Source organism: Pseudoxanthomonas sp. UC19_8, assembly GCF_042700505.1.
Lineage (GTDB): Bacteria > Pseudomonadota > Gammaproteobacteria > Xanthomonadales > Xanthomonadaceae > Pseudoxanthomonas_A > Pseudoxanthomonas_A winnipegensis.
The window spans coordinates 1,841,103-1,897,210 of the sequence record NZ_CP170559.1 but is presented as its reverse complement, the minus strand read 5'-3'; the positions used below and the strand labels follow the sequence as shown (position 1 = coordinate 1,897,210).

Sequence of the window (56,108 nt, the reverse complement as noted above, 5' to 3'; positions counted from 1 at the left end):
CTGCCGGGCACGCCGTCGGACCTGCTGCGTCGCCGTCCGGACGTGGCGGCGGCCGAGCGTCGGGTGGCCGCGGCCACCGCGCGCGTCGGCGTGGCCACGGCGGATCTGTTCCCGCGCTTCAGCCTGGGGGCCTTGTTCGGCACGCAGGCGCTGGGCAGCGGCGCGTTGTTCGCCCGCGACAGCGAGACGCGCGTGCTGTCGCTGGGGCTGGACGTCGGTTTCCTCAACGTGGGCCGCGTGCGTGCGCGCATTGCGGCGGCGAACGCGCAGACCGCGCAGGACCTGGCCGCCTATCAGCAGACCGTCCTGCGCGCGCTGGAGGACACCGAGAACGCGCTGGTGCGGGTGGATCGCAGCCGCACCGAATCGGCCCATCTGGATCAGGCCGCGCAGGCCGGCACGCGCGCCGCGCAGGTGGCCCGCCTGCGGCTGGACAACGGCGCGATCGACACGCTGGACATGCTCGAGGCCGAGCGCACGCGCCTGGACAGCCAGGACGCGGCGATCCAGGGCCGCGTGCGCAGCGGCGTGGCGATGGTGCAGCTGTACGCCGCGCTGGCCGGCGGCTGGCCCGAGTACGTCGCGGCCGAAAGCCTGCCGCCGCCGTCGCCGGGCGCGGCGGCGGAGGCGCGGGCGGTGGCGCTGCAGGAGGTGCGGTGATCGCGCCTCGGTGGCGGTGACGAAGTTATCGCCACCGCACGGCCTTGAGGCGTTTTGCCTGTTGCGCTAGCGCGCGTGCAGGTCCAAGGCCGATGCACGCATGCAGGTCCGGAGGCCGAGGAGGGCGCCGGCATCATGTGGGAGCCGCCATTTCGGCGAGTGGCTTTACCGGTAGAGCCTCATCGCCGCCTTGGCGGCTCCCACCTGTAGAGTGGAGCTTGCTCCGCTGGGGCTTTCCCATGATCCGGCAGAAAAGCAGCGGAGCAAGCTCCGCTCTACAGGCAGGCCGCTGAGATTTGAGGAGACAGTTGCTCCCACGACATTGGAAAGCGCGAAATGGCCGAAACGCGCGGGGCTATCGCCGAGCCGAGAAACAGCGCCTCCCCTTTCGCGCAGCGAAGGGGGAGGTTGGGAGGGGGTGTTTTTGTTTTTGCTTTTGCTTTTGCCGTTGCCCTTCCCGCGAAAAGCGACCCCTTCCCCTCAGTCGCTAGACGCGACTTCCAGCTCCCCTCGGCCTGCGGCCAAAGGGTGGGGCAAATCACTCAGCCATGCAGCTTGATCGCGGTCTGCGCCACGCGCTGGCCCTGGTAGCGGGCGCCGTCCAGGTCGATCCTGGAGGGCTGGCGTGAGCCGTCGCCGCCGGCCAGGGTGGTGGCGCCGTAGGGCGCGCCGCCGGCGACCTCGTCCAGCGTCATCATCTCCTTGAAGCCGTAGTCCAGGCCCACGACCACCATGCCGAAGTGCAGCAGGTTGGTGATGATCGAGAACAGCGTGGTCTCCTGGCCGCCGTGCTGGGTGGCGGTGGAGGTGAAGGCCGCGCCGACCTTGCCGTGCAGGGCGCCCTTGGCCCACAGGCCGCCGGCCTGGTCGAGGAAGTTGGCCATCTGCGAGGCCATGCGGCCGAAGCGCGTGCCCACGCCGATCACGATGGCGTCGTAGTCGGCCAGCTCGTCGATCCTGGCGATCGGCGCGGCCTGGTCGAGCTTGTAATGCGAGGCCTTGGCGACCTCCTCGGGCACCAGCTCGGGTACGCGCTTGATGTCCACCTGCGCGCCGGCGCTGCGCGCGCCTTCGGCGACGGCCTGGGCCATCGCTTCGACATGCCCGTAGGCGGAGTAGTACAGGACGAGGACCTTGGCCATGGCATGCGACTCGCTTTTTCGAAGGGAGCGCGGACCGTAGCAGGGCCTGGCGTCAGGTCACGTCATCGCCGCGTCGCGCCGCCGGCCTCGTCGAGCAGTTCGCGTACCAGCGTCACATAACGGCGCTGCGCGATCTCCTGCGCGGTGCCGCGCAGGCGCTCCCACGCCTCGTACTTGGCGCTGCCGACGTAGTCGAAGAAGCCCGGCTTGTTGCCGTGCACATCGCCCTCGGTGCCTTGCTTGTACAGGCCGTACAGGCGCAGCAGGGTGTCGTTGTCGGGCCGTTCGGGCAGGGTCTGGACGTCCAGCGTAGCCTGTTCGAATTCGGTGGCGGCGATCTGGGCCATGGCGCCCGGTTCCAAGGTGGGGAGCGCGCGATCTGAGCACGCCGGCCCGCGCCGGTCACGTTGCGCTGCACAGCGCCGCGCGTCTCAGCGCGGCACGCGCACCATGCGCTGCAGCAGGTGCTCGACGATGTTGTCCGGTTGACGCGTGCGGCCCACGTGGGTGGGCGAGACCTGGACGATGGCGCTGCGCCGGGCGGTGAGGAAGTGGAAGCGCGCGCGCGGCGGCAGCTGCGCCACCGGGCCGGCGCCCGCATCGCCGCGACACACCGCCACCAGCGCGTCCAGCCAGGCGCGCGTGGTCTCCAGGTCCAACGCCGGGGCAAAGGCGCGCAGGCGCGGTTCGTCGATCTCCACCGCGGCCTGCAGCTGGCGCGCGCCGGGGCAGGAGACGATCACCCCGACGTTGATGAACTCCTCGCGCTCCACCCGCGGCACCACGCGGATGACCGCATAGTCATACGTGTGCAGCGTGGGCATCGATGGCCTCCTGCACGAAGGCGGCGCGCGCGTCGCGGCGCCGCTTGAGGTAGTCGACATAGGCCTGGCGATGCGCGGCCACGTCCGCGAAGAACGGCTCGCCCTCCAGCCAGGCGTCGGGCACGGCCGCGGCGATGCGCTCGATCAGCGCATCGGTCAGCCGCGGCGCCAGTTCGGCATCGGCCTGGGCGATATGGTCGGCGAAGGGCAGCAGCACGTGGTCGCGGATCAGCACGAACGGACGCTCACAGGCCTCGCCCGCGTGCTCCCAGTCGTGGTGGAAGTACAGCGCCGCACCGTGATCGATCAGCCAGGGCCGGCGATGCCAGACCATCAGGTTGGGATTGCGCGCGGTGCGGTCGACGTTGCTGATGAAGGCGTCGAACCAAACGATGCGCGAGGCCAGCTGCGCCTCGACCGCCATCGCCGCCGGATCGTAGTTGAGCGCGCCGGGCAGGTAGTCCAGGCCCAGGTTGAGGCCTTCGCTGGCGCGGATCAGGTCCTGGATCTCCGGATCGGGCTCGGTGCGGGCGAATTCGCGATCCAGCTCGACCAGGGCGATCTCCGGCACCGGCAGCTCCAGCGCACGCGCCAGCTCGCCGGCGATCAGCTCGGCGACCAGCGCCTTGGGCCCTTGCCCGGCGCCGCGGAACTTGAGCACGTACAGCCCGTCGTCATCGGCCTCCACCACGGCCGGCAGCGAGCCGCCCTCGCGCAGCGGCGTGACGTAGCGCGTGGCCTGGACGGTCTTCAGTGGCAGGGCGGCGGGCGACATGGCCGGCAAGCCTAGCCGAACGGGCCGGTGTGCAGAAGCGCCGGCAGCGGATTCGACGTGTGTCGAGTCTGTGGCGGCGCGCCGGGCAGGGAACTGGGAGCGCAGGGCGAAGACAGCATCGTGCGTCCTTCGGTATCTGCAGGGCGTGCTAGCCTGCGCCGCGCATGAATCGCACCCTCTGACGCCGTGAGAACCGACAGCCGCCTGTCCCGGATGCTGCACGTGCTGCTGCACATGGCGCGGCACGATGCGCCGTTCACGTCCGAGCAGATCGCCGCGATGGTGGGGACCAACGCAGTGGTGGTTCGGCGCACGATGGCGGGTCTGCGCAAGGCGGGCTACGTGCGCTCGACCGGCGGGCCCGGCGGGGGCTGGGCGCTGGATCGCGATCTGTCGCAGGTGACGCTGCTGGACGTGCATCGCGCCGTCGGCGGCGAGAAGCTGTTCGCGCTGGGGCACGAGCACCCCAATCCGGACTGCGGCGTGGAGAAGGTGGTCAATGCGGCCATCGACGACGCCCTGCGGCAGGCCGAGGCCTTGCTGCTGGCACGCCTGGGCGAGGTAACCCTGGCCGATCTGGCCGGGCAGTTCGACGCATTGTGCAGGGCCGGCAACTGGGACCGGCGCACCGCCAAGGCGCATCGCGCCTGAGCTTTCCGGGAATTGGGCGGGCCTGAGCCCAGCGCGCAACGGTGCGTTTCTTTGTGTAACTAAAAAAGTTACGTATAGTGCTTGGCACTCGAATCGACGTGGAGTAGCCATGCCTTTCTCGGACCAGACGCACGATGTGATCATCGTCGGCGGCAGCTTTGCCGGTCTGTCGGCCGCCTTGATGCTGGCCCGCGCCCGCCAGCGGGTGCTGATCATCGATGGGGGGCGCCCGCGCAACCGGTTCGCCTCGCATGCGCACGGACTGCTGGGCCACGACGGCAAGCCGCCAGCGCAGTTGCTGGATGAGTCGATCGCGCAGGTCATGGCGTATCCGACCGTGTCGTTCCAGGCGGGGCTCGCCACCGACGCGGCGCGCGATGGCGAGGCCTTCCAGATCACGCTCGACGAGGGCGGCACGGTCCACGGGCGCCGGTTGATCCTGGCCAGCGGGGTGCGCGATGTCCTGCCGGACATCGCCGGTCTCGCCTCGCGCTGGGGCCAAAGCGTGCTGCATTGTCCGTACTGCCACGGTTATGAATTCGCCGGCCAGGCGCTTGGCGTGCTGGCCAACAGCCCGATGAGTCCGCACCAGGCGCAGGTCGTGGCGCAGTGGGGGCCGACGACTTACTTCAGCCAGGGGCGCCATGCGCCGGACGATGCGCAGCGCGGCGCGCTGCAGGCGTTCGAGGTGCGGTTCGAGGACACGCCGGTGGTGGCGCTGGAAGGCGAGGGCGATGCGCTGTCCGCAGTGCGCCTGGCGGACGGTCGGCGCATCGAACTGCAGGCGCTGTTCACCGCGCCGCGCGTGGCGCTGGCCAATCCCCTGCTCGAACCGCTGGGCTGCGCGCTCGCCGAAGGCCCGATGGGCCCGTACGTGCAGGTGGACGAGACGCGCCAGACCAATGTGCCGGGCGTGTTCGCCGCCGGCGATCTGGCCGGGCCGACGCCCAGCCTGCCGCTGGCGGTGTCCTCTGGTGCGATGGCCGGCCTTGGCGCGCACCGCTCGCTGATCGAGGCCCGGCTGCAGGCGGCTGGCCTGAAGGCCGTGGCTTAGTCGGGCCGCGCCAGCGTGCCTGGCGCGAGCGCCGCCGCCGCACGCCGGGAGCGGACGCAATCGCCTTGCGGCAGGCCTGACTTCTGGCCCAGGGGCGGCGCGCAAGGCCGGTGCTAGAGTCGGGCGGCTGCGTGGCATCGCTGCGCGGCAGCGTCCTTTTCGCCCTCGGGGAATGACATGCAGCTTCAAGGAAAGTGCTGGTCGACGGCGCTGGCCGTCGGCCTGATCGCCCTCTGCGCCACCGGCCCGGCCCTGGCCGGCTACGACGCGCCGCCCGAACACCTGCTCAAGGTGCTCAAGGCGCCGCCGCCGCCCACGCCCAGCGTCGATCCCACCGGCCAGCGCCTGCTGCTGACCACCGCGCAGACCTATCCGTCCATCGAGCGCGTCGCGCGGCCGTACTACAAGCTGGCCGGCGTGCGCCTGGAGCCGGCCAACCGCAGCCGCCACGACACCCAGGCCGGCTACGGCATTCCCGCCTGCGTGGCCGACTTCACCCTGGTGGACATCGCCAGCGGCCAGATGCGCAAGGTCGCGCTGCCCGCCGGCGCCTGCCCGGGCGCGGCGATGTGGTCGCCGGACGGCACCCAGTTCGCCTTCCAGAACGTCACCCCGACCTCGGTCGAGCTGTGGCTGGGCGACGCGCGCAGCGGCCAGGCGCACCCGGTGCCGGGCGTGGCGCTCAACCCGATCTTCAACAGCGCCGTGCAGTGGCTGGACGGCAGCAAGACCCTGCTGGTCAAGCGCGTGCCCGCCGGCCAGGGCGCCGCGCCGGTCGACGACGGCGCCTCCGGCCCGGACATCCAGCAGTCGCTGGGCGGGCAGGGCGAGAGCAGCACCTACGAGGCGCGCGACACGCTCAAGAGCCCGCTGGACGAAGCGCGCTTCGTCTACTACGGCACCTCGCAGCTGGCGGTGGTCGATGCGGCCAGCGGCCAGGTGCGCGATGTCGGCGCCCCGGCGATCTACGACGACGTCGACGGCGCGCCCGATGGCGTGCACGTGCGCACCGAGGCGATCCAGGCGCCGTACTCGCATGCGGTGACCTACCAGCGCTTCGCCCGCGATGTGGCGGTGCTGGACGTGTCCAGCGGCAAGTCCACGCTGATCGCGCGGCTGCCGCTGGCCGACCGCGTGCCGGTGCACGGCGTGCCCGAAGGCCCGCGCGAGTTCGGCTGGCGCGCCACCGAGCCGGCCACGCTGCTCTACGCCGAGGCCCTGGACAAGGGCGACTGGAACGTCACCGTGCCGCATCGCGACCGCGTGCTGATGCGCAAGGCGCCGTTCACCGCCGCGCCGGTGGAAGTCACGCGCACGGCGCAGCGCTTCGCCGGCTACGCCTTCACCGCCCAGCCGGGCGTGTCGTTCCAGTTCGAGTCCGACGAGAACCGCCACTGGCAGACCACCCGCATCGTGGACATCGACAAGCCGGGCGATCCGGGCCGCGTGCTGTGGGACATGTCCAGCGACGAGCTGTACAAGGACCCGGGCATGTTCGTGTACCGGCGCCTGCCCAACGGCGCGGTCGTGGTGCGCCAGGACGGCAACCGCGTGTTCCTGCGCGGGCAGGGCGCCTCGCCCCAGGGCGACCGGCCGTTCCTGGACCGGCTGGACCTGGATTCGCTGAAGAGCGAGCGCCTGTTCCGCAGCGGCACCGACGACTACGACCAGTTCCTCGGCTTCACCGCCGCCGCGGGCCAGTTCCTGACCTGGCACCAGTCGCTGATGGATCCGCCCAACGCCTACCTGCGCACGCTGGGCCAGCCGCTGGCCGACGCGGCCGAAGGCGAGGCGCAGTTCGCCTCGCAGGGCAGCGCGCTGACCCATCTGCCCGACCCGACGCCGGAAGTGCGCCAGATCAAGAAGCGCCTGGTCACCTACAAGCGCGCCGACGGGCTGGACCTGTCCTTCACCCTCTACACCCCGCCCGGCTACAAGGAAGGCACGCGCCTGCCGGCGGTGCTGTACGCGTATCCCGCCGACTTCGCCTCCAGCGCGCAAGCCGGGCAGGTGAGCGGGTCGCAGAACACCTTCACCCGCCTGCCGTACTACCGCCTGCTGCTGCTGGCCGGCTACGCGATCATCGACAACGCCAGTTTCCCCATCGTCGGCGATCCCAAGACCGCCTACGACACCTACCTGGAGCAGCTCACCGCCGACGCCAAGGCGGCGGTGGACAAGGCGGTGGAGCTGGGCGTGGTCGACCGCGATCGTATCGGCGTCACCGGCCACAGCCACGGCGCGCTGATGACGGCCAACCTGATCGCGCACACCGACCTGTTCCGCGCCGGCATGGCCACCAGCGGTTCGTACAACAAGACCTTCACCCCGTTCGGCTTCCAGAACGAGCGCCGCTCGCTGTGGCAGGCGCGTGATGTGTATCTGAAGGCCTCGCCGTACTTCTATGCCGACAAGATCAAGCTTCCGCTGCTGCTGATGCACGGCGAGGACGACGCCAACCCCGGCACCGAGCCGTTCCAGTCGATCAAGCTCTACCAGGCCATCCGCGGCAACGGCGGCACCACCCGCCTGGTCATGCTGCCGCACGAGCCGCACTGGTACACCGCCCTGGAGTCCAACGCCCAGGAGGTCTACGAGATGCTCAACTGGTTCGACACCTACGTGAAGCCAGCCAAGCCGGTAAAGCCGGCGAAGTAGTCGGCGACTGCGGCAGCGTTGAGACGAAGGCGGCATCGGACGATGCCGCCTTCGTTGTTTTTGTTTCTTGTTGGCGCGCAGGGTGGGTGCACGGACTTCGCCAACCAGCCTCGACCCAGCCGGGCACGGCTCCTCGGCTCGGTCCGCCATCCCGGGCCGCCTCTGAGATGGGGTGGATTGACCGCGCTTCATGCTGCGATGGGAGCAACTGTCTCCTCAACTCCAGCAGCCGCCCGTCTGTAGAGCGGAGCTCGCTCCGCTGGGGCCTTCCCCACGAACCGAACGAAGAGCAGCGGAGCGAGCTCCGCTCTACAGGTGGGGGCGCCGTGGCGGCGATGAGGCTTTCCCGTTAAAGCCCCATCGCCGCCATGGCGGCTCCCACAGGGGCGGGGGATTCGCAAAGACTGATCGCACCTGCCGCTGCTACGAACCGTCCAGGCTCTCGCTCTCTGCCTAACCGGCCAGATCGAGGCCCCGGTTGATGGATCGGAACGCCTTTCGACTTTCGATCCGAAGTCCTCGGCGTGATGCGCGCAGCAGCGGTCCGGCGGGCGGGGGCCGCGCCTAGCGAGGCAGGAAGCCGAGCGCCCGAATCAGGGCAGGATGCCCTGATTGAGGGAAAAGCGGCCCCCGCCCGCCGGACCGCTGCCCTTCCGAAGCCAAGACGCTCAACTGCAACGCGACCTCAGGATCGCGAGGAGAGCCTGCTTTCGGTGCACCGACCGAAAGTCCCTGGGTTCCCGCGTTCGCGGGAACGACGAGAGGGGTGTGTAGGCGGGGCAGATGATCTGACAAGGAAAAAGCAGCCCCCACTCGGGGGACCACTGCGCCTTTGGAGCCTATGCGCGCAGATGCCGCGATCCCTCGATCAGAAGAAGGAGCCTGTGCTCAGCCATGCTCGTGATGCCGCTTGTTGTCGCGCGGCGGAGCGGGGCGGTTGCTGGCGTGGTCGTTGCCGTGCTGCGGCGGGCGCGGCATCTGGGCCGGGAACGGCCGTTCGCTCTGGCGGCTGACCCAGGCCGGGGGCGGCATGCGCATCGCCTGTTCGGGACGCGGCTCGGCGCGCGGCGGCGCAGAACGCGCATTCTCCCAGTGCGGAATCGGCGCCGGCGCACGCGCGCTGGCGGCCATGGGCGCGAACGCCGCCGGCGCCTCGTGCCGCGCATGCCGGTCGTCGCCCGGCCCCGGACCGTTCATTGACGCCGCGCGCGCCATGTCCATCCGCGCTGGTTGAGGCGCAGGGGTATTCATCGCGAACGCACGTGGCGCCGACATGGGCCCATGCGGCGGCGGGTTGCCATGGAACCCCGCCAGATGCTCGCCTGCGGGAACAGGCGGCATCAGCGCCGCCGGACGCGGCGCGCTGAGCCTGGCCGGCAGCGCCTGCGCCATCCCGGACATGGGCGGCGGCGCATGCACCGGCTGCCCGGCCTGCCACATGGCGCGGTTGAAGTGCGGCATCGCCATGGCCGTCCCGGGCGCAGGCGCGCCGAAATGCTGCGGCGCGCTGACCAGCGTGCCGTTGTTGTTGATCACCGTGGCATGGCCATGCAGGTCGTAGCTGATGTTCTGCACCGTCGTGCGCTGGTTGATGCGCTGGACCACCACCGGCGGCGGCGCGAAGCGCTGCTGCTGGTAGGCGACATAAGGCGGAATGCCTGGCGGCGCATGCCAGGCCACGCCCCAGGCCTGCCAGCCCCAGGGCGGCGGCGGGGGCGGCGGCGGACCGCCCCAGCCGCCGTGGAAACTGCTGCCGACCAGCACGCCCAGCCCGAAGGACACCACCCCGGTGGCCAGCAGATCGCCCGTGCTCCAGGCCGGCGGCGGCCGGTAGCCGTAGACGCGGTGGACGTAGAGCGGCTCGCCGTAGACCACATCCGGGTCGTAGCGCGGCACATAGACCCGCTCGGGCTGGGCCGGCTCGATGATGATGGTGGTCGACGGCGCGGGCACCACGGTCGCGACCGCGCTGGCCGGGGCGGCCTCGCTGCGCACCACGCTGACCCGCTGCTGGGCCGTGTCGCGCAGATGGCCCGAGGCCTGCGCGCGCTGGCGCATGACCTGCACCGCGTTGAGCACATCGCCCGGTTCGGCCGCGTAGGCCTGGCCCAGCGCCGTGGTCCAGGGCAGGTTGCCGGCCAGCTGGTCCATCACATCGGGGAACTGGGTCAGCGCCTTGACGCCCGGGTCCCACGGCTGCGCGTTGGCCGCCTGCATCTTGGCCTCCGGCGACAGGCCTGACTGGTCGTGCAGCCACTGGTCGGCCTGGGTGACCTGGACCGGGTAGATCGACGCGGCCAGGGTCTGAGCGACCAGGCGATCGGGAAACAGCGCGATCGGCGCGACCAGGCGATACAGATCCTGCGCATCGGGCAGCGGCGCGGCCGGAGCCGGCGCCGCGGCGGGAGGCAGCGCGGCCTGCGCCGGCGGTGTCGGGGCGGCGGTCTGGGTCTGCGGGCAACCGCTCAGCGTGGCGGCCACCGCAAGCGCCAGCAGGGCGGGGACGCGCGGGACGCGCGCGAGGGAGGTGGGACGGACGGCACGCATGATGCAGCTCCGGGCAGGTTGGATCGCGGCGGCGAGCATGGGCCCGCCTAGCTGTCGGCAACCTTTCTGTTTCCGCGTCGGCGGCCGTGGCAGGCGAGGGCGTGAAGCGGCGGTTCAGCGCGCTCGGGAGGCCGGGTCAGACCGGATCCGCCGCGCCGGGAAGGCGGGCGATCACCTTGATCTCGAAGTCGAAACCCGACAGCCAGGTCACGCCCACCGCCGTCCAGGTGGGATAGGGCGGCTGCGGGAAGACCTCGTCCTTGATCGCCAGGACCGTCTCGAGCTGGCGCTCGGGATCGGTGTGGAAGGTGGTGACATCGAGCACGTCGTCCAGCCCGCAGCCAGCGGCTTTCAGCGTCGCCTGCAGCTGCGCGAACGCCTGCCGGACCTGGCCGGCGAAGTCCGGCTCGGGGGAGCCGTCCTCGCGGCTGCCGACCTGTCCGGACACGAACAGCAGCCCACCGCTGCGCACGGCCGGTGCGTAGCGGTGCTGCGTGTAGAGCGCCTGCCGGCCTTCGGGGAAGACCACGTCGCGCGTATGCATGTTGTTCGTCTCGGGAGCGGCCATCTGGGCCGGGAGGAGGCACTGTAGGAGCCAGCCATCGCGCGAAAAACCGGGCGATTGCGGTATCACTATTCGCGCAGCGCAAACAATGCGCGAACGGAGGACGCAGGATGGACCGACTCGAGGCGATGCGCGTGTTCGCCAGCGTGGTCGAAGCGAGCAGCTTCACCAAGGCGGCGGCCGCGTTGCGCATCAGCAAGACCAGCGCGACCCAGCTCGTGCAGCAGCTGGAGGCGCACCTGCAGGTCAAGCTGCTCAACCGCACCACGCGCCGGGTCAATCCGACCGCGGACGGGCTGACCTATTACGCGCAGGTGGTGCGCGTGCTGGCGGACATCGAAGACGCGGAAGACAGCCTGGCGGCCGCGGCGACGGCGCCGCGTGGCCGCCTGCGCGTGGATGTCCCCAGCCCCTGGGCGCGCTTCGTGCTGCTGCCGGCGCTGCCGGATTTCCTGGCGCGCTATCCGGACATCCGCTTCGACATCGGCGTCAGCGATCGCGCGGTCGATCTGATCGGCGAACAGGTGGACTGCGTGGTGCGCGCGGGCGTGATCACCGATCCCTCGCTCGTCGCGCGGCATGTGGGCGAGCTGGAGATTGGCCTCTACGCCGCACCGTCCTATCTGGCGCGCCATGGCACGCCCACCCATCCCGACGCGCTGACCCAGGCGGCGCACCGGGTCGTGGGGTTTCGTTCCCCGCGCACCGGCAAGTTGCTGGAACTGGCCCTGCACAAGGGCAACGAACACCTGGTGCCGCGTATCCGCCCTGTCGTCACCCTGGACGATGGCAATGCCTGCCTGGCCGCGGGAACCGCCGGGCTCGGCCTGCTCTGTCTGCCGCACTACATGACCCGCGAGGCGCTGGCCTCGGGTGCGCTGGTGCGTCTGCTCGACGACTGGCGGCTGGAGCCGATGCCGCTCTCGATCGCCTACCGGGCCAACCGCCATCCCAACCTCAAGCTGCGGGCGTTCATCGATTGGGTGGTGGAACTGGTCGACGCGCGCGACGCGAGCGCCGTCCTTCCACGTTGAAGCACGGCGAACACGCCGGATCGGCCCATGTGTCCGTAAGGCCTCTGTCGAACGCGCGAGCGCGTGCAGGCCCGCCATTGTCCGGGCCATACACTGGGCGCGATGCTACGTCCCTCAAGTTGTTCGCATGACCGCGCTTCCCATCACCACACCCATCACCGCCGCGCTGCTGCAGGGCGCGGTCGAGATCTCATCCACCGCGCTGGGCGTGGTGCCGCACCGGCTGCCGGTGTGGGCCCGCGCGCAGTGCGGCGATCCGCAGCTGGCGATGGCCGAGGCCCAGCCCTCGGGCGTGCGACTGGTGTTCCGCACCCGCGCCACGGCCTTCGCACTGCAGGCCTTGCGCACGCGGCGCGTCTATGCCGGCCTGCCGGCGCGGCCGGACGGGGTCTACGTCCTGATGCTGGGCGAGCAGGTGCTGGCACAGGCGTCGCTGCCCGGCGGTCACACGCTGACGATCGACATGGCCGCCGGCAGCGCCGTGCGTGAGCACGGCGCGCCGGGTGTGTTGCGTTTCGACGATCTTCCCGAGGGCGACAAGACGCTGACGCTGTGGCTGCCGCACGACGAAGCGGCCGAGCTGATCTCCCTGCACAGCGATTCGCCGCTGCAGCCCGCCGCCGCGGACATGCGGCGGCGCTGGGTGCATCACGGCAGTTCGATCAGCCACGGCAGCAACGCCGCGGCGCCGCATGCGATCTGGCCGGCGATCGCGGCGGCACGCGGCGGCGTGGCGCTGACCAACCTGGGCTTCGGCGGCAGCGCGCTGCTGGATCCGTTCGTGGCGCGCACGATCCGCGACCTGCCGGCCGACCTGATCAGCCTCAAGCTCGGCATCAACCTGGTGAACACCGACCTGATGCGCCTGCGTGCGCTGGGGCCGGCGGTCCATGGCTTTCTCGACACCATCCGCGAGGGCCACCCCGACACGCCGCTGCTGCTGATCTCGCCGATCCTGTGCCCGATGCACGAGACCACGCCCGGCCCCACGCTGCCCGACACCGCCGCGCTCGCCCGCGGCGAATGGCGCTTGCTGGCCTCCGGCGATCCGGCCGAGGTCGCGCGCGGCAAGCTGACCCTGCAGGTGATCCGCCGCACACTGTCCGACCTGGTGGCCCAGCGCCGCGCGCAGGATCCGAACCTGCATTACCTCGACGGCCTGACCCTGTACGGGCAGGCCGACGCCGAGGCGCTGCCACTGCCCGACGGCCTGCATCCGGACACGGCCACGCACCAACTGATCGGCGAGCGCTTCGCCGCGCAGGCCTTCGTCGAAGGCGTGTTCGGCCGCTGAGCGGCCTGCGCTTCAGTCGAAGCGCAGCCGCAGCCCCGCATAGACGCCGAAGCCTTCGCCCGGCGTCGAGCGCGCCGCATCGCTGCCGGCATCGTCGTAGCCCGGCGTGACCGTGGCCGCGTAGTGTCGGTCGCCGAGATTGCGGGCCTCGACCCAGGTCTGCCAGCGCCCGCCCGGCGCGTCCAGGCCGATGCGCGCGCCGAAGATCACGTGGGAATCGGCCCAGAAGCTGTTGGCGTAATCCACCGCCATCTTCGAGGCGTATTCGGCGTTGAGCGCGGCATAGGCGCCGGAAGGATGGTCGTAGCGCAGCTCGCCCTGGTAGAAGTGCCGCGGCAGGCCGGGCAGGCGGTTGTCGCCGAAGCGCGCGTCGTGGCGATAGCGGAAATCGCTGAAGGTATAGGCCTGGCGCAGCGACAGGCGGCCGGCGTCGGCCTGCCACAGCGTGCTGTCCAGCCCGGCCTCCAGGCCACGATGGCGGGTCGGGCTGGCGTTGGATTCGGCCACCACCAGGTTGGGCACCGGCTGGATCTCCACGCTCAGCAGTTCGTGCCGCACCTGCGCGTCATAGGCGGTCAGCTCCCAGCGACCCAGCGCGCTCTCGCCGCGAGCGCCCAGCTCCAGCGTGGTCGCGGTCTGGTTGCGCAGCGGCACCGGCGTGCTCTGCCGGCCGGTGGCCGGGCCGCTGCCGGCGGGGAAAGAGAACGGCGAGCCCCAGATCATCGACCACGGGTGCGGCGGCTCCACCGAGCGGCTCAGGTTGCCGAACAGCTGCAGCTGCGGGCTGGCCTGCCAGGTGAAGCCCAGGCGCGGCGCGCCGTCCCAGTCGTGCGCGTTCAGGCGCCCGCCGCTGGCCGGCCAGGTCACCGCGACCTCGCGGTTGGTATGCACCGCCGCCAGGCCGGTGATCAGGTGCAGCGCCGGCGTCAGCGCCAGGTCGTTGCCGACGTGCAGCACCGCATCGGTGCCCAGGTGTTCGAAGCGCCGGGTCAGCGTGCCGGCCGGATAGCCGTTGCGGGCGAAGCGCAGGGTCTCGCGCACGTTGGCGTCCAGGTCGTGGGTGACGCGCAGGCCGACGGTGGTCACGCTGTCGCGGCCGAACAGGCGGTGGCGGTGGGTGTAGTCCAGCGTGGCGCCCAGGTCGCTGTAGTCCAGCTGCTGGCGGTACAGGCTCTCGTTGAGGTCCATCGGGAAGTGGTGATAGACCAGCCCGGCCTGCAGCGTCGAGGCCTCGTCGATGCGCAGGGTGGTGACGTTGCCGATCCAGGTGCTGCCCGGCTGCGGGCGGCGCGCGTCGATGGCCAGGTTGGCCGGATTGGCCTGGCGCGGATCGTCGCGCAGTTGCGCGCGGGTCAGGCGGCCGGGCGTGTCGTGCTCGGTCTCGCGGTAGCGCAGGATCAGGCGCGTGCTGAGGTCGGGGCCGAGCTGCCAGCCGAAGTTGGCCATCGCGCCCTTGCCGCTGCCGCTGGCGTGCGCCTGGTAGCCGTCGGTGCGGCTGTCGACCAGGTTGAGGTAGTAGTCGAAGTCGCCCGCGACGCCGCCCACGCCCAGGCTTGCATTGCGGTAGCCGAAGCTGCCGCCTTCCAGCCGCAGCTCGGTGCCGGGCGAATCCAGGCCGCTGCGGCTGACGTAGTCGATCGCCCCGCCCAGGGTCAGCGCACCGCGGTCGAAGCCGTTGGCCCCGCGCAGCACCTCGACCCGGCTCATCCACAGCGGCTCGATCAGCTCATACGGCGTGCCGCCGGAGAAGGTCAGCGGCAGCCCGTCCAGCGAGACCGACACGCCCGAGGCGTGCGCGCCCGGCGCGCGGTTGATGCCCGAGCCGCGGATCGACACCTTGACCCCTTCGTTGCCCGGCGACTGCGCGTAGATCCCGGGCTGGTAAGCCAGCACGTCGGCGGTGCCGGCCACGCGGCCATCGCCCACCCGGGTCAGGTCGATCACATTGCCCGCGCCGGGGACGCGGGCCAGCGCCTGGCGCGCCTGTTCGAGGGCTTCATTGCGCTTCGCCGCGACCCGCACCGTGTCCAGCGTGGTGGCCTGGTCGGGCGGGACGTCCTCGGCGTGGGCGGGGAGCGCGCCCAGGCCGGAGGTGGCGGCGGCGAGCGCGAGGAGACGGGGAAGGCGGGGGGAGCGCAGCGTGATCTGGGTCATCGAATGGATCGCAAGGAGCAGGGCGCGCGCCTGCGCCCGGGCGGCGATGAGGCCGCCGTCGCGCGGGACGGGCAGGGGAAGGCGACGGGTCAGCGGCGCCGGACGGGGCGCATCTTTGCTGTGAACTTAAATTAAGTCAATCAGGTTGACAGGCACATTGGCCTGCGGAGTCTACTCACCATCCGGAGTGCCTGGAGCCGCAGCGCAGCTGCCTGCGCGATGCGCTTCTAGGATTTGAACGCCTCGCCGAAAATGTTATAAAGTAACAAAACGACTTCCGGCCCCCGTCCGGTCTCAGCCCCTTCTCATTCGCCCAAGGGCGCACGCCGCTGCGGCGCGCCGGGCTTCCCACCAAGCCACCGCCATGTCGCTCTCCCCCCATTCCCACGCTCCCAAGCTGCCCGTCACCGTGCTGTCCGGCTTCCTCGGCGCCGGCAAGACGACCCTGCTCAACCACATCCTCAACAACCGCGAAGGCCGGCGCGTGGCGGTGATCGTCAACGACATGTCCGAGGTCAACGTCGATGCCGACCTGGTGCGCCAGGGTGGGGCCGAGCTCTCGCGCACCGACGAGAAGGTGGTGGAGATGAGCAACGGCTGCATCTGCTGCACGCTGCGCGAGGACCTGCTGGTCGAGGTCGATCGCCTGGCGCGTGCCGGCCGCTTCGACCAGCTGGTGATCGAATCCACCGGCATCTCCGAGCCGTTGCCGGTGGCCGAGACCTTCACCTTCGAAGGCGCCGACGGCCGCAGCCTGGGCGAGGTCGCGCGACTGGACACGATGGTCACCGTGGTGGACGCGTTCAATTTCCTGCACGACTACGGCTCGCGCGACAGCCTGCAGCGGCGCGGCGAATCGCTGGGCGAACAGGACGCGCGCACGGTGGTGGACCTGCTGGTGGAGCAGATCGAGTTCTGCGATGTGATCGTGCTCAACAAGCTCGACCTGGTCGATGCCGAGCAGCGCCAGCGGCTGATGGCGATCCTGCGCGGGCTCAACCCGCGCGCGCGGATCGAGCCGGCGCAGTTCGGCGTGGTCCCGCTGGAGCGCGTGCTGGACACCGGCCTGTTCGATTTCGACCAGGCCGCCACCGCGCCGGGCTGGCTCAAGGAGCTGCGCGGCGAGCACGTGCCGGAGAGCGAGGAATACGGAATCGACAGCTTCGTCTACCGCGCGCGCCGGCCGTTCCACCCGCAGCGCTTCCACGATTGGGTCAACAGCGAATGGCCCGGCGTGCTGCGTTCGAAGGGCCACTTCTGGCTGGCCAGCCATCCGACCCTGGCCGGCGAGTGGTCGCAGGCCGGCGCGGTGGCCCGGCACAAGGCCGCCGGCTACTGGTGGGCGGCCGTGCCGCCGGAGCGCTGGCCGGACGATCCGGACCATGTGCGCACGATCCGCGCGCACTGGGTCGAGGGCGTCGGCGATGCGCGCCAGGAGCTGGTGCTGATCGGCATGGACATGGACCGCGACGCCCTGTGCGCGCGCTTCGACGCTTGCCTGCTGACCGATGCGGAGATGGCGCGCGGCGTCCACGCCTGGCTGCAGTGGCCCAATCCCTTCCCGGGCTGGCCTGCCGCGGACTGAGGTCCTTCCGACACGTCGCTTCGCGCGGCGTACCCCTTCCTTCTTCTTCGTTCTTAAGGTCCATGTCGCTGCCGTTGCCCGATGTCTGTCTCGATGAATCGCCGTCCCAGCCGGCGCCGCTGTCCTGGGTCGGCATGGGCGGCATCGACCTGCCGCTGCGGCTGGACGAACCGGGCTGCCAGCGCCTGCTCGATGCGCGCGTGGACGCGCAGGTCGACCTGCCGGACGCGCGCGCCAAGGGGATCCACATGTCGCGGCTGCACCGTCAGCTGGACCACCTCGGCGTGGAGGCACCGCTGAGCCCGGCGCGGGTGCAGGCCCTGCTCAGCGCCATGATCCACAGCCACGCCGACTGCGGCAGCCGCCGCGCGCGGGTGCAGCTGGGCCTGGCGCTGCCCGTGCGCCGGCCCGCGCTGCGCACGCCTGGGCTGGCCGGCTGGAAGACCTATCCGGTGCGGATCGCGTCCAGGCTGGATGCCGGTGGCCTGGCGCTGCGCGTGCAGGTCGCGGTGACGTATTCGTCCACCTGTCCGTGCTCGGCGGCGCTGGCGCGGGCGGTGGTGGCCGATGCCTTCCTGCGCGATTTCCAGGCGCGGGCCTCGGTGGACACGCAGGAGGTGACCCGATGGCTGAGCGCCAACGCCAGCCTGGCCACGCCGCACAGCCAGCGCAGCGTGGCGCAGGTGGCCATCGACGTGCCGGCCGAGGCGGCGGGCTTCGGCCTGCTGGCCTTGATCGACCGGGTCGAGGCGGCGCTGGGCACGCCGGTGCAGACGGCGGTCAAGCGCGAAGACGAGCAGGCCTTCGCCATCGCCAACGGCGCCAACCTGATGTTCGTCGAGGATGCGGCGCGGCGCATCCTCGCGGCGCTGGAGGGCCGCTACGCGCGGCCCGGTGTGCAGGTCACCCATGCCGAGAGCCTGCATGCGCACGACGCGGTGGCCTGGGCCGGCGCGCCGCTGGAGCAGGCGGCATGAGCGCGGTGCGCGAGCCGGAGCAGATCCCGGTCACGCTGCTGACCGGTTTCCTGGGCAGCGGCAAGACCACGCTGCTCAATCAGCTCGTGCGCCAGCCGGAGCTGGCCGACGCGCTGGTGATCGTCAACGAGTTCGGCGAGATGGCGCTGGACCATCTGCTGATGGTCCACAGCCGCGAGCAGACCGTGCTGGAGCTGGGCGGCGGCTGCCTGTGCTGCAACGTGCGCACCGATCTGGTGGAGGTGCTGCGCGATGCGCCGTGGCGCTTCGCGCGCCAGGGCCGGCGCCAGTTCAGGCGCGTGGTCATCGAGACCACCGGCCTGGCCGATCCGGTGCCGATCGTGCACACGCTGCTGGGCCATCCTGACGTGGCCGGCCGCTATGTGCTGGACGGCGTGGTGACCACCGTCGATCTGGCCACCGCCCAGGCCAGCCTGGACCGGCACGAGGAAGCGGTGCGCCAGGTGGCCATCGCCGATGTGCTGCTGCTGACCAAGGACGACCTGGTGGAGGACGCGGCGCGCGCGGCGTTGGAGCAGCGCCTGCGCCGGCTCAATCCGGCCGCGCCGCGCCATCGCGTGCGTCACGGACAGGTGCCGGCGGCGGCGCTGCTGGGACTGGGCCTGTTCTCGGTCGAGGGCAAGCAGCCGGACGTGGTGGCCTGGTTGAACGAGGAGGCCTATCTGCCGCTGCCGGCCGCGCCGGCCTTCGCCTTCCAGCTGGGCATGCGCCAGCTCGAAGCGCAGGCCGCGGCGCCGGACCCGAATCGCCACGACGACCATGTGCAGGCCTTCTGCTTCCGCATCGAGGAGCCCATCGCCGAGCAGGTGCTGGGCCTGTGGCTGGACACGCTGGTCGGCATGCTCGGCCCGGCCCTGCTGCGGATCAAGGGCATCGTCCACGTGCAGGGGCAGGCGGGGCCGCTGGTCGTGCATGCGGTCCAGCAGCTGTTCCATCCGGCGCAGGCCCTGCCGGCCTGGCCAGATGAAGATCGCGGCTCGCGCCTGGTCTTCATCACCCGCGACGTGGAGCCCGCGCTGATCACCCAGACCTTCGAGGCGTTCCGCACCTCGGCGGCGCTGCGTCCGGTGTCCTCGGGCGCCTGGCCGCCACAGGCGCTGGGGCCTGCCTGACAGGAATGTCGGGCGCCGCAGTGACCAACGGCACATGGGTTCGCGCGCGGCGCAGGCTAGTGTTACTAGATAACAATTCGGAAAGGTTTCTCATGCGTCGTCTCCTGCTGTCGGCCGCCATCGCCGCCACCTGCATTCCCTCCGCCCTGGCCGTCGAAGGCATGTGGCAGCCGGCCCAGCTGCCCAAGATCGCCGGCGATCTCAAGGCGCACGGGCTCAAGCTCGATCCGGCCGCGCTGACCGACCTGACCGGCTACCCGATGGGCGCCATCGTCAGCCTGGGCGGCTGCACGGCCTCCTTCGTCAGCCCGCAGGGCCTGGTGGTCACCAACCACCACTGCGCCTATGGCGCGCTGCAGTACAACTCCACGCCGCAGAAGAACCTGATCGAGGATGGCTTCCTGGCCAGGAGCGTCGGCGAGGAACTGCCAGGTTCGCCCGACATGCGCGTGTTCGTCACCGAGGAGATCCGCGACGTCACCAAGGAGATCACCGGCGGGCTGCGCGACGACATGGCGCCGCTGGATCGCTACAAGGCGATCGAGCAGGCGATCAAGGCGCAGGTCAAGGGCTGCGAGCGCGACGGCTACCGCTGCGATGTCTACACCTTCCACGGCGGCTACAGCTATCAGCTGATCCGCCAGCTGGAGATCAAGGACGTGCGCCTGGTCTACGCGCCGCCCGAGTCGATCGGCAAGTTCGGCGGCGACATCGACAACTGGATGTGGCCGCGCCACACCGGCGATTTCAGCTATCTGCGCGCCTACGTGTCCAAGGACGGCAAGTCCGCCGAATACTCCAAGGACAACGTGCCCTACCAGCCCAAGCACGTGCTCAAGGTCAATCCGCAGGGCCTGGAGGAGGGCGACTACGTGATGGTGGTCGGCTACCCGGGCCGCACCAACCGCTATCGCCTGGCGCAGGAAGTGCAGGCGGCCATCGACTGGCAGTACCCGACCCAGATCAGGATCTACCAGGACAGCCTGGCCATCATCGATGCCGCGTCCAAGGCCAACCCGGAAGTCGGGGTGAAGTACGCCAACACCGTGGCCGGTCTCAACAACTACCTGAAGAACTTCGGCGGCCAGCTCGAAGGCCTGCGTCGCGCCGACGCGGTGGCGGTCAAGCAGCAGCAGGAGGCGCAGCTGGACGCCTGGCTGGCCGCGCGCAAGGACGGCGATGCCAAGGCCTTGGCCGGCGACATCGCCCAGCTCAAGCAGGTGCTGGCCGGCACCGCCGCCACGCGCGAGCGCGACCTGGACCTGAGCCTGCTGCAGCGCTCGGCGCTGTTCTCCACCGGCCTGCGCCTGACCCGCCTGGCCGGTGAGCGCGCCAAGCCGGACATGGAGCGCGAACCGGGCTACCAGCAGCGCGACGAGGCGCGCATCGAGGGCGCGCTCAAGCAGATGGACCGCCGCTACGACGCCGGCGTGGACCAGCAGTTCCTGACCTATGCGCTGCTGCGCTACGTCAAGCTGCCGCAGGCCCAGCGCCTGCCGGCGCTGGACGCCTGGCTGGGCTCGGCGCGCGACGAGGCGGCGATCAAGGCCAAGGTGGCCTCGCTGTACGCCGGCAGCAAGCTGGGCGACGGCCAGGCCCGCCTGGCCTACTTCAAGGACGACGCCAAGACGCTGGCCGCGCAGGACGACGGCATGCTCAAGCTGGCCGCGGCCCTGCTGCCGCAGCTGAAGACCCTGGAAGACGAGGCCGACACGCGCGATGGCGTGCTGTCCAAGCTGCGCCCGCGCTACATGCAGGCGATGATCGCCTGGAAGGATTCGCAGAAGCTGCCGGTCTACCCGGATGCCAACAGCTCGCTGCGCGTGACCTACGGCAACGTGCAGGGCGTGGCGCCGCGCGATGCGGTGAGCTACGCGCCGTTCACCCACGCCGAGGGCATCGTCGAGAAGGCCACCGGCGAGGTGCCGTTCAACGCGCCCAAGGCGGAGCTGGATGCGATCAAGGCCAAGGACTTCGGTCCGTATGCCTCGAAGAAGCAGGGCACGCTGCCGGTGGACTTCCTGGCCGACCTGGACATCACCGGCGGCAACTCCGGTTCGCCGGCGCTGGACGGCAACGGCCAGCTGGTCGGCCTGGCCTTCGACGGCAACTGGGAATCGGTGAGCGGCGACTGGCTGTTCAATCCCAAGCTCAACCGCTCCATCCAGGTCGACGTGCGCTACATGCTGTGGGTCATGGACCACCTGGACCACGCCGACAACCTGCTGCAGGAAATGGGCGTGGGCAAGCGCTGATCCGGCGCATCGCGGTGTAAATGCAACGGCCCGGTCGCAAGACCGGGCCGTTGTCGTTTCAGGCGGCGCTGGCGGTTCGCGGCGGCGTCAGGGCTGCAGTTCGCTGCGCAGGCCCTCGGCCAGCAGCGCATCGTCCACGTCGCGATACCAGTCCTCCGGGCCGGCGGCCACGGCTTCGACGTACAGCCCCTGCGCGTCCTGCAGCGGCGGGCGGCGCAGATGGACGATCGACACCCCGCGCGCGTCCAGCGAGAGCAGCACGCGCTGTGCGGTGCGCATCAGCTCGGCCGAGCTGGTGTGTTCGTCGGTCGGCCGCAGGGCCAGGCGGTAGGTGTGGGAGGTGGACGGGGACATACGGCGGGGCGGAAGGCGGCGGGGCAGGGTAGCCCAGTGCGCGTGCGGCAGGTGTCGCCGCACGGACCGCAGTCCATAGCGGCTGACAGGCTGCCGACAGTGTTGCCGCGATAACGGTCGGCCCAATGGGGCCTGAGCTCGTCGTTCCCGCGAAAGCGGGAACCTATGGACGTCCGCGCGCAGCGACGACATTGCGCTGCGCTCAACCCGCCTTAGCGCTCACCCCAGAATGCCCGGCAGATCCAGGCCCTTCTCCCGCGCGCAGTCGATCGCGATGTCGTAGCCGGCGTCGGCATGGCGCATCACGCCGCTGGCCGGGTCGTTCCACAGCACGCGGGCGATGCGTTTGGCGGCGGCGTCGGTGCCGTCGCAGACGATGACCATGCCGGCGTGCTGGGAAAAGCCCATGCCGACACCGCCGCCGTGGTGCAGCGACACCCAGGTCGCGCCCGAGGCGGTGTTGAGCAGGGCGTTGAGCAGCGGCCAGTCCGAGACCGCGTCCGAGCCGTCGGCCATCGCCTCGGTCTCACGGTTGGGCGAGGCCACGCTGCCGCTGTCCAGATGGTCGCGGCCGATCACCACCGGCGCCTTGAGCTCGCCCTTGGCGACCATCTCGTTGAAGGCCAGGCCCAGGCGATCGCGATCGCCCAGGCCGACCCAGCAGATCCGCGCCGGCAGGCCCTGGAACTTGATCTTCTCGGCGGCCATGTCCAGCCAGCGGTGCAGGTGCGGATTGTCGGGAATCAGCTCCTTGACCTTGGCATCGGTTCTGGCGATGTCCTCCGGGTCGCCGCTCAGCGCGGCCCAGCGGAATGGGCCGACGCCGCGGCAGAACAGCGGGCGGATATAGGCGGGGACGAAGCCGGGGAAGTCGAAGGCGTTGGCCACGCCTTCCTCCAGCGCCATCTGCCGCAGGTTGTTGCCGTAGTCCACGGTCGGCACGCCCAGGGCATGGAAGCCGAGCATGGCGCGGATGTGGTGGGCCATGGAGGCGCGCGCGGCCTGTTCGACTTCCTTGGGTGCGGACAAGCGCTTCTCGTCCCACTGCGCGACGCTCCAGCCCTGTGGCAGGTAGCCGTTGACCGGGTCGTGGGCGGAGGTCTGGTCGGTGAGCAGGTCCGGCTTGATGCCGCGTGCCAGCAGCTCGGCCAGCACATCGGCGACGTTGCCGAGCAGGCCGACCGACAGCGGCTTCCGGGCCTGACAAGAATCCTCGATCAGGCGCAGCGCCTCGTCCAGCGAGTCGGTCCAGGTGTCCAGATAGCCGGTGCGCAGGCGCATGTCGATGCTGCTCTTGCGACATTCCACCGCCAGGCACGAGGCGCCGGCCATCACTGCGGCCAGCGGCTGCGCGCCGCCCATGCCGCCCAGGCCGCCGGTGAACAGCCAGCGCCCGGACAGGTCGCCGCCGTAGTGCTGCCGGCCCATCTCCACGAAGGTCTCGTAGGTGCCCTGCACAATGCCCTGGGCGCCGATGTAGATCCAGCTGCCGGCGGTCATCTGGCCGAACATGGCCAGGCCCTTCTTGTCCAACTCGTTGAAGTGGTCCCAGTTGGCCCAGCGCGGCACCAGGTTGGAGTTGGCGATCAGCACGCGCGGCGCATCGGCATGGGTGCGGAACACGCCGACCGGCTTGCCCGACTGCACCAGCAGGGTCTGGTCGTCGTCCAGGCGCTTGAGCGTCTCGACGATGGTGTCGAAGCTCTCCCAGTCGCGCGCGGCGCGGCCGATGCCGCCGTAGACCACCAGTTCCTCCGGGCGCTCGGCCACGTCGGGATGCAGGTTGTTCTGCAGCATGCGCAGCGGTGCCTCGGTCAGCCAGCTCTTGGCGGTGAGCGCGGGGCCGGTCGGGGCCTGGATGCGGCGGGACGGATCGCGACGAGTCATGGTGAGTCCTGATGATGGGACGGTGCGCCCACGGCGGGCGCGCGGTGGGCGAGGGGATGGGTGCCGGCGAAGTCCAGGCAGGCGGCGAGCACCTCGCGCAGCGTGTCCTGTACGGCCTGCGCGCGGGCCTGCGAGAACGGCGTGGGCCAGTTCCCGGGGGTGACCGGATCGGGTTCGTCCATGTAGCCGCGGCAGGCCAGCTCCATCTGGATCGCATGCACGCCGTGCTGCGGCTGGGCGTGGTGGCGCGTGATCCAGCCGCCCTTGAAGCGGCCGTTGCGCACATGGCTCAGGCCGCTGGCGGCGCAGACGCGCTCGACCGCGTCGGTCAGCGCCGCGTCGCAGGCGGCATCGTCGTTGCTGCCGATGTTGAACTGCGGCAGCTCGCCGTCGAACAGGTGCGGGATGCGCGAGCGGATCGAGTGCGCGTCGTAGACCACGATGCAGCCGTGTTGCGCACGCAGGCGTTCGATCTCGGCGGCCAGCGCATCGTGGTACGGCGTGAACCAGGTCTTCCGCCGGCGCGCGATCTCGGCCTCGTCCGGCGCCAGACCCTGCCGGTAGAGCGGCTGGTCGTCGAAGGTGATGGTCGGGCACAGGCCGGTGGTGTTCTGGCCCGGATACCGCGAGGCGCCGGACGGGTCGCGGTTGACGTCGATCACCGAACGGCTGATCGCGGTGCGCAGTGTGGTGGCGCCGAGCGCGCGGGCGAAGGCGTAGAGCTGGTGCACATGCCAGTCGGCATCGCGCCGCGCCAGCCAGGGCGAGACGAAGTTGCCTTCGAGCCCGGCCGGGAGCTCGGTCCCGGTATGCGGAAAGCTGACGATCAGCGGCGCGGCGCCGCGATGGAGTTCCAGCCACTCGGGAAGGTCGCTCATCCGCGCATGTCTCCCACAGTCCGACGAATACTCAGCCCGTCATCCCCGCGAACGCGGGGATCCAGCGACTTGCGCGCCATGCCGAAACCTCGCTGCAGCGTGCTCACGTCGCCCCATCCACGCCCGGCAGCCCGGATACGTCCATCCCGACGGCCTCGACCAGCGCGCCACCGCGCACCAGCGCCGTCGCGGCCACCATGTCCGGATGGAAATAGCGGTCTTCCTGCAGCGTCGGCACCTGCGCGCGCAGCAGCGCCCGCACCGACTCCAGTGCGGCGCTGGATGCCAGCGGCGCATGGAAATCGCAGCCCTGCGCGGCGGCCAGCAGCTCGATGCCGACCACGTTGGCGGCATTGCGCGCCATGTCCAGCAGCCGGCGCGCGCCGTGCGCGGCCATCGAGACGTGGTCTTCCTGGTTGGCCGAGGTCGGGATGGAATCCACGCTGGCCGGCATCGCGCGCTGCTTGTTCTCCGATACCAGCGCCGCGGCGGTGACCTGCGGGATCATGAAGCCGGAGTTGAGGCCCGGCCGCGGCGTCAGGAACGCCGGCAGCCCCGACAGCGCCGGGTCGACCAGCATGGCGATGCGGCGCTCGCTGATCGAGCCGATCTCGCACACGGCCATGGCCAGCATGTCGGCGGCGAAGGCCACCGGCTCGGCGTGGAAGTTGCCGCCGCTGAGCGCCTCGCCGGTGTCGGTGAACACCAGCGGGTTGTCGGACACGCCGTTGGCCTCGATCTCCAGCGTGCGCGCCGCCGCGCCCATCACGTCCAGCGCCGCGCCCATCACCTGCGGCTGGCAGCGCAGGCAATACGGGTCCTGCACGCGCACGTCGTTCTCGCGGTGCGATTCGCGGATGGCGCTGCCGGTCATCAGCGCGCGCAGCGCGTCGGCCACGGCGATCTGCCCGGGCTGGCCGCGCAGGGCGTGGATGCGCGGGTCGAACGGCGTGTCCGAGCCCTTGGCCGCCTCGGTGGACAGCGCGCCGGTGACCAGCGCCGCCTGGAACACGGTCTGGATCTCGAACAGCCCCGCCAGCGCGTAAGCGGTCGAATACTGGGTGCCGTTGAGCAGGGCCAGGCCCTCCTTGGCGCCGAGCACGCACGGCGACAGGCCGGCCCGCGCCAGCGCATCGCTCGCCGGCAGGCGCTGGCCTTCGAAGAACGCCTCGCCCGTGCCGATCATCACCGCGGCCATGTGCGACAGCGGCGCCAGGTCGCCCGAGGCGCCGACCGAGCCCTGGCAGGGCACCAGCGGCAGCACGTCGCGCTGGAGCATGGCTTCCAGCAGCGCCAGCGTGGCCGGCTGCACGCCGGAGGCGCCCTGCGCCAGGCTCGCCAGCTTCAGCGCCAGCATCAGCCGCACCACCGGCGCAGGCATCGGCTCGCCGACGCCGGCGGCGTGCGAGAGCACGATGTTGCGCTGGAGCGTGGCCAGGTCCGCATCGGCGATGCGCACCGTGGCCAGCTTGCCGAAGCCGGTGTTGATGCCGTACACCGGCGCGCCGGTGTCGACGATGGCCTGCACGGTCTGGGCGCTGCGCGCGACCGCGTCGTGGCAGGCGGGATCGAGCTGCACGGCCGCGCCGCGATAGACGGCGCGCCATTGCGCCAGGCTGACGGCGCCGGGGCGCAGCACAAGAGAGTCGGTCACGCGGAATGCTCCGGTCGTTCGGGTTGTACGAAAAACGGCCTCATGCCGGCTGCCCGCGCCACACGCGCGCATGCAGCGGGTTGAAGCCCATGCGGTAGACCAGGTCGGCCGGCGCGTCGATGTCCCAGATCGCCAGGTCGCAGTCCAAGCCCGCGCGCAGCCGGCCCAGCCGGTCCTGTCGCCCCAGCGCCCGCGCGGCATGCCGGGTGAAGCCGGCGATGCACTCGTCCACGGTCATGCGGAACAGCGTGGCGGCCAGGTTCATCGCCAGCAGCGGGCTGGTCAGCGGGCTGGTGCCGGGATTGCAGTCGGTGGCCAGCGCCAGCGGCACGCCGGCCGCGCGCAGCGCCTCGATCGGCGGCACCAGCGTGTCGCGGGTGAAGTAGAACGCGCCCGGCAGCACCACGGCCACGGTGCCGGCCGCGGCCATCGCCGCGACGCCGTCGGCGTCCAGATGCTCGATATGGTCGGCCGAGAGTGCGCCGTACTGCGCGGCCAGCGCGGCGCCGTGCTGGTTGCTGAGCTGCTCGGCATGGATCTTGAGCTTCAGGCCATGCGCGCGCGCGGCCTCGAACACCTGCCGCGCCTGCGCGGGCGAGAAGGCGATGTCCTCGCAGAACACGTCCACCGCCTCGGCCAGGCCCTGCGCCGCGACCGCCGGGATCATCGTCCCGCAGACCTCATCGATATAGGCCTGCGCCTCGACGCCGGGCGGCACCGCGTGAGCGCCCAGGAAGGTCGGCACGATCTCCACCCGGCGCAGCTCGCCCAGGCGCCGGGCCACGCGCAGCTGCTTGCGTTCATGCTCCAGGTCCAGGCCGTAGCCGGACTTGATCTCCAGCGTGGTCACGCCTTCGCCCAGCATCTCGTCCAGGCGCGGCAGGCTGGCGGCGATCAGCGCGTCGTCATCGGCCGCGCGCGTGGCGCGCACGGTGGAGACGATGCCGCCGCCGGCGCGGGCGATGTCGGCATAGCTGGCGCCGGCCAGGCGCTGCTCGAACTCGCCGGCACGGTTGCCGGCATAGACCAGATGGGTGTGACAGTCGATCAGGCCCGGCGTGATCCAGCGGCCCTGGCAATCGATGCGCGTGGCCGCGTCGAAGTCCGGCGCCCGATCGGCCGGGCCGACATGCACGATGCGGCCGTCGCGCGCGGCGATCACGCCGTCCCGCAGCACGCCCAGGGTGCCGTCGTCGGCATCGAGCGTGGCCAGGTGGGCGTGGTGCCAGAGCGTGTCGCAGCGCAGGGGCATGGCATCTCGTCAGGAGCGCATTTGTCTATACAATAAGACCGGCCTTTGCAGCCTGTCCAGTCGAGGAACCCCAATGGCGCCAGCCGCTTGCTTCTGGATCGATCACGCCCTGCTGGACGAGGGCTGGGCGCATGCGGTGCGCGTGTGCACGCAGGGCGGGCGCATCGCCTCGGTGCAGGCGGGCAGCGCCGCGCAACCTGGCGATGTGCGCCTGGGCGTGGCCGTGCCCGGCCTGGGCAACCTGCACAGCCACGCCTTCCAGCGCGGCATGGCGGGCCTGACGGAAGTCGGTGGCGCGGCCGGCGACAGCTTCTGGAGCTGGCGCGAGCTGATGTATCGCTTCGTGCAGCGGCTGGACCCGGACAGCCTGCAGGCCATCGCCGAGCAGGCCTATGTGGAGATGCTGGAGGCCGGCTTCACCCGCGTGGGCGAGTTCCACTACCTGCACCACGGCCCCGAGGGCCGGCCCTATGCCGATCCCGGCGAGATGGCCACGCGCATCGCCGCGGCCGCGCAGGCCAGCGGCATCGGCCTGACCCTGCTGCCGGTGTTCTATGCCCATGCCGACTTCGGCGGCGCGCCGCCCAGTCCCGCGCAGGCGCGGCTGATCCATGACGTGGACGGGTTCGCCCGCCTGCTGGAGGCCAGCGCCGCGGCGATCGCGCCGCTGGGCGATGCCGTGCTCGGCCTGGCCCCGCACAGCCTGCGCGCGGTCACGCCCGAGGAGCTGACCGCACTGCTGCCGCTGAACCGCGGCCCGGTGCATCTGCATATCGCCGAACAGACGCGCGAGGTGGAGGCCTGCCTGGCCTGGTCGGGCCAGCGCCCCGTGCGGTGGCTGCTGGACCATGCGCCGGTGGACGCGCGCTGGTGCCTGGTGCACGCCACCCACGTCGAAGCGGACGAAGTGCAGGGTATGGTCGAGGCCGGCGCCGTGGTCGGCCTGTGCCCGATCACCGAGGCCAACCTGGGCGACGGCCTGTTCCCGATGCGCGACTTCGCCAAAGCCGGCGGTCGCTTCGGCGTGGGCTCGGATTCCAACGTGCTGATCGATGCGGCCGAGGAGCTGCGCCTGCTCGAATACGGCCAGCGCCTGGTCGCGCGCGGGCGCAACGTGCTGGCGCAGGGGCAGGGCGTGTCCAGCGGACGCTGGCTGTTCGAGCAGGCCCTGCACGGTGCGGCGCAGGCGCTGGGCGTGGAGGCGGGCCTGCGGGTCGGCGCCGCCGCGGACCTGGTGGAGTTGGATTCCGACCATCCGGCGCTGCGCGCGCGCGAGGGCGATGCCTGGCTGGACAGCTGGCTGTTCGCCGCCCGCCGCGGCGCGGTGCGTCAGGTGTGGCGTCAGGGCCGGCTGGTCGTGCGCGATGGCCGCCACGTCGACGCCGCGGCGGTGGCCGAGCGCTACGCCGCCGCGCTGGATCGGGTCCTGCGCGCATGAGCGCTCCACAGGCCTCGCCCGCGCCGCCGCGTTCGCTGCACCAGCGCATCCGCGACGACATCGAGGGCCGCATCCACAGCGGGCAATGGCCGCCCGGCCACCGCATTCCTTCCGAGCACGCGCTGATGGCGCAGTACGGCTGCGCGCGTATGACCGTGAGCAAGGTGCTGAGCCTGCTGGCCGACGCCGGCATGATCGAGCGCCGCCGCCGCGCCGGCTCGTTCGTCGCGCGCCCGCATCCGCATATCGAACAGGTGGCGCTGGACATCCCGGACATCCCGTTCGAGGTCGCCGCACGCGGCCACCGCTACCAGTTCCAGCTGCTGGCCCGGCAGCTGCGCAGGCCGCGCCGCGGCGACGCGCGCGAGGCCGAGCTGGCCGGCGAGGCACGCGTGCTCGCGCTGCAGTGCCTGCACCTGGCCGACGACCGGCCGCTGGCGCTGGAGGACCGCCTGATCAACCCGGCCGCCGCGCCGCAGGCGGTGGACGTGGACTTCTCGCAGACCGCCCCGGGCAGCTGGCTGCTGCAGCACGTCAGCTGGACCCGCGCCGAGCACCGCATCAGCGCCATCGGCGTGGACGTCGCCCGCGCGCGCCTGCTGCAGGTGCCCATCGGCACCGCCTGCCTGGTGATCGAGCGCCGCACCTGGCGCGGCGAGCAGCCGGTGACCTGCGTGACCCAGGTCTTCCTGGGCGACTCCTACGACCTGGTGGCGCGGTTCTCGCCTGGCGGGCGCTGAGGCGGCGTGCGGGACGAACGAAGGCAAGGCGTCCTGCATCTGGCACGCCGCGTGTGCAAGTCCTTGGAGAGTCAGACATGCGTCTGCCGAAAGGCACTTTCCGCGTATGCGGGAATGACGAGCGTGGGGGCGCGGAAGAGGATCACACTGCAGCTCAGGCGATCGTAAGACCCAATTCAGCCCCCTCCCTTTCGCCGAAGGCGAAGGGGAGGGTTGGGGAGGGGTGAGCTTTTGCCGTTGCTGCTGCTGTTGCTCATGCACCGCGCCAAAGCAACCGAAATGCCCATTCGCGCTTCAAGAACGTCGAAGAACCTCACTGGTCCTGCTTAATTGCGAACCGAGGGTCTTCGATGGTTCCTGCGAAAGCCGCTGGATAGTCGGACATGCGTCTGCCGAAAAGCACTTCCCGCCTACGCGGGAATGACGTTCTTCAGCTATGGCTATCAGGCGATTTCGGCGCGCTGCCTGAAAGGCCCCGGATAGTCACGCATGCGTCCGCCGAACAGCACTTTCCCGCGTTCGCGGGAATGACGATCGTTGGGAATGACGACCGGTGGTGTTGTCCGGGAGCGCGGCGCGGGCGCCGCTTAACGTGCCGGTGCCGGTGCCTGGGCCGGAGTAGGCGCGCTCATCGTGGCTTCGCACTGCCGCCAGCGCACGCGTTCGTCGCTGTCGGGGCGCGGGTTGAGCTGGATGCGCGAGAGCGCCAGGTCAGGGTACTTGGCCAGTTCGGCGCAGACCGTCGGCATCACCATGGCTTCGTCGGCCAGCATGTCCACCGACAGCGTCGAGCCGGAGATCCAGGCCGGCTGGCGCAGGCCGCCGGCCTTGGCCAGGGCCTTGGCGACCTCGCCGCGCTGGCGGGCCAGCTCGGCGTCGGTCGGCGGCTCCGGTGTCTGGGAAGGCGTGCTGACGGCGGGCGCCGGGGTTGGCGAATGCGCCGGAGCGGAAACGGGCGCAGGTGCGACGGTCTCGGGCGTCGAGTCGGAATCGAGCAGGGCAGGCAGCCCGCTGACCAGCACGCCGAGCAGCAGCGCGGCGATCCAGCTCAGGCCGATGCGGCGGCGCGCGCGCAGGTTGGCCTGGCCGCTGATGCCCTGGACAGTCGCGCTGTCCACCATCGGCTTGACCTCGGCCCACAGCCTGGCGCCGTCCAGGATCTCGACATTGGAGCGCTGCGCCTTCTCATGACCGCCGGCGTCGACCAGGCCTTGGGTGGCCAGGATGCTGTGCTGGGCGCCGCGCAGGCGCGCCTCGGAGGCCAGTTCGTCGATCGCCACCGAGCCGATGCGATAGGCGGTGCCGTGCTTGCAGCTCAGCAGCCAGTGCTTGCCCTCGGCATCGCCCAGCAGCAGGCTCGGGTGCTGGTTGCGGACATCCTCGGGCTCGAAGGACAGGCGCTCCAGGCCGCGCAGCTGCAGCGCCGAGAGCACCAGGCGCGAGAAGTCGCGCCAGCGCATCGCCGCCAGCGCCTGCAGGCCGGCCTGGGTTTCGTCGAGGCGGCGGCGGACCAGCCACAGGTAGGCGGTGGCGACCACGCCCACCAGCAGGGCCACGAGGGTCCCGATCAACCAGAACGGCATGAGGCGTACATCCGCTGAAACAGGTGGGGCATTCTACGGGCAACCGTGCTGGCGGCCAGTCCATGCTTGGCATACGTCGGCCAAGAGGATGGCGGGCTTGCGGGCAAGCAGCACATCGGAGGGTACGGGCGATTTAGTCGGTCACGTCGCCAGGAGCGGCAGGGTCTGCGGGCGCCGCTCGAGGCGCGGCGCGCGGCTTGCGCACCGGCCGGTCCTCGGTAGCCTGGGGCGGGACGGGCGCGGGGCCGGGCGGGGTGGAACGGGCTGCCGCCCTGCGCGCCCGCGCACCGGCGGTGGGCCGCTCGTTGTGCGCGCGCAGCTTCTGGTTGAGCGCGTCGATGCGGTCGGCCAGCGCGCCCAGCTCGCGCCGGGTCGGCACCTCGAGCGCCTTCAGCGCCTCGCCGACGCGGGCGCGGAAGACTTGGTCCACGCGTCCCAGCGTCTCGCCGGCGCGGCTGCGCACTTCCTCGACGCCGTCGGCCAGGCCGGCGCGCGCGTCGCGGGTGCGGGCCTCGACCTTGCTGCCTTCGCGCACCAGCGTGTCGAACAGCTTGCTGCCCTCGGCCTGGGCGCGGCTGAAGGCGCCCAGCCCGGCCAGCCAGATCTGCTGGGCCGATTCGCCCAGCGACGCCTGCAGGCGCTCGGCCTGCTCATGCAGCGAGGGTTCGAAGTCGGACGGGCGCTGGCGCTCGGTTTTCCTGGTGGCCATGGATCACTCCGATGCGGTCGGGACGATGCCTGGCAGTGTCCGCAGCGGCCGGTGAGCGCCGTGTCGAAGATGGGCCGGCCAGGGCGTTTAGGCGAAGCGCTCGCCCAGCACCCGGCGGATCTCCGACTCGATCGGCCCCTTCATCGCCGACAGCAGGAAGCCCAGCTCGGCGGTGACGTGCAGCGCGCCGGGCTGCATGGCGATGCGCCCGTCCACCCCGGATCCGTTGAACGCCAGCGTGTCGCCGTCCCAGTGATGGCTTACCCCGAAGCGCGCGTGCAGCTTGCCGGCCACCTCTTCCAGGGCCTGGCGGGTCTGCTCGGGCGACTTGTGGTGGGGATGCTGCAGTTCGATGCGGGACATGGCGCTGGGCTGGCGAAGGACAAGCGCGCATTGTCGCCCAACCGCGCATCGCCTGTGGAAGGCGCGTGCCGCCTCCTACCTTGCGAAGCCCGAACCCGCGGGCCTGCGTGCTAGTCTCCCGGCCGCGTGCAGAACCTCAGTCTCCATTTTCCCCAAGGCCGGACGGCCGACCGTGCCCTGGGCACCGGTATCCACCGCATCGTGCGCGAAGCCAGCGGCACCATCGGCGTGGGCGATGCGGTGCCCGGCGCGCTGCTGGTGCAGTTCAGCCTGGACCGGCGCGGCCTGTGGCTGCAGGTGCCGCCGGGCATGCGCGGCATCCATGTCAACGGCCGCCCGGTGCGGCGCATGGCCATGCTGCGTCCGGGCGATGCGGTCTACGCCGATGGCGTGGAAGTGCTGGTACGCGGCCAGGCGCCGCGTTCCGGCCTCCTCGGCGCCGATGGCCCAGGCCGAGCCGGATCCGCGCGTGGTCCTGCGCGGCATCGGCGGGCGCCACCACGGCCGCGCATTCACCATCGGCAGCGGCTGCAGCGTCGGCGCCGGCCGCGAGGCCGATATCGTGCTGGATGCGCCGCACCTGTCCGGCCTGCACGCCGTGCTGGGCCGCGTCTCCGGCGGCGTGCTGCTGCGTCATCTGCAGGGCGGGGTGACCAGCGTGGTCAACGGCGTGCCCGTGCACGAGGCCGTGCTGAATGCCGGCGACCAGGTCGCCTTCGACCCGCAGTCGCGCTTCGTGGTGGAGATCCCCTGGAGCCAGCCCGATCCGTCCGACCCGGCGGCCTCCGAGACGACCGTCAGCGCTCCGACGCCGGCGGCGGTGGCGCCACGGGCTTCGCTGAAGCGCTGGCCGTGGCTGCTGCTGGCCGCGGCGGTGCTGGCCGGCGTGCTGGCGCTGCTGCTGCTGTTCGCGCCCGCCTGATCGCCTTCCAGGCGCGCCAGCCCAGCAGCAGGGCGAGCAGACCTGCGTAGAGCGCCGGCTCGCGGATGTCGGACTTCACCAGCCACCAGAAGTGCAGCACCGCCAGCACGCCGATGACGTAGATGGCCTTGTGCAGCTGGCCCCAGCGCCGCTTGAGCCGGCGCATCCAGCCCTGGGTGGAGGTGATCGCCAGCGGCACCAGCAGCAGCCACGCGGCGAAGCCCACGGTGATGTAGGGCCGCTTGACGATCTCGGCGAAGATCTGGGTCCAGTAGCCGCCCAGGTCCAGGCCCAGATAGGCGGCCAGGTGCACCGTGGCATAGGCGAAAGCGTACAGGCCCAGCATGCGGCGGAAGCGCAGCAGCACCGCCTGGCCGGTGAGCTGGCGCAGCGGGGTGATGGCCAGGGTGAAGATCAGAAAGCGCAGCGCCCACAGCCCGGTGAAGTGCTCGATCTGCGCGATCGGGTCGGCGCCCAGCGCATCGCTGCCGTTGCGCCAAACGTCCCAGAAGCGCCAGCCCAGCAGCGCCAGCGGCGCCAGGCAGAGCAGGTGGACGACGAGCTTGGCGAGGGTGAGGGGTTTCATTTTTTGGGGATTGGGGATTGGGGATTGGGGATTGGGGATTGGGGATTGGGGATTGGGGATTGGGGATTGGGGATTGGGGATTGGGGAGGAAAGCGTCTGCGTCAGTGCTCTGCTTCTGCCCCCTCCCTTGCGCGCAGCGCAGGGGAGGGCTGGGGAGGGGTTAGCCGTTGCTGTTGCCGTTGTTGCTTCGCTCCCCTCGGGCTACGCGCGAAAAGCACTCTTCCCCCTCAGTCGCTAGCGCGACTTCGAGCTCCCCTGCGCTGCGCGCAAGGGAGGGGGCGGGTCATGCGGCTCACGCTGACGTCGCTTGGTTCGTGGTTCTCTGCCGTGATCACTGGTTTTTCTTGCAACTTCTGCTCATGCCCCTAGCTTCTCCCGATTCCCGATTCCCGATTCCCGATTCCCGATTCCCGATTCCCGATTCCCGATTCCCGATTTCCGATTCCCGAATCCCGAATCCCGAATCCCGAATCCCGAATCCGCCTCAAAACCACTTCCGCAAATCCATCCCCGCATACATCGAAGCGACCTGATCGGCATAGCCGTTGAAGGGGCGGGTGGGGATGCGCTCGGCGAACAGCTTGCTGGCATTGCCGGCGATGCGGCGTTCGGTCTTCTGGCTCCAGCGCGGGTGGTCCACGTCGGGATTGACGTTGGAGAAGAAGCCGTACTCGTTGGGCTGCAGGTCGTTCCAGGCGGTCGGCGGCATCTTCTCGACGAAGCGGATCTCCACGATCGACTTGATGCTCTTGAAGCCGTATTTCCACGGCACCACCAGCCGCAGCGGCGCGCCGTTCTGCTGCGGCAGCGGCTTGCCGTAGACGCCGGTGGCCAGGAAGGTCAGCGGATGCATCGCCTCGTCCATGCGCAGGCCCTCGCGGTAGGGCCAGTCGATCGAGCGGTAGGCGATGCCCGGCATCTGGCGCGGGTCGGCCAGGGTGGTGAAGGCCACGTACTTGGCCTTGGCCGTGGGCGCGAAGCGCTTGAGCACCGCCGCCAGCGGGATGCCGTCCCACGGGATCACCATTGACCAGCCCTCCACGCAGCGCAGGCGGTAGATGCGCTCCTCGCTCGGCGCGGACTTGAGCAGGTCCTCCAGCGCCAGCGTGCCGGGCTTCTCGCACTCGCCGGAGACCTTGACCGACCACGGCGAGGTGCGCAGCGTCTTGGGCGCGCTCGACGGGTCGGTCTTGCCGGTGCCGAACTCGTAGAAGTTGTTGTAGCTGGTCACGTCCTCGTAGCGGGTCAGCGTCTCGCTGGTGCGGAAGCCGGCCTTGGCCTGCTCGGGCGTGACGACGGTCTTGGGCGCGTCAGGCGGATCGGCGTCGGCGCAGCCGGCCAGGGCGAGCGCCGGCAGCGCGGCGGCCAGCTTGAACAGGTCGCGACGGCCGCGGTAGACGGCCTCGTCGGTGACCTGGTGATCCTTGAGGGTGAGGGCGTCGCGTAGGGACACGGTGCATCTCCTGCGAAAAGTCACATGGGCAACCAATGGGACGCGCCGGCAGGCGAAAAATTCCCGCCATTGCACGCGTTTGCGCCGGCGATGGATTCGCCTGCAACCACCTTACGCGGATCACGGCATGACGGATGCAAAGGCGGCCGTGGGGCGATTCAGCCTGCGGCATACTATGTGCCCCCTGATCGAGGCCGCCATGTCCCGCGTCCACAACTTCAGCGCCGGCCCCGCGGCGCTGCCCGAAGCCGTCCTGCGCCACGCGCAGTCCGAAATGCTGGAATGGAACGGCGTGGGCGCCTCGATCGTGGAGATCAGCCACCGCAGCGCCGAGTTCATGGAGGTCGCCGCACGCGCCGAGGCCGATCTGCGCACGCTGCTGAGCATTCCCGACGACTATGGCGTGCTGTTCCTGCCCGGCGGCGCCACCACCCAGCAGGCGCTGCTGGCGCTGAACTTCGCCAGCCCCGGCCAGACGGTGGACTACGTGGTGACCGGGCACTGGAGCAAGACCGCGATCAAGCAGGTCAAGGACTACGTCAAGGTGCACGTGGCCGCCAGCAGCGAGGCCGAGGGCTTCACTGACATCCCGCCGCGCGCGGACTGGCGGCTCTCGCCCGATGCGGCCTATGTGCACATCACCGCCAACGAGACCATCCATGGCGTGGAGTTCCGGCACACGCCCGAGGTGGGGCAGGTGCCCTTGTTCGCCGACTTCTCCTCCTCGATCGCCTCCGAGCCGATCGAGGTGTCGCGCTACGGCGTGATCTATGCCGGCGCGCAGAAGAACCTCGGGCCGGTGGGCGTGGCGGTGGTGATCGTGCGCCGCGACCTGCTCGAGCGCGCCGGCCAGCGGCGCGCGGACATCTTCAACTACGCCTCGCATCTGGCGCGCGATTCGATGCTCAACACGCCGCCGACCTGGAACTGGTACCTGGCCGGGCTGATGTTCCGCTGGATGCTGGACCAGGGCGGCGTGGAAGAGTTCGCGCGGCGCAGCGCGGCCAAGTCGCAGCTGGTGTACGGCGCCATCGACGCCTCCGGCGGCTTCTACCGCAACACCGTGCATCCGGCGGCGCGCTCGCGCATGAACATCCCCTTCTTCCTGGCCGACGAGGCGCTGACCGCGCGCTTCGTGGCCGAATCCAAGGCCGCCGGGCTGATCGGCCTGAAGGGCCACAAGGCGGTCGGCGGCCTGCGCGCCTCGCTGTACAACGCCTTGCCGGTGGCCAGCGCCCAGGTGCTGGTGGACTTCATGCACGACTTCCAGCGGCGCAATGGCTGAGCCACCGCGCTTGGCTGTCGTGGGCGCCGGCCTGGTGGGAGCCGCCATGGCGGCGATGGAGCTTTACCGGTGAAGCCCCATCGCCGCCGTGGCGGCTCCCACAGAGAAGCCGCGAAATTCCGCTTTACGGATGACCTCGAATGACCAAGAAAACCCCCAAACCCGCAAGCGCGCCGCGCAAGTCGCCGGCCAAGGCGGCCAAGCCCGGCAAGCCGGCCAAGGTGGCCAAGGCATCCGCCAAGGACGCCAGCGCCTCGCCGGCTGAGCCCGAGTTCGACCTGGCGCAGGTGCGGTCGCGCATCGACCATATCGACCGCGAGATCCAGGCGCTGATCGCCGAGCGCGCCGGCTATTCGCTGCAGGTCGGCAAGGCCAAGGGCAAGCTCGCCGCCGCGGTGGACTATTACCGCCCCGAGCGCGAGGCGCAGGTGCTGCGCATGGTGGTGGACCGCAACCAGGGCCCGCTGTCCGACGAAGTGCTGGTGCACGTGTTCCGCGAGATCATGTCCTCCAGCCTGGCGCTGCAGGAGCCGCTGAAGATCGGCTACCTGGGCCCGGAAGGCACCTTCAGCCAGCAGGCCGTGCTCAAGCACTTCGGCCGCTCGGCCCTGGGGCTGCCCATGGCCAGCATCGAGGAAGTCTTCCAGGAAGTGGAAAGCGGCAGCGCCGACTTCGGCGTGGTGCCGGTGGAGAACTCCGGGCAGGGCACGATCCAGATCACGCTGGACATGTTCCTGACCTCCGACCTGAAGATCTGCGGCGAGGTCGAGCTGCGCGTGCAGCAGTTCCTGATGTCGCGCAGCGGGCGCATCGCCGACATCGAGCGCATCTACGCGCATCCGCAGTCGTTCATGCAGACCGCCGGCTGGCTGCGCTCCAACCTGCCCAAGGCCGAGAAGGTGCCGGTGTCGAGCAATGCCGAGGGCGCGCGGCGCGCGCGCAACGCGGACGATGCGGCGGCGATCGGCGGCGAGAGCGCGGTGCACGCCTATGGCCTGAAGAAGGTCGTGATGAGCCCGATCCAGGACGACAAGGACAACACCACGCGCTTCCTGGTGGTGGGCCGCAGGATCTTCCCGCCGTCCGGTCACGACCGCACCTCGGTGCTGGTGTTCATCCACGACAAGCCGGGCGCGCTGTTCGACGTGCTCAGCCCGTTCGCGCGTCATGGCATCAGCATGAACCGCATCGAGTCGCGGCCCAGCCACCACGCCAAGTGGGAGTACGGCTTCTTCATCGACCTGGCCGGGCATGTGGAGGACGAGGCGATGAAGCAGGCGCTGGCCGAGCTGGAAGCGCATTCGGCGCAGATCAAGGTGCTGGGTTCGTATCCGGTGGCGGTGCCTTGATGCCGGGTGCGTCGGTGGCGGTTGCGGTTTGAAGCAAGAGCTTTCGTACCTCTTCGAGGCACGAGTCACTTTTCTTTGCTCGTGCAAAGAAAAGTAACCAAAAGAAAGCACGCTCGTCCTCGCGCCCTGCGCTGCGCGCAGGGTCCGCGCCATCAGCGGAATTCCCGGACGCGGCATCCTGCCGCGACCGGGAACGACGCACATCCATGTGCGTCGCCCCTGCGGGGTTTGCCCGCTGGTGGCGCCGCTGCGGATGAGAGGACAAAGCGGAAGCAACAGCAGCAACAGCAGCAGCAACAGCAGCAGCAACAGCAGCAGCAACAGCAACAGCAGCAGCAACAGCAACAGCAGCAGCAACAGCAACAGCAACAGCAACAGCAACAGCAACAGCAACGGTTTTAGCGGTAGCTGCGGTGAAACGGCAGCAAGACCTTGAAGCACAACGCGGCGTGGGCCGCTGGACTGGACAAGACGATGACCTCGCAATCCTGGATCGCTCAACCTGGCTCGGCGCTGCATGGCGCGCTGGCCATCCCTGGTGACAAGTCGGTCTCGCACCGGGCGGTGATGTTCGCGGCGCTGGCCGATGGCACCTCGCGCATGGAAGGCTTCCTGGAAGGCGAGGACACGCGCGCCACGGCGGCGATCTTCGAACGCCTCGGCGTGCGCATCGAGACGCCGTCGCCGTCCACGCGCATCGTGCACGGCGTGGGCGTGGATGGACTACAGGCGCCGACCGGCGAGCTGGACTGCGGCAATGCCGGCACTGGCATGCGCCTGCTTGCCGGCCTGCTGGCCGCGCAGCCCTTCGACAGCGTGCTCATCGGCGATGAATCGCTGTCCAGGCGGCCGATGCGTCGCGTCACCGCGCCGCTGGCGCAGATGGGCGCCAGGATCGAAACGCGCGAGGACGGCACGCCGCCGCTGCGCATCCACGGCGGCCAGGCGCTGCACGGGATCGACTACGCCTCGCCAGTGGCCAGCGCGCAGATCAAGTCCTGCCTGCTGCTGGCCGGCCTGTATGCCGACGGCGACACCACCGTGCGCGAGCCGCATCCCACGCGCGACTACACCGAGCGCATGCTCTCGGCCTTCGGCGTGGACATCGACTTCTCGCCGGGCTACGCCCGCCTGCGCGGTGGCCAGCGCCTGCGTGCGACCGACATCGCGGTGCCGGCCGACTTCTCCTCGGCGGCGTTCTTCCTGGTCGCCGCCAGCATCATTCCCGGTTCGGATGTGACGCTGAAGGCGGTGGGCCTCAATCCGCGCCGCACCGGCCTGCTCGAGGCGCTGCGCCTGATGGGCGCCGACATCGAGGTGCACGATGCGCGCGAACACGGCGGCGAGCCGGTCGCCGACCTGCGCGTGCGCTACGCCGCGCTGAAGGGCGCGCGCATTCCCGAAAGCGTGGTGCCGGACATGATCGACGAGTTTCCGGCGCTGTTCGTGGCCGCGGCCGCCGCGCAGGGCCAGACCATCGTCAGCGGCGCGGCCGAACTGCGCGTCAAGGAATCCGATCGTCTGGCGGCCATGGCCACCGGCCTGCGAACGCTGGGCGTGCAGGTGGACGAGACGCCCGATGGCGCGACCATCCACGGCGGCCCCATCGGCGGCGGCACCATCGAGAGCCACGGCGACCACCGCATCGCCATGGCCTTCTGCATTGCCGGCCAGCTGTCGTCCGGCGAGGTGCTGGTGCGCGACATCGCCAACGTGGCGACCTCGTTCCCCGGCTTCGACACCCTGGCGGTGGGCGCGGGATTCGGGCTGACGCCGGCGCGCTGAATCCAGCGGCCGGACGAGGCGTCGAAACTGTGACGCCGTCGTCCTTCGGGAGCCCTTGGGCACATTGTCCGTGACCGGCCAGGCCTGCATGCTGGCCCCCTTGAAACAGGGGGAATGCCATGGATGCGTGCATGGGGCTGGGCTGCCAGACCTGGCCGCCGCAGGTCTGGGCGGCGTGGGTGCAGGCGCTGCTGTCGATCGCCGCGATCGTCGGCGTGCTGCTGGTGGTACGGCGCGAACAGCGCGCGCGGCAGCGCCCCGAGCGCGAGGCCGAACGCCTCAAGGCGCGCAGCCTGGCCCTGCTGGCCGGCGCGGCCTGCGATGAGATCACCGCCGGCCTGACCGCCGCGCTCAGCCTGCGCGCGGTCGGCGCCGATGCCGCCCTGCTGGGCGCCTCGGGTCGCCAGGCCGCGGCGGTGCCCGAAGCGCTGCGCCAGCTGATTCCCGAGTTGTATCGCCTGGGCGAGAGCGGGGCGCTGCTGCAGGATCTGGTGCTGACCCTGCAGGGCATCGCCTCGCTGCAACGGCGGTTCGACCAGCAGGTCGAACGCGATCCCTCGGGCGCGGCCGTGCTGTTGCCGTTCGTGGCCGAGCAGTTCGAACTGGCGCTGCTGCTCAGCGAGGAGGCCGGCCTGCGCCTGGCCAACCTGTTCGAGGTCAACCCGCTGCACGCGCGCGATTTCGATGCGCCGGGCGCGCTGTCCCCGTCGCGCCCGCGCATCGGCAACGACCACCGGGCGGATTTTCACCACCCGCGCTGAGGCCACGCCGCCGGCTCAGGCCTGCTGCAGGCCGGGCTTGCCGTGTTCGATCGCCAGGCGTGCGAAGCGTTCCAGCTTCGCGCCCGGCACCATCACGCGGTCCACCGTCTTCAGATCGCCCACACAAGCGTCGCGCTCGACGGTGCACAGCACATAGCCGCGCTTGTCGGTGGTGACCTTCAGATGCGGGTTGTGGGCCAGCGTGTCGCGCGCCTCCTGGTCCACGCCCAGGCCATCGGAGCCGGAGGTGATGGAGGTGGCCAGGAACTCGCTGGAGATCACGCCGGATTCGGCGTTGTCCTGCACCAGATCGCTGGCGTAGTGGCGGTGCGCATCGCCGCAGACGGTGACCACGTTGCGGTGCCCGGCCTGGTCGATATGGCCCAGCAGCCGGCGGCGGCTGGCCAGATAGCCGGACCACTGATCGTCCGAGGTCACCACCTGACCGTTCTTCTCCAACGCGTAGTCGCCCAGCGCCACCTGATGGGCGATCACCTGCCAGCGCGGTGCCGGATCGGCCAGCCCGTCGAACAGCCAGCGCTCCTGCGCCTGGCCCGTGATCGTGCGCTGCGGGGACTCGACCACGGCGCGGTCGGCCATGTCGGCCGGCTGCTTGCTGCGGTACTGGCGGGTGTCGAGGAAGTGCACGTCCAGCAGCCGGCCCCAGCGCGCGCGCCGGTACAGCTGCAGGTGTCCGTCGCGCGGGAAGGCGCTGCGGCGCAGCGGCATGTTCTCGTAATAGGCCTGGAAGCCCTGTGCGCGCCGCAGCAGGAACAGCTCGCTCGGCGTGCCGTCCTGATCGTCGACGCTGGCCCAGTTGTTGTCGATCTCGTGATCGTCGAAGGTCACGAACCACGGCGCCGCCGCATGCGCGGCCTGCAGATCCTGATCGGTCTTGTACTGCGCATAGCGGCGGCGGTAATCGTCCAGCGTGTAGAGCTCCGGGCCGACGTGATTGCGCAGGTTGGTGAAGGGGCGGCCGTTGACCTTGCGGCTGGCGCTGGTGTTGGTCGCGCCTTCGTAGATGTAGTCGCCGTAGTGGAAGACGAAGTCCAGCGGCTCATCGGCGATGTGGCGCCAGGCGGTGTAGTGGCCTTCCTCGTACTGCTGGCAGCCGGCCACGGCGAAGCGCACGCGCGCAAGATCCGCATCGGCCGCCGGCAGCGTGGCGGTGCGCCCGATCGCGCTGGTGTAGCCGGCGATGTTGAAGCGGTACCAGTAGGGCCGCGCCGGTGCGAGGCCTTCCAGCTCCACGTGCACGGCGTGCCCCAGCTCGGGATGGGCCAGGGTCGTTCCGCGGCGCAGGATCCTGCGGAAGGTTTCGTCGTCGGCCAGCTCCCAGCCGACCACCATCGGCCGGGTCGGCATGCCGCCGCCGTATTCCAGCGGCGCGGTTGCCAGGCGCGTCCACAGCACCATGCCATCGGGGGCAGGGTCGCCCGAGGCCACACCCACGGTGAAGGGCGTGGTGTCGAACTTTGGCGACCTGAGCAGGTTGCGCAGGGTCAGGCCGGCGGCATCCTGCTCGGCGGCCAGCGCCGAGGCGGTGCCCATCCAGGCGCCGAGCGCCGACAGGCCGGAGAGCAGGAGGAAGCGGCGACGATCGATACCCGGCATGTTGGCCTCACTGATAGATGATGTGGAAGTAGAAGAAGCGCCCATAGTCGTCGATCTCGCTGCGGTACCTGCCGCCCGGGCCCATGCTGTAGGTAGGCTGGGTACTGAAGAGGTTCTTGGCCTCGTACTTGAACGACACGTGTTTGGAGACCCGGTGGCTGAAGCCCAGGTTGAAGGTCATGTACGGGTCGTAGTACGAATCCAGCCAGGCCGTATCGCCGAAATCCACCAGCATCTTGGAGCGGTAATTGCCCGACACGCGCAGCTGCGCGTTGTGCCAGGGCATGCGCCAGATCGCCGAGCTGTTGAGCGACCAGTCCGGCTGGTAGAGCAGGCGGTCCAGCGCGCGCGGCTGGCCGTCGCTGGTGACGTAGTCGGTCTTGCCGAACAGCCGGGTCGCGTTGAAGTACAGGTCGAAGCGCTGATCGCCCCAGCGCAGTGAGCGGTTGGCCAGCGCCAGTTCGGCGCCGTGCAGCGTCGATTCGTCGGTGTTCATCGGCTGGGTCACCTTGTAGGTGACGTCGTCGAGGACCTGGTAGGTGGTCAGGGTGTAGATGTCGTCCCGGATCTTCTTGTCGAACAGCGCCAGCGAGACGATGCCGTTGTTGCCGTTGAAGTACAGGTCCCAGGCCAGGTCCAGATTGGTCGACTTGCGCGGATGGAGCCCGGGATTGCCGCGCCTGATCGTGCAGTAGCCGCCGCCGTCCTCGTCCTCGGCGCAGCTGGTGCTGCTGGCCTGGGCGACATTGCCCGGCGTGGGCCGGCCCAGGGTCTGGCTGACCGAGAAGCGCAGACGCTGGCGCTCGCCGAGCTTGAACAGCGCGTTCAACGAGGGCAGCAGATTGCTGTAGCCGCCCTGGGACTTCCTGAAGTCGGCCGTGTACGTGGTGCCGCCGTCGTCGCTGTACGGACTGAAGGCATCGAAGCGCGTGTGGTCGTAGCGCAGCCCGCCCAGCAGCAGCGCCCGGTCCCAGGCGTACTGCGCCGAGACATACGCACCGGCGATGTCCTCGACGTACTTGTAGTCGCTGCTGAAGTCCGCGTTGGGGTAGGCCTTGTCGTTGTTGGCCAGCCTGGGCACCAGCGCGTCGGTGAGCTTGGCGTTGTCGATCAACGGAAAGCCCGGCACCGTGCCCACCAGCGTCGCGCCGGGATAGAGATAGGCGTTGAGCGTGTCCTTGGTGGTGTAGTAGGTGAAGTCCACGTCCTGCCAGATGTTCAGGTGCCGATACTCGGCGCCGCTGGCCAGGCCGAAGCCGCGCGCCTCATCGCCGGTGTTGTGGGTGAAGTCCAGCCGCACGTGTTCGATCCGCTCCTGCGCGTCGCGCGGCGAGACGTAGGCCTGGGCCGGGTTGAGCTTGTAGGCCGAGCCGAGCAGCAGCCGCGGGTCGGACACGGCGATCGCGTTGGGAAATCCGTGGTCGTCGTTGGCATAGTCCACGAACAGCCCGGTCGGATAGGCGCGCACGCCCCAGTACACTTGGGTGTTGTCGAAGGTCTCCTGCGTGTGGCCGGCGCGCAGGCTCAGGCGCGAGGCCTCGTCGATGTCCCAGTCGAAGCTGGCGATCGCGCCGAAGTTCGCGCGGTCCCAGCGGTCGTGCCGGTTCTTGATGTAAATGCTGTTGATCTGCGTGGTGCCGCCTTCGGCGGTCTGGTCCTGGATGTCGAACTTGGCGTTCGAATACAGGTCGGTCTTGTTCATCGTGGAGTTTTCGTAGAACCGATAGCCATACATCAGCAGCGAGGCGAGGTAGGGCGCATCGACCGGTCGCCACTCCAGCTTGAGCGAGCCGCCGAAGTTGGTGATGTAGTTGGTGTAGGTGCCGGTACTGAAGTTGCCGGGCGCGCGCAGGCCGTTCCAGCCCGGCAGCGTGTCCGGCCCGGTGCTGCCGTCGGTCAGGTAATTGCCGGCCGCATCGAAGAAGTAGTTGCTCTCCACCCAGCGCTTGACGCTGTTGCGCGAGCGCTGCTGGTAGCGGCCGACCGCCACGATGCCGAACTGATCGTCCGCGCCGAAGGTGTCGGAGAACACCAGCTTGGCGCTCTTGCCGTAATGCCCGAGCGTCTTGTGGTTGCCGCCGGCGCTGCGCTGGACATCGGTCGAGGCGGTGGAATAGATGCCGGCCGCATCGGCGAAGACATAGCGCCCGGCGCGGTCGAATGCGCTGCGGCTGACGATGTCGATGATGCCGCCGATCGCATCGGGCGCCTGCTGCGCGCCGAAGGTCTTGTAGATGTCCGTGCGCGTGCCGATGTCGCTGGGGATCAGCTGCAGATTGTTCATGCGCTCGCCCGAGCCGCTGTTGCCGACGCTGGCGATGGCGATGCCGTCCAGGCTGGTGAAGTTGAGATTGGGCTGGATGCCGCGGATGGCGACGAAGCGCGGCTCGCCGGCGTCCTCCACCGCGCTGATGCCGGGCGCGGCCATCAGGCTCTCGGCAAGGGTTTCGTCGCCATAGCTGTCCATCTCGTCGTAGATCACCGAATCCTTGACCACCGCCGCGCGCTTCTTCTGCTCGATCACCTCGTGCGCGGCGATGGCCTTGACCGTCTCCAGTGTGTTGGGACCCTTTTCGGCTCCGGCGGCGACAGCGTCGGCATCGTTGGGGCTGCCGCCGACCGCTGTCGTGGCGGTGTCGTCGGGCCTGCGAGTGGTGTCGGTGGGAGGTGCGGGCGATCGATCCACCGCCAGCGCGGCCGACGATGCGCCCAGTGCGGTGGAGACCAGACAGGCGCCCAGGGCGCGACGGCGTCGCGCCTTCGGGCAGGCAGGAGCGGCATCAGGCATCGAAAGCGGTCCAGGTGTGCAAAGCCCGACAGCGTGCGTAACGCCTATTGCGCCTTCGTGACCACGACCACGCGCAGTCCGTCAGCGGCGACATGCGTCACAGTCGGGCTGCCGCGCTCGATCCGTCGATCCGCAACCCGGCGCGTCGCATCGCCGCATGCGGACCATCAGATCGGAGGTGCTGCGCGGCAGTGGGCGGAGCATCACCGTGCAGCCGACAGCGCGTTAGCGAAACCACACAAGCTGGATATCCAAGCGTCGAGATGAAATGCGCGGGCGGCGCATCGCACGGACCTATGCGCGCAAAGCGTTAGCCTCCGATGATCCGTGTCGCTGGCGAATCACGCGCGATATACAAGTGCCCACCTAGTTTCAGATTTATGTCAGGTGCCAACACTTCCCACGCGACGGCGTTGCATGTCGCGTCCTTTGACACTTCCGGATCGGACTGGCTCGCCTCGCGCGTGCGGCGCCAGATCCGCGAGACGCCCGACCTGCCCAGGCCGGGTGGCGGCGAAACGCTGGAGCGTTGGCGCGCGCTCGCCCGGTTCGGCGCCGAGAGCCTGCCGCTGGTCAAGGTGCTGGAGGCGCACTACGACGCCCTGGCGATCCTCGCCGAGGCCGGCGAACCGCGCCCGCCTGCGGACACCCTCTGGGCGGTCTGGGCGGCCGGCGGCCCGACCGAAACCGTCCGCTATGACGCGCACGCCGGCCGCGTCAGCGGGATCAAGCCCTGGTGCAGCGGCCCGCAGGGCTTGATCAGCCACGCGCTGGTGACCGTCGCCCACGACGATCGCCGCCCATTGGCTGCCATTACCTTGGCGCCGGGCACGTTCCGCCTCGATGCCAGTCAGTGGTCGGGCCCGGGCATGGTCGGCGTTCCCACCGGTGAGGGACACTTCTCCGCGGCCGCCGCCCGCCTGGTAAGCACGCCGGAGTTCTATCTGGAACGACCCGGCTTCTGGCACGGCGGTGCGGGCATCGCGGCGTGCTGGTTCGGCGCGGCGACCGCGATCGCCGAGCGCGTGCGGCGCTCGCCTGGCGTGTCGAAGAACCCGTTTTGCGCCGCTCACCTCGGCGCGATCGATGCGCAGCTGACCGCCGCGCAGCTGATGCTCCGCCAGCTCGCGCGCGACATCGATCGCCAGCCAAAGGACAGCCACCGATATGCGGTCACCCGCGTGCGCTGCTTCGTGGACCGGGTCTGCCGCGATGTCATGGAGCGCGCGGCGCTGGCGCTTGGACCGGCCTCGCTGTGCACCGATGCCGAGCATGCCCAGCGCTGCACGGATCTGCAGGCCTTCATCCGCCAATGTCACGGACAGCGCGACGAGCAGTGGCTCGGGGAGGCGTTGCACCAGGCGGAGGGCGCATGGACGCTCTGAGCACGGTGCAGATCGCGGGGCAGGGGCTCAGCGAACGCCAATGGGCGAGCTCACCCGCGCTGGCAGCGCTCGCATCCATCACGCCTGAAGAACTCTTCCAGGGCGCCGAGCGTCTTGTCGTGGTCGCACCGCATCCGGACGACGAAGTCCTGGGTTGCGGCGGCGCCATGGCCCTGGCACGCAGTAGCGGCATGCCGGTCATGGTGGTCTCGGTGACCGATGGCGAGGCGGCCTATCCAAGCGAGCCGGCGTGGCGCCCGGAGCACCTGTCGCAGGTGCGTCAGCGCGAGCTGGTCGAGGCCTTGGGCAGGCTGAGTGTCGCGCCGGCCAGCATCGTCCGGATGAACGTCGGCGACGGCAGGATCGGCGCCCGCGTGTCGCAGGTCGCCGACCGGCTCGCCGATCTGCTTTCACCGAGCGACCTGGTGCTGGTCACCTACGCGCACGACGGCCACCCGGACCACGAGGCCTGCGCGCAGGCCGCGGTCCAGGCGTGCGCTGCGCGCGGCGCGCGACTCGTGCAGTACCCGGTCTGGGCCTGGCACTGGGACGGCCCGGCGCCCAGCGTCTTCCTGCGTCGTGCCGTGCGGATGCCGCTTCCTGCCAACGTCCTGCAGGCCAAGTGCCACGCCATCGAAGCCTTCGCATCGCAGATCGGCGCGGTCAGCCCGCCGGTCGCGGATCCCATCCTGCCGGACTGGGCCTTGGCCCGGTTCCAGCGCCCCTTCGAGGTCTTCATCCCATGAGTGCCCAGGCACGCGCGCACTATTTCGACACCCTCTATCAGCATCTGGATCCGTTCGGCTACCGGACCCGCTGGTACGAGGCCCGCAAGCGCGAGATCCTGATGGCGACGCTGCCGCGGGCCCGCTTCGCGCGTGGCTGGGAGCTGGGCTGCTCCAACGGCGAGACGACCCACTGCCTGGCGCAGCGCTGCGAACAGCTGCTGGCCACCGACATGGCGGCCGAGGCGGTCGAGCAGGCCAGGCAGCGCGTCGCCGACTGCGCCAACGTGGAGGTCATCCAGGCCTGCCATCCGCGCGATTGCCCGCGCGGCAGCTTCGATCTCATCGTCGTGAGCGAGGTCGGCTACTACCTGCAGCCGGAAGAGCTGAAGGATCTGGTCGAACAGACCCAGGACGCGCTCACACCCGACGGCCTGCTGGTGGCCTGTCACTGGCGGCACCCGTTCGAGGAAGCCTGCCAGGACGGGACCGAGGTGCATCGCTGCATCGGCCAGCTGCTGTCCCTGCCGCTGGCCTATCGCTACGAGGACAGCGACTTCCTGCTCGAAGCCTGGGCGGGCCGGCCGCTGTCCGTGGCCCATCAGGAAGGATTGCGGTGATCGCGGTCCTGATCCCGGCGCATGACGAGGCCGAGGTGATCGGCCGTTGCCTGGCGTCGGTCTGCCATGCGGCGAACCACCCGGAACTCGACGAAGCGGTCATCGTGGTCGTGGCATCGGATCGATGCACGGACGCGACGGCCGACATCGCGGCGTCCTTCGGCGCCTGCGTGATTCAGGTGCCCATGCCCGGCGGCGTCGGGCTGGCGCGCGCCACGGCCGCCGAGCGCGCCATCGCACTGGGCGCGGACTGGCTGGCCATCACCGATGCGGACTCCGAGGTGCCGAGCGACTGGCTGTTCCAGCAGCGCGCCCTGCAGACCGACGCTTTCTGCGGCGTGGTCGAAGTCAGCGACTGGCTGGACTACGCGCCCGGAACCGCCTGCGCCTTCGAGGCCTCCGAGCCGGTGGGCGTGGATCATGGCCGCATCCACGGCGCCAACATGGGCGTGAGCGTCGCCAGCTATCTGCGCTGCGGTGGATTCTCCGACGCGACCAGCAGCGAGGACGTCGCCCTGGTCAAGGCCCTGCAGGCCTGCGGCGCCCGCATCGCCTGGTCGCCGTACCCGGTCGTGCGCACCAGCGCCAGGCGCCAGGCAAAGGCGAGCGGCGGCTTCTCGCAGTTCCTGCAGCGGCTCGAGTTGTCCCTGATGCAGGCCCAGGCCAAGCCTTTGGCTCCCATGCACGGACAGCCTGTGCCCAATGCGACCGAGGCCGGAGGGTAGCGCCGCGCTGTCACCGATTCGATTTGGCTTCTTGCAGGCGGGTAACCGAGCTGGCAGCGTCATGGCGCCGAGAGAACTGACGACCAACGCGGCAACCCGAGGCCTTACGTGGTGTAAGGCGAGCACTTCAGCCCGTGCCGCGCCAGCAGCGCATCGGCATGGGTCTGCCAGCCCGGCGGGCCGGAGACGTCGGCGATGACTAGGCTGCCTTGGCCATCCGACGCAGCGCGGATGCCACGGGCCAGCAGCTCGATGCCCGCGCCGTCGATCTCCAGCTCGGTCAGGGCCCTGATGACGCGCATGACCAGTGAATCGTGGGTGGGTCGCCCCTGGCTGCGAAATACGAAGGCCGCCATGCGTTGCTCCTGCAGGGATCCCCGAGGCCTGACGCCGCATCGTCCATCGCGCCAGTCGCCGACAAGGCGGCCTGGCAAGATGCGAGCAGGGCAGCGGGAAAGGTCGACCAGCGTGCGCGCCTTGCGTCGCACATCCTGAGACGGAGGGTCAATCAGCAGGTTCAGTTGCGCCCTCGGACGCTGGCAAGCGCCTCAAGGCAGCTCCGCATGCTCATGTGCCGCGCGCGCACCGAGCGGGTGCGCTCGACTGGCGTGGACGAGCGCGCCCATCTCGTCGAGCTGGGCGCGTTTGATCGGGGCACGCACGCGCTTGGCGCCCGCGGCGTAGCGGGGCAGGAGGGTCGGTGAGGTGCGCGCCAGCGCGAGGCCGCCCGGCGCTGTGAGCGCGGCGCCAGCGAGGAGTCGCACGGCAAAGCGCGTGAGCGACTCCTCGATGGGGTGCGGCGATGCCTCAGTTGCGACGTGCCGCGTAGCCGGGCGGCAGTTCGGACGGCGGGCAGGCGATGACGCTTTCGTCGTGGGCGCCGCGGTTCTCGATGAAGGTCAGCGTGGCGAACTCGTCCACCACCAGCTTCGGATAGGTCGGGCCGGCATCGCGGTAGGCGCGCATCTCACCGAGATGTTCGTTCTGGAAGCACACGGTCTTTTCCGGCGCCTGCGCCACCCATTGCGGGAAGAAGATCACCCCGTGCAGCTTGCGCGCCTTGAGGTTGACCGAAACGCTGACGCAGGTGCCGGTGGGTTCGTCCCAGGAAATCTTGTAGACCTCGGGCGAGAGCCTGACGATGTGCGCGGCCTGGTCGCGCACCCAGCGCCCGCCGACCATGCCGCTATGGATGCGATAGTCCACGGTGCGCTCGTCCTTGACGTACAACTCGTACTGCCAGCCGTTGTCGTAGGTGTAGATCATGTGGGTGCCGACGAAGTCGACGAGTTCTTCGGGCTTGGTGGATTCGAAGGGATCGGACATGGCGAATTCCTGAGGAGTTGAGAACACGCCATAGTCTGTGTTCGGATTATTCGACGTTCAAACGCTGATTTCGGCGCAAAAAGATCGATTAATCCGATAGGATCAGTGCCATGACCGCCATGCCCCGTTCGACGCTCGAGCAATGGGCCGTGCTGCGCGCGATCGTGCGCGAGGGCGGCTTCGCCGCGGCCGCCGTGGCGCTCAACCGCAGCCAGTCCTCGGTGAGCTACGCCGTGGCGCGCTTGCGCGAGGCCCTCGGCGTGGACCTGCTGACGCTGGAGGGGCGCCGTGCCGTGCTCACGCCCGCGGGCGAGGCGCTGCTGGCCGAAGCCACCCCGCTGATCGACGCGCTGGAGCAAGTCGAGCGTCGGGGCCGCGGCATCGCCGGTGGCGAGCCCGTGCGCGTGCGCCTGCTGGTGGATGTGCTGTTCCCGCGCGCGCGTTTGTTCGATGCCCTGGCGGCCTTCACCGCGCGCCATCCCGGCATCGACATCCATCTGGTGCAGACCGTCCGCCAGTGGCCGGATGAGGACCTGCTGGCCCGCCACGAAGTGGCCGTGCTGCCGACGCCGGGCGACCAGATCGGGGACGCGACCATCGTCAGCGTCGAACTGCTCGCCGTCGCCGCGCCGGGCCATCCGCTCGCCAAGGCGCGCGCGCCGGGCAGGCAGCGGCTCAGGCATGTGCTGGCCGAGATCCGCGGCGCGCAGTTCGAGTCGGTGCGGCCGCCGAATCAGCGCGTCTGGCTGATGAACACCGTAGAAGGCGCAGCCGACGCCGTTCGACGCGGCCTGTGCTTCGGCTGGCTGCCAACCGACCTGATTCACGAGGATCTGGCCACCGGCGCGCTGGTGCCGCTGACCCTGGGCGCCGGCAGCCGGCGCGCCATTCCGCTCAAGCTGTGGAAAGGAAGCAGCGAGGCCGCCGCCTCGCAGGCGGTTGCCGCACTGGCCGACCTGATCCGGAACGGACCTGCGGTCTGACGGCCGCGCGCGTCGCTTGTCGATCGATGCGCATGCGGCGCGCACACCTTGGCTGAGGCCAGACATGAAAAAACCGCCTCATGGGCGGCTTGATCAAGACCACTTGCAAATGGTCGGGGAGACAGGATTCGAACCTGCGACCTCTACGTCCCGAACGTAGCGCTCTACCAGACTGAGCTACACCCCGAAGGAGCCGCGCATTCTAGGCAAAGGCGGGCGGGTCGGCAAGAGGGGATGTGCATCGATCTGCATCGATGGGGGTTTCGCGCGTGGCGGGCGCTGCCGCGAGCCGCGCCGGCGCATAGAATATGCGGCCCCACGTTCCGCCGGAGTCACCCGCTTGATCAAGCCGCGCACGCCGCCTGGCGTCATGGAGCTGCTGCCCCGTGACCAGATCGCCTTCCAGCGCATGCTGGACACGATCCGCCGCAACTACGAGCGCTTCGGCTTCCTGCCGGTGGAGACGCCGGTGTTCGAGCTGTCCGAGGTGCTGCTGACCAAATCCGGCGGCGAGACCGAGCGGCAGGTGTATTTCGCCCAGTCCACCGGCGCGCTGGCCCAGGCCAACGAGGGTCTGCCCGAGCTGGCGCTGCGCTTTGACCTGACGGTGCCGCTGGCGCGCTACGTGGCCGAGCACGAGCACGAGCTGGCCTTCCCGTTCCGGCGCTACCAGATGCAGCGCGTGTATCGCGGCGAGCGCGCCCAGCGCGGCCGGTTCCGCGAGTTCTACCAGTGCGACATCGACGTGATCGGCAAGGACGAGCTGAGCATCCGCTTCGATGCCGAGGTGCTGGCGGTGATCCACGCGGTCTTCTCCGAGCTGCAGATCGGCGCGTTCACCGTGCAGCTCAACAACCGCAAGCTGATGCGCGGCTTCTTCGAGAACCTGGGCGTGGCCGATGGCCAGGCGCAGATGCTGGTCCTGCGCGAGGTCGACAAGCTGGACAAGCGCGGCGCCGACTACGTGCGCGAGACGCTGACCGGCGAAGGCTTCGGCCTGCCGGGTGAGGTGGTCGAACAGATCCTGGCCTTCGTCGCCGTGCGCTCCACCGGCCACGACGATGCGCTGGCGCAGCTGGAGCGCCTGGGGCAGGGCAGCGCGGTGTTCAACGAGGGCATCGCCGAGCTGCGCGAGGTGCTGAGCCTGGTCAAGGCGCTGGGCGTGCCGGAAAGCGCGTACTGCCTGAATTTCTCCATCGCCCGCGGCCTGGACTACTACACCGGCACGGTCTACGAGACCCAACTGGACGCCTATCCGCAGATCGGCTCGATCTGCTCGGGCGGACGCTACGAGAACCTGGCCAGCCACTACAGCAAATCCAAGCTGCCCGGCGTGGGCATCTCGATCGGGCTGACGCGCCTGTTCTGGCAGCTGCGCGAAGCCGGGCTCATCCAGGAAGCCGACGTCAGCAGCGTGCAGGCCCTGGTGGCGCTGATGGACGAGGCACAGCTGCCCGATTCGCTGGACATCGCCCAGCGCCTGCGCGCCGGCGGCATCAACACCGAAGTGCAGATGGAGCCGAAGAAGCTCGGCAAGCAGTTCCAGTACGCCTCGCGCGCCGGCATCCGCTTCGTCGCCCTGGCCGGCGAGGACGAACTGGCCCGCGGCGTGGTCACTGTGAAGGACCTGGTGCGCGAGCTGCAGTTCGAAGTCCCGCGCGAGGAACTGGCCACTACGCTGCGCGTGGAACTGGCGCAGGTGAGCGCGCTGACGGGACGCTGATCGCGCACTGCGTTAGGCCAGGCCGGCGCTGGTTGCCGGCATCGGCTGAAGCTGGAACAAGAAGAGGGCGCCATCGGCGCCCTTCTTCTTTAGCGAAGTGGAGCGCTCGGTGGGAGCAACCGTCTCTCAGGTCAAGCCGCAGCCTCCTTGTAGAGCGGAGCTTGCTCCGCTGGGGCTTGCCGATGATCCGGTCGAAACGCAGCGGAGCAAGCTCCGCTCTACAGGTGGGAGCCGCCCTTGTGGCCTTCTCGGCCAATGGCGGCGACAGGGCTCTACCGAAGAAGTGTCAGCATCAGGATGAGGCCTTGTCGGGAAAGCCTCATCGCCGCCATTGGCCGAAAAGGCCACAAGGGCGGCTCCCACAGAGGCATCGGGCATCAAGTGCGATCAGTCCTTGCTGCCCGCCGGCGGCATCAGCCCATGGCGGCGCAGCATCTCGATCAGGGCGAGGCGTCTGTCGGGGACATTCCGGAACGCGCCGCTGGCCTGGTCCACGACCTTGCCGTCCCGGACGATGGCATAGGTCGGCATGCGCCAGGCGGGCAAGAGCGTCCAGTCGCTGCGCTGGGTGATGAGGTACATCGGTGTGCCTGGGAACCTCGCATTCCAGGCCTTCCAGGCGTCGAGGTCTTCCACGCCCGGTGGCTGGCCGAGCCAATGCGCATGCCTGGCGAAGACCGGGCCCAGTTCGGGATCGGCCGCGATGTCCTGCGCCGCATCCACGGAGAAGTGGCAGCCGGCGAGGACAGGATCTGCGTCTGGGCCAGGTCGGCGGATTCGGCGTCCATGCGGGTCGCATCGGCGGACAGGCGCCACCAACGCGGGCCGGTGGGCAGGGCATCGGCGGGCGTGCCGACGGCGGGGATCGAGGCCAAGGCGATGGCGGGATGCTGCGCGGTCAGCGCGCGTGCATCGTCGAGCTTCCCTGAGGCCAGCAGGGCGCGCTGCGTATCCTGAATCAACGCGCCGCGTTCCATCCCGCGCTGCTCGAGCAGGACCAGCAGCGCGAGCAGATCCTGGGTCGCCGACTGATCGCTGCCGCTCCCGGCGGCGTTGGCCGCGGCGCGGGCGAGCAGCAGGAGGTCTGGATCGGTCAGCTTATCGGCCTGCTCGACCAGCGTCTTGGGAAACAGTTGGCGATAAAGGGCGTCCATGTGCCGCGCGCGCGTCGACGCATCGCCTTCCGCCACGGCGCCGGTCAGCGCGATGTACTGCGTGTAGCGCCGATCGATGTCGCTCGGGGCCTTCCGGTCGCCGCGCCATGCGGGCGGGACGGGATCGGTCCTGAGCGTCGTGGCGATCGGGTCGTCGCCCAGGCCGAGGAGGGCGAGCACGGCCTGGGCCTGCGCCTGATCCAGCTCCCAGGTCAGGTCCTCGAAGGGCAGGGACACGACACCGCGTTCCCCGTACCCCAGCCCCGCCAGGAAGCGTTGCCGGCCACCGGCGCTGAACGCGTCCAGCGGGCTGGGTTTGCCCCGGTTGGCCCTGAGCCAGGCATCGAGCTTGGCGCGGCTGTCCAGAGGCGGCCGCACGTCCGCCGGTGCCTCGGGCGCAGCCGCTACGCTGGGCTCGGGCATGTGGGCGGATGCCCCGAGACTGCACAGGACGCCGGCCACCAGCGCGGCGGCAAGGGCGGCGGAGCGAAGGACGGGCATGGCGGACTCCTTGTCGCGAATCGGCCGGGTGGGCCGGGTTCCCGGGCCAGATCCTAGCGCGGCCGGGGAGGGGGTTCATCGCCCGGCCGGGCGGCGGGTTGTCCTGATCCGTGTGAATGTGCTAATGTGATAGCGCGTTAATACATTGAGACATCCATGAAGCGCCGCACCGAGACCGACGAGAAGACCACCAGCCTGGCCCAGCAGTCGCTGGCGCGCGCGCTGGCGGGTCTGACCAAGCCGGAGGAAGTGCGCGCGTTCCTGGTCGATCTGTGCACGCCCGCCGAGCTGGAGGCCATGGCCGATCGCTGGCGCGTGGTGCCGCTGCTGCTCAAGGGCGTGCCCTACCGCGAGATCCACGAGCTGACCGAGGTCAGCGTCACCACCATCGGGCGCGTGGCGCGCACGCTGGAAACCGGCACCGGCGGCTATGCCGCCGCCCTGCGCCGCCAGCAGTCGCGCACCACCGCCTCTCACTGAAGTTCTCTGCCATGCCTCCCATCGTTGCCAACGCGACGCGCGACCGTCTGCGCATCGCCATCCAGAAATCCGGCCGCCTGGCCGACCCGGCGCGCAGTCTGCTGGCCGCCTGCGGCCTGAGCTGGCGCGAGAGCCGCGACAAGCTGTTCTGCTACGGCGAATCCCTGCCCGTGGACCTGCTGCTGGTGCGCGACGACGACATCCCCGGCCTGATCGCCGATGGGGTATGCGACTACGGCATCGTCGGCCGCAACGAGCTGGACGAGCAGGCCAATGCGCGCCTGGAGATCGGCCTGTCGCCCGCGTATCGCGAGGTGCGTCCGCTGGGCTTCGGCGGCTGCCGGCTGATGCTGGCCATCCCCGAGAGCTGGGAATGGCAGGGCGCGCAGCAGCTGCAGGGCCTGCGTATCGCCACCAGCTATCCGGCGATCCTGCGCCAGTGGCTGTCCGCGCGCGGCGTGGAGGCCGCGGTAGTCGAGCTGTCCGGTTCGGTCGAGATCGCGCCCAAGCTCGATACCGCCGACCTGATCTGCGACCTGGTCTCCAGCGGCGCGACGCTGAAGGCCAACCAGCTCAAGCCGGTGGAGACCCTGCTGGAAAGCGAGGCCGTGCTGGCCGGGCCGGTGCGCGGCTTCAACGATGCGCGCGCCGACCTGTCGGCGATGCTGCTGCGGCGCATGGACGGCGTGCTCAAGCTCAAGGACAGCAAGCTGCTGATGTTCCGCGCCGCGCCCGACACCGTGCCCGCGCTAAGCCGCCTGCTGGCCGATGCCGAGCCGCTGGTGCAGCTGCCGGGCGAACACGCCGAAGGTATCTCGCTGCAGACCATGTGCCACACGGCCATCAGCTGGCAGCAGCTGGAGGAACTCGAACGCGCCGGCGCGCGCGGCCTGATGGTGCTGTCGGTGGAGCGCTCGCTGGCATGAACGCGAATCTCCGCCCCGAATCCCCCAACGCACAGCGCATCGTTTGGAACGCGCTGGATGCCCGGGCCCAGGCGCAGACCCTGGAGCGCCCGGCGCAGACCGTGGCCGAGCAGACCCGCCGCACCGTCGCCGCGCTGATCGAAGAAGTGCGCAGCGGCGGGCTCGACGCGCTGCGCGCGATCACCCAGCGCTTCGACGGCGCCGCGCCGGCCTCCTTCGAGGTCGGCGAGGACCAATTCGCCGCTGCCGAAGCCGCCATCGACCCGGCGCTGAAGCAGGCCATGGTCGAGGCCGCCGCGCGCATCACCGCCTTCCACAAGGCCGGCATGGCCCAGCCGTATGCGGTGGAGACCGCGCCGGGCGTGGTCTGCGAACGCGTGATCCGCCCGATCGGCCGGGTCGGCCTGTATGTGCCGGCCGGCAGCGCGCCGCTGCCCTCGACCGCGCTGATGCTCGGCGTGCCTGCCCAGCTGGCCGGCTGCCGCGAGGTGGTGCTGTGCACGCCGCCGCGCAAGGACGGCACCGCCGATCCGGCCGTGCTGGTCGCCGCGCGCCTGACCGGTGTGAACCGGGTCTTCGTGCTCGGCGGCGCCCAGGCCATCGCCGCGATGGCCTACGGCGCCGGGCCGGTGCCGGCCTGCGACAAGCTGTTCGGCCCGGGCAACAGCTACGTCACCGAGGCCAAGCAGCAGGTCGCGCAGAGCGGTGCGGCCGCCATCGACATGCCGGCCGGCCCGTCGGAGGTGCTGGTGATCGCCGATGCCGGCGCCAATGCCGACTTCGTCGCCGCCGATCTGCTGTCGCAGGCCGAGCACGGCCCGGATTCGCAGGTGCTGCTGCTGTCCGAC

47 protein-coding genes, 1 tRNA gene and 1 pseudogene (2 of these 49 cut by a window edge) are annotated in these 56,108 nt (G+C 70.0%); 26 read left to right on the top strand and 23 right to left on the bottom strand.

Annotation, left to right across the window (positions count from 1 at the left end; all coding sequences use genetic code 11):
* A protein-coding gene (locus ACFJIT_RS08225) for an efflux transporter outer membrane subunit (protein ID WP_379655565.1) crosses the window boundary here: on the top strand, positions 1–660 show its final stretch. 834 nt of this gene lie to the left of the window's left edge; 660 of the gene's 1,494 nt are visible here — the last part of the coding sequence; its start codon lies off the left edge, out of view; its stop codon occupies positions 658–660.
* Between the two features lie 542 nt (positions 661–1,202).
* On the opposite strand, the gene wrbA is transcribed toward ACFJIT_RS08225, so the two are convergent.
* From wrbA to ACFJIT_RS08205, 4 genes are all read right to left on the bottom strand, one after another.
* Complete coding sequence (gene wrbA / locus ACFJIT_RS08220; protein ID WP_379655564.1) at positions 1,203–1,802, bottom strand: NAD(P)H:quinone oxidoreductase; 600 nt, start codon at positions 1,800–1,802, stop codon at positions 1,203–1,205.
* 62 nt (positions 1,803–1,864) lie between these two features.
* The gene (locus tag ACFJIT_RS08215; protein ID WP_130519598.1) at positions 1,865–2,149 is read right to left on the bottom strand and encodes an acyl-CoA-binding protein; all 285 of its coding nucleotides are present in this window, start codon (positions 2,147–2,149) and stop codon (positions 1,865–1,867) included.
* Positions 2,150–2,233: 84 nt separating this feature from the next.
* Positions 2,234–2,626, bottom strand: a complete 393-nt coding sequence (locus tag ACFJIT_RS08210) for a DUF3037 domain-containing protein (RefSeq protein ID WP_130519600.1) — start codon at positions 2,624–2,626, stop codon at positions 2,234–2,236.
* Positions 2,604–3,401: a HipA family kinase gene (locus ACFJIT_RS08205; protein ID WP_379655563.1), complete on the bottom strand. Its 798-nt coding sequence runs from the start codon at positions 3,399–3,401 to the stop codon at positions 2,604–2,606. The genes ACFJIT_RS08210 and ACFJIT_RS08205 overlap by 23 nt, the downstream gene beginning before the upstream one ends.
* A 186-nt stretch (positions 3,402–3,587) precedes the next feature.
* Here ACFJIT_RS08205 and ACFJIT_RS08200 point away from each other — a divergent pair, with 186 nt between their 5' ends.
* The 3 genes from ACFJIT_RS08200 to ACFJIT_RS08190 all read left to right on the top strand — a co-directional run bounded on the left by ACFJIT_RS08200 (position 3,588) and on the right by ACFJIT_RS08190 (position 7,764).
* Positions 3,588–4,052 carry an Rrf2 family transcriptional regulator gene (locus tag ACFJIT_RS08200; RefSeq protein WP_379655562.1) on the top strand — a complete coding sequence of 155 codons (465 nt, stop codon included), beginning with the start codon at positions 3,588–3,590 and terminating at the stop codon, positions 4,050–4,052.
* 109 nt (positions 4,053–4,161) lie between these two features.
* Entirely contained in the window at positions 4,162–5,106 is a 945-nt protein-coding gene (locus ACFJIT_RS08195) for an NAD(P)/FAD-dependent oxidoreductase (RefSeq protein ID WP_379655561.1), read from the top strand.
* A gap of 177 nt (positions 5,107–5,283) precedes the next feature.
* Positions 5,284–7,764 (top strand): prolyl oligopeptidase family serine peptidase, encoded by a 2,481-nt coding sequence (locus tag ACFJIT_RS08190; RefSeq protein ID WP_379655560.1) that lies wholly within the window; start codon positions 5,284–5,286, stop codon positions 7,762–7,764.
* An 888-nt stretch (positions 7,765–8,652) separates the two neighbouring features.
* Here the strand turns inward: ACFJIT_RS08190 and ACFJIT_RS08185 are convergent.
* Together ACFJIT_RS08185 and ACFJIT_RS08180 are read right to left on the bottom strand one after the other, a co-directional pair.
* Entirely contained in the window at positions 8,653–10,311 is a 1,659-nt protein-coding gene (locus ACFJIT_RS08185; RefSeq protein ID WP_379655559.1) for a DUF3300 domain-containing protein, read from the bottom strand.
* Positions 10,312–10,447: 136 nt separating this feature from the next.
* Positions 10,448–10,855, bottom strand: coding sequence for a RidA family protein (locus tag ACFJIT_RS08180; RefSeq protein ID WP_130519608.1), 408 nt, complete (start codon positions 10,853–10,855; stop codon positions 10,448–10,450).
* A gap of 131 nt (positions 10,856–10,986) precedes the next feature.
* On the opposite strand from ACFJIT_RS08180, the gene ACFJIT_RS08175 reads away from it, so the two are divergent.
* Positions 10,987–11,910, top strand: a complete 924-nt coding sequence (locus ACFJIT_RS08175; protein ID WP_379655558.1) for a LysR family transcriptional regulator — start codon at positions 10,987–10,989, stop codon at positions 11,908–11,910.
* Between the two features lie 127 nt (positions 11,911–12,037).
* Positions 12,038–13,204, top strand: coding sequence for a GDSL-type esterase/lipase family protein (locus tag ACFJIT_RS08170; protein WP_379655557.1), 1,167 nt, complete (start codon positions 12,038–12,040; stop codon positions 13,202–13,204).
* Positions 13,205–13,216: 12 nt separating this feature from the next.
* Here ACFJIT_RS08170 and ACFJIT_RS08165 read toward each other — a convergent pair whose 3' ends face one another.
* On the bottom strand, positions 13,217–15,358 hold the full coding sequence (locus ACFJIT_RS08165; protein ID WP_379655556.1) for a TonB-dependent receptor family protein: 2,142 nt from the start codon (positions 15,356–15,358) through the stop codon (positions 13,217–13,219).
* Positions 15,359–15,722: 364 nt separating this feature from the next.
* Here ACFJIT_RS08165 and zigA point away from each other — a divergent pair, with 364 nt between their 5' ends.
* The 4 genes from zigA to ACFJIT_RS08145 all read left to right on the top strand — a co-directional run bounded on the left by zigA (position 15,723) and on the right by ACFJIT_RS08145 (position 21,308).
* Entirely contained in the window at positions 15,723–16,943 is a 1,221-nt protein-coding gene (zigA, locus tag ACFJIT_RS08160) for a zinc metallochaperone GTPase ZigA (RefSeq protein WP_379655555.1), read from the top strand.
* A 62-nt stretch (positions 16,944–17,005) separates the two neighbouring features.
* Entirely contained in the window at positions 17,006–17,920 is a 915-nt protein-coding gene (gene folE2, locus ACFJIT_RS08155) for a GTP cyclohydrolase FolE2 (protein ID WP_379655554.1), read from the top strand.
* Entirely contained in the window at positions 17,917–19,053 is a 1,137-nt protein-coding gene (locus tag ACFJIT_RS08150) for a CobW family GTP-binding protein (protein ID WP_379655553.1), read from the top strand. Before folE2 ends, ACFJIT_RS08150 begins: the two co-directional genes overlap by 4 nt.
* Positions 19,054–19,145: 92 nt before the next feature.
* Positions 19,146–21,308 carry a S46 family peptidase gene (locus ACFJIT_RS08145; protein WP_379655552.1) on the top strand — a complete coding sequence of 721 codons (2,163 nt, stop codon included), beginning with the start codon at positions 19,146–19,148 and terminating at the stop codon, positions 21,306–21,308.
* Positions 21,309–21,395: 87 nt separating this feature from the next.
* On the opposite strand, the gene ACFJIT_RS08140 is transcribed toward ACFJIT_RS08145, so the two are convergent.
* The 5 genes from ACFJIT_RS08140 to hutI form a co-directional block, all read right to left on the bottom strand.
* Positions 21,396–21,662, bottom strand: coding sequence for a hypothetical protein (locus ACFJIT_RS08140; protein ID WP_130519626.1), 267 nt, complete (start codon positions 21,660–21,662; stop codon positions 21,396–21,398).
* A 219-nt stretch (positions 21,663–21,881) separates the two neighbouring features.
* Entirely contained in the window at positions 21,882–23,549 is a 1,668-nt protein-coding gene (hutU, locus tag ACFJIT_RS08135; RefSeq protein WP_379655551.1) for a urocanate hydratase, read from the bottom strand.
* Complete coding sequence (gene hutG, locus ACFJIT_RS08130; RefSeq protein ID WP_379655550.1) at positions 23,546–24,427, bottom strand: N-formylglutamate deformylase; 882 nt, start codon at positions 24,425–24,427, stop codon at positions 23,546–23,548. The genes hutU and hutG overlap by 4 nt, the downstream gene beginning before the upstream one ends.
* Before the next feature lie 103 nt (positions 24,428–24,530).
* Complete coding sequence (hutH, locus tag ACFJIT_RS08125) at positions 24,531–26,081, bottom strand: histidine ammonia-lyase (RefSeq protein WP_379655549.1); 1,551 nt, start codon at positions 26,079–26,081, stop codon at positions 24,531–24,533.
* A 40-nt stretch (positions 26,082–26,121) separates the two neighbouring features.
* Complete coding sequence (hutI, locus tag ACFJIT_RS08120; RefSeq protein ID WP_379655741.1) at positions 26,122–27,327, bottom strand: imidazolonepropionase; 1,206 nt, start codon at positions 27,325–27,327, stop codon at positions 26,122–26,124.
* A gap of 79 nt (positions 27,328–27,406) precedes the next feature.
* Here hutI and ACFJIT_RS08115 point away from each other — a divergent pair, with 79 nt between their 5' ends.
* Positions 27,407–28,771: a formimidoylglutamate deiminase gene (locus ACFJIT_RS08115; protein WP_379655548.1), complete on the top strand. Its 1,365-nt coding sequence runs from the start codon at positions 27,407–27,409 to the stop codon at positions 28,769–28,771.
* Positions 28,768–29,511, top strand: coding sequence for a histidine utilization repressor (gene hutC / locus ACFJIT_RS08110; protein WP_379655547.1), 744 nt, complete (start codon positions 28,768–28,770; stop codon positions 29,509–29,511). The genes ACFJIT_RS08115 and hutC overlap by 4 nt, the downstream gene beginning before the upstream one ends.
* Before the next feature lie 587 nt (positions 29,512–30,098).
* Here hutC and ACFJIT_RS08105 read toward each other — a convergent pair.
* The 3 genes from ACFJIT_RS08105 to ACFJIT_RS08095 form a co-directional block, all read right to left on the bottom strand.
* Positions 30,099–31,094: a restriction endonuclease gene (locus tag ACFJIT_RS08105; protein ID WP_379655546.1), complete on the bottom strand. Its 996-nt coding sequence runs from the start codon at positions 31,092–31,094 to the stop codon at positions 30,099–30,101.
* A gap of 133 nt (positions 31,095–31,227) precedes the next feature.
* Positions 31,228–31,803: a phasin family protein gene (locus ACFJIT_RS08100; RefSeq protein ID WP_379655545.1), complete on the bottom strand. Its 576-nt coding sequence runs from the start codon at positions 31,801–31,803 to the stop codon at positions 31,228–31,230.
* 87 nt (positions 31,804–31,890) lie between these two features.
* Positions 31,891–32,166: a polyhydroxyalkanoic acid system family protein gene (locus tag ACFJIT_RS08095; protein ID WP_130519643.1), complete on the bottom strand. Its 276-nt coding sequence runs from the start codon at positions 32,164–32,166 to the stop codon at positions 31,891–31,893.
* 126 nt (positions 32,167–32,292) lie between these two features.
* On the opposite strand from ACFJIT_RS08095, the pseudogene ACFJIT_RS08090 reads away from it, so the two are divergent.
* A pseudogene (locus ACFJIT_RS08090) lies at positions 32,293–33,076 on the top strand (FHA domain-containing protein); the annotation flags it as partial.
* Here the strand turns inward: ACFJIT_RS08090 and msrQ are convergent.
* Together msrQ and msrP are read right to left on the bottom strand one after the other, a co-directional pair.
* Entirely contained in the window at positions 32,964–33,674 is a 711-nt protein-coding gene (msrQ, locus tag ACFJIT_RS08085) for a protein-methionine-sulfoxide reductase heme-binding subunit MsrQ (protein ID WP_379655544.1), read from the bottom strand. The pseudogene ACFJIT_RS08090 and the gene msrQ sit on opposite strands and share 113 nt — an antisense overlap.
* A gap of 484 nt (positions 33,675–34,158) precedes the next feature.
* Positions 34,159–35,127 (bottom strand): protein-methionine-sulfoxide reductase catalytic subunit MsrP, encoded by a 969-nt coding sequence (gene msrP / locus ACFJIT_RS08080; protein ID WP_130519647.1) that lies wholly within the window; start codon positions 35,125–35,127, stop codon positions 34,159–34,161.
* Between the two features lie 199 nt (positions 35,128–35,326).
* On the opposite strand from msrP, the gene serC reads away from it, so the two are divergent.
* The 4 genes from serC to ACFJIT_RS08060 all read left to right on the top strand — a co-directional run bounded on the left by serC (position 35,327) and on the right by ACFJIT_RS08060 (position 40,307).
* Complete coding sequence (gene serC, locus ACFJIT_RS08075; RefSeq protein WP_379655543.1) at positions 35,327–36,412, top strand: 3-phosphoserine/phosphohydroxythreonine transaminase; 1,086 nt, start codon at positions 35,327–35,329, stop codon at positions 36,410–36,412.
* A 140-nt stretch (positions 36,413–36,552) separates the two neighbouring features.
* Entirely contained in the window at positions 36,553–37,761 is a 1,209-nt protein-coding gene (gene pheA, locus ACFJIT_RS08070; protein WP_379655542.1) for a prephenate dehydratase, read from the top strand.
* 474 nt (positions 37,762–38,235) lie between these two features.
* Entirely contained in the window at positions 38,236–39,546 is a 1,311-nt protein-coding gene (gene aroA / locus ACFJIT_RS08065; RefSeq protein WP_379655541.1) for a 3-phosphoshikimate 1-carboxyvinyltransferase, read from the top strand.
* A 131-nt stretch (positions 39,547–39,677) separates the two neighbouring features.
* Positions 39,678–40,307 (top strand): hypothetical protein, encoded by a 630-nt coding sequence (locus ACFJIT_RS08060; protein WP_379655540.1) that lies wholly within the window; start codon positions 39,678–39,680, stop codon positions 40,305–40,307.
* Positions 40,308–40,322: 15 nt separating this feature from the next.
* On the opposite strand, the gene ACFJIT_RS08055 is transcribed toward ACFJIT_RS08060, so the two are convergent.
* Together ACFJIT_RS08055 and ACFJIT_RS08050 are read right to left on the bottom strand one after the other, a co-directional pair.
* On the bottom strand, positions 40,323–41,924 hold the full coding sequence (locus tag ACFJIT_RS08055; protein WP_379655539.1) for an alkaline phosphatase D family protein: 1,602 nt from the start codon (positions 41,922–41,924) through the stop codon (positions 40,323–40,325).
* A 7-nt stretch (positions 41,925–41,931) separates the two neighbouring features.
* Positions 41,932–44,712, bottom strand: a complete 2,781-nt coding sequence (locus ACFJIT_RS08050; RefSeq protein ID WP_379655538.1) for a TonB-dependent receptor — start codon at positions 44,710–44,712, stop codon at positions 41,932–41,934.
* A 380-nt stretch (positions 44,713–45,092) separates the two neighbouring features.
* Here ACFJIT_RS08050 and ACFJIT_RS08045 point away from each other — a divergent pair, with 380 nt between their 5' ends.
* Genes ACFJIT_RS08045 through ACFJIT_RS08030 form a run of 4 tightly spaced genes read left to right on the top strand, consistent with a single transcriptional unit; the run spans position 45,093 to position 48,167 of the window.
* Positions 45,093–46,097, top strand: coding sequence for an acyl-CoA dehydrogenase family protein (locus ACFJIT_RS08045; RefSeq protein ID WP_379655537.1), 1,005 nt, complete (start codon positions 45,093–45,095; stop codon positions 46,095–46,097).
* The gene (locus ACFJIT_RS08040; protein ID WP_379655536.1) at positions 46,085–46,843 is read left to right on the top strand and encodes a PIG-L deacetylase family protein; all 759 of its coding nucleotides are present in this window, start codon (positions 46,085–46,087) and stop codon (positions 46,841–46,843) included. The genes ACFJIT_RS08045 and ACFJIT_RS08040 overlap by 13 nt, the downstream gene beginning before the upstream one ends.
* A complete protein-coding gene (locus tag ACFJIT_RS08035; protein ID WP_379655535.1) occupies positions 46,840–47,442 on the top strand; it encodes a class I SAM-dependent DNA methyltransferase in 603 nt (200 codons plus the stop codon). The genes ACFJIT_RS08040 and ACFJIT_RS08035 overlap by 4 nt, the downstream gene beginning before the upstream one ends.
* Complete coding sequence (locus ACFJIT_RS08030; protein ID WP_379655534.1) at positions 47,439–48,167, top strand: glycosyltransferase; 729 nt, start codon at positions 47,439–47,441, stop codon at positions 48,165–48,167. Before ACFJIT_RS08035 ends, ACFJIT_RS08030 begins: the two co-directional genes overlap by 4 nt.
* A 104-nt stretch (positions 48,168–48,271) precedes the next feature.
* Here the strand turns inward: ACFJIT_RS08030 and ACFJIT_RS08025 are convergent, their stop codons facing one another.
* Both ACFJIT_RS08025 and ACFJIT_RS08020 read right to left on the bottom strand, forming a co-directional pair.
* Complete coding sequence (locus ACFJIT_RS08025; RefSeq protein WP_379655533.1) at positions 48,272–48,469, bottom strand: hypothetical protein; 198 nt, start codon at positions 48,467–48,469, stop codon at positions 48,272–48,274.
* 505 nt (positions 48,470–48,974) lie between these two features.
* Positions 48,975–49,493 carry a phenolic acid decarboxylase gene (locus ACFJIT_RS08020; protein WP_379655532.1) on the bottom strand — a complete coding sequence of 173 codons (519 nt, stop codon included), beginning with the start codon at positions 49,491–49,493 and terminating at the stop codon, positions 48,975–48,977.
* A gap of 110 nt (positions 49,494–49,603) precedes the next feature.
* Here ACFJIT_RS08020 and ACFJIT_RS08015 point away from each other — a divergent pair, with 110 nt between their 5' ends.
* The gene (locus ACFJIT_RS08015; protein ID WP_379655531.1) at positions 49,604–50,476 is read left to right on the top strand and encodes a LysR family transcriptional regulator; all 873 of its coding nucleotides are present in this window, start codon (positions 49,604–49,606) and stop codon (positions 50,474–50,476) included.
* Positions 50,477–50,586: 110 nt separating this feature from the next.
* Here ACFJIT_RS08015 and ACFJIT_RS08010 read toward each other — a convergent pair.
* Positions 50,587–50,663, bottom strand: a tRNA-Pro gene (locus ACFJIT_RS08010).
* A gap of 153 nt (positions 50,664–50,816) precedes the next feature.
* Here ACFJIT_RS08010 and hisS point away from each other — a divergent pair.
* A complete protein-coding gene (gene hisS, locus ACFJIT_RS08005; RefSeq protein ID WP_379655530.1) occupies positions 50,817–52,199 on the top strand; it encodes a histidine--tRNA ligase in 1,383 nt (460 codons plus the stop codon).
* Between the two features lie 440 nt (positions 52,200–52,639).
* Here hisS and ACFJIT_RS08000 read toward each other — a convergent pair whose 3' ends face one another.
* Positions 52,640–53,854, bottom strand: a complete 1,215-nt coding sequence (locus ACFJIT_RS08000; RefSeq protein ID WP_379655529.1) for a hypothetical protein — start codon at positions 53,852–53,854, stop codon at positions 52,640–52,642.
* A gap of 156 nt (positions 53,855–54,010) precedes the next feature.
* Here ACFJIT_RS08000 and ACFJIT_RS07995 point away from each other — a divergent pair, with 156 nt between their 5' ends.
* The 3 genes in view from ACFJIT_RS07995 to hisD are tightly spaced (at most 11 nt apart) and all read left to right on the top strand, a layout consistent with a single transcriptional unit that may run on beyond the window.
* Entirely contained in the window at positions 54,011–54,334 is a 324-nt protein-coding gene (locus ACFJIT_RS07995; RefSeq protein WP_130519675.1) for a YerC/YecD family TrpR-related protein, read from the top strand.
* Between the two features lie 11 nt (positions 54,335–54,345).
* Positions 54,346–55,260, top strand: coding sequence for an ATP phosphoribosyltransferase (gene hisG, locus ACFJIT_RS07990; RefSeq protein ID WP_130522397.1), 915 nt, complete (start codon positions 54,346–54,348; stop codon positions 55,258–55,260).
* On the top strand, positions 55,257–56,108 hold the 5' portion of the coding sequence (gene hisD, locus ACFJIT_RS07985; protein WP_379655528.1) for a histidinol dehydrogenase. The gene runs 480 nt beyond the window's last position; only the first 852 of its 1,332 coding nucleotides appear in the window; its start codon is at positions 55,257–55,259; the stop codon falls past the right edge of the window. Before hisG ends, hisD begins: the two co-directional genes overlap by 4 nt.

What these genes read in the sequence shown, in the direction of transcription:
- ACFJIT_RS08175 (WP_379655558.1), top strand. Translation starts at nt 10,987, where the DNA reads ATGGACCGACTCGAGGCGATGCGCGTGTTCGCCAGCGTGGTCGAAGCG.
- folE2 (WP_379655554.1), top strand. Translation starts at nt 17,006, where the DNA reads ATGTCGCTGCCGTTGCCCGATGTCTGTCTCGATGAATCGCCGTCCCAG.
- ACFJIT_RS08020 (WP_379655532.1), bottom strand. Translation starts at nt 49,493, where the DNA reads ATGTCCGATCCCTTCGAATCCACCAAGCCCGAAGAACTCGTCGACTTC.
- msrQ (WP_379655544.1), bottom strand. Translation starts at nt 33,674, where the DNA reads ATGAAACCCCTCACCCTCGCCAAGCTCGTCGTCCACCTGCTCTGCCTG.
- ACFJIT_RS08190 (WP_379655560.1), top strand. Translation starts at nt 5,284, where the DNA reads ATGCAGCTTCAAGGAAAGTGCTGGTCGACGGCGCTGGCCGTCGGCCTG.
- wrbA (WP_379655564.1), bottom strand. Translation starts at nt 1,802, where the DNA reads ATGGCCAAGGTCCTCGTCCTGTACTACTCCGCCTACGGGCATGTCGAA.
- ACFJIT_RS08100 (WP_379655545.1), bottom strand. Translation starts at nt 31,803, where the DNA reads ATGGCCACCAGGAAAACCGAGCGCCAGCGCCCGTCCGACTTCGAACCC.
- hutC (WP_379655547.1), top strand. Translation starts at nt 28,768, where the DNA reads ATGAGCGCTCCACAGGCCTCGCCCGCGCCGCCGCGTTCGCTGCACCAG.
- ACFJIT_RS08195 (WP_379655561.1), top strand. Translation starts at nt 4,162, where the DNA reads ATGCCTTTCTCGGACCAGACGCACGATGTGATCATCGTCGGCGGCAGC.
- ACFJIT_RS08000 (WP_379655529.1), bottom strand. Translation starts at nt 53,854, where the DNA reads ATGCCCGTCCTTCGCTCCGCCGCCCTTGCCGCCGCGCTGGTGGCCGGC.
- ACFJIT_RS08105 (WP_379655546.1), bottom strand. Translation starts at nt 31,094, where the DNA reads ATGCCGTTCTGGTTGATCGGGACCCTCGTGGCCCTGCTGGTGGGCGTG.
- ACFJIT_RS08015 (WP_379655531.1), top strand. Translation starts at nt 49,604, where the DNA reads ATGACCGCCATGCCCCGTTCGACGCTCGAGCAATGGGCCGTGCTGCGC.
- ACFJIT_RS08035 (WP_379655535.1), top strand. Translation starts at nt 46,840, where the DNA reads ATGAGTGCCCAGGCACGCGCGCACTATTTCGACACCCTCTATCAGCAT.
- zigA (WP_379655555.1), top strand. Translation starts at nt 15,723, where the DNA reads ATGTCGCTCTCCCCCCATTCCCACGCTCCCAAGCTGCCCGTCACCGTG.
- ACFJIT_RS07995 (WP_130519675.1), top strand. Translation starts at nt 54,011, where the DNA reads ATGAAGCGCCGCACCGAGACCGACGAGAAGACCACCAGCCTGGCCCAG.
- ACFJIT_RS08145 (WP_379655552.1), top strand. Translation starts at nt 19,146, where the DNA reads ATGCGTCGTCTCCTGCTGTCGGCCGCCATCGCCGCCACCTGCATTCCC.
- ACFJIT_RS08025 (WP_379655533.1), bottom strand. Translation starts at nt 48,469, where the DNA reads ATGCGCGTCATCAGGGCCCTGACCGAGCTGGAGATCGACGGCGCGGGC.
- ACFJIT_RS08210 (WP_130519600.1), bottom strand. Translation starts at nt 2,626, where the DNA reads ATGCCCACGCTGCACACGTATGACTATGCGGTCATCCGCGTGGTGCCG.
- aroA (WP_379655541.1), top strand. Translation starts at nt 38,236, where the DNA reads ATGACCTCGCAATCCTGGATCGCTCAACCTGGCTCGGCGCTGCATGGC.
- ACFJIT_RS08045 (WP_379655537.1), top strand. Translation starts at nt 45,093, where the DNA reads ATGTCAGGTGCCAACACTTCCCACGCGACGGCGTTGCATGTCGCGTCC.
- ACFJIT_RS08050 (WP_379655538.1), bottom strand. Translation starts at nt 44,712, where the DNA reads ATGCCTGATGCCGCTCCTGCCTGCCCGAAGGCGCGACGCCGTCGCGCC.
- hutG (WP_379655550.1), bottom strand. Translation starts at nt 24,427, where the DNA reads ATGAGCGACCTTCCCGAGTGGCTGGAACTCCATCGCGGCGCCGCGCCG.
- ACFJIT_RS08055 (WP_379655539.1), bottom strand. Translation starts at nt 41,924, where the DNA reads ATGCCGGGTATCGATCGTCGCCGCTTCCTCCTGCTCTCCGGCCTGTCG.
- ACFJIT_RS08040 (WP_379655536.1), top strand. Translation starts at nt 46,085, where the DNA reads ATGGACGCTCTGAGCACGGTGCAGATCGCGGGGCAGGGGCTCAGCGAA.
- ACFJIT_RS08140 (WP_130519626.1), bottom strand. Translation starts at nt 21,662, where the DNA reads ATGTCCCCGTCCACCTCCCACACCTACCGCCTGGCCCTGCGGCCGACC.
- ACFJIT_RS08215 (WP_130519598.1), bottom strand. Translation starts at nt 2,149, where the DNA reads ATGGCCCAGATCGCCGCCACCGAATTCGAACAGGCTACGCTGGACGTC.
- ACFJIT_RS08170 (WP_379655557.1), top strand. Translation starts at nt 12,038, where the DNA reads ATGACCGCGCTTCCCATCACCACACCCATCACCGCCGCGCTGCTGCAG.
- serC (WP_379655543.1), top strand. Translation starts at nt 35,327, where the DNA reads ATGTCCCGCGTCCACAACTTCAGCGCCGGCCCCGCGGCGCTGCCCGAA.
- pheA (WP_379655542.1), top strand. Translation starts at nt 36,553, where the DNA reads ATGACCAAGAAAACCCCCAAACCCGCAAGCGCGCCGCGCAAGTCGCCG.
- ACFJIT_RS08115 (WP_379655548.1), top strand. Translation starts at nt 27,407, where the DNA reads ATGGCGCCAGCCGCTTGCTTCTGGATCGATCACGCCCTGCTGGACGAG.
- ACFJIT_RS08185 (WP_379655559.1), bottom strand. Translation starts at nt 10,311, where the DNA reads ATGCGTGCCGTCCGTCCCACCTCCCTCGCGCGCGTCCCGCGCGTCCCC.
- ACFJIT_RS08165 (WP_379655556.1), bottom strand. Translation starts at nt 15,358, where the DNA reads ATGACCCAGATCACGCTGCGCTCCCCCCGCCTTCCCCGTCTCCTCGCG.
- hutU (WP_379655551.1), bottom strand. Translation starts at nt 23,549, where the DNA reads ATGACTCGTCGCGATCCGTCCCGCCGCATCCAGGCCCCGACCGGCCCC.
- ACFJIT_RS08060 (WP_379655540.1), top strand. Translation starts at nt 39,678, where the DNA reads ATGGGGCTGGGCTGCCAGACCTGGCCGCCGCAGGTCTGGGCGGCGTGG.
- hisG (WP_130522397.1), top strand. Translation starts at nt 54,346, where the DNA reads ATGCCTCCCATCGTTGCCAACGCGACGCGCGACCGTCTGCGCATCGCC.
- ACFJIT_RS08150 (WP_379655553.1), top strand. Translation starts at nt 17,917, where the DNA reads ATGAGCGCGGTGCGCGAGCCGGAGCAGATCCCGGTCACGCTGCTGACC.
- ACFJIT_RS08180 (WP_130519608.1), bottom strand. Translation starts at nt 10,855, where the DNA reads ATGCATACGCGCGACGTGGTCTTCCCCGAAGGCCGGCAGGCGCTCTAC.
- ACFJIT_RS08095 (WP_130519643.1), bottom strand. Translation starts at nt 32,166, where the DNA reads ATGTCCCGCATCGAACTGCAGCATCCCCACCACAAGTCGCCCGAGCAG.
- ACFJIT_RS08205 (WP_379655563.1), bottom strand. Translation starts at nt 3,401, where the DNA reads ATGTCGCCCGCCGCCCTGCCACTGAAGACCGTCCAGGCCACGCGCTAC.